Raw genomic sequence first — 57,671 nt, forward strand, 5'->3', positions numbered from 1 at the left:
GGCCATCATCTTTAATGGAATAACGCTTGCGTACTACGACCGAAAAACCGAGAGTGTGGTCCGGATAGACTAGAAAGTGTTACCTATGTTCCCGGTCTGATCTGTCACCTATGTATCCGGTCATACACTGCGCTTACCCGGCCTACAAAACCCAGAATATTCAGGGTGTTGTAGGCCCGAGAAAACAATGTACCGCTGAGGCTAATCAGGCCGCTTTGCCGCGCGACAACTTAAACGCCGCAAACAAGAACACCACCCATACCGGCAGCAACAGCGCCGACAAGCGCATGTCGTCGATGGTGCACATCAGCACCAGGATCATCCCGAGGAAAGCGATACAGAGGTAATTACCCGCCGGGTAGAGCAGCGCTTTGAACTGCGTCTCGCGCCCTTTGCGACGCATCGCCGCGCGGAATCGCAGGTGCGCCAGGCAGATCATGATCCAGTTCAGCAGCAGGGTTGCCACCACCAGCGCCATCAGCAGGCCAAAGGCCTCTTTCGGCAGCAGATAGTTGATCAGCACCACCAGCGAGGTGATGCCTCCGGAGAGCAGCAGCGAGTTGACCGGCACGCCGCGACGGCTGACGCGGGTCAGGAACTTCGGCGCGTTGCCCTGGACGGAGAGGCCAAACAGCATACGGCTGTTGGAGTACACGCCGCTGTTATAGACCGACAGCGAGGCCACCAGAATGACGAAGTTCAGCGCCGAGGCCACCAGATTGCTGTTCATGTCGTGGAAAATCATCACGAACGGACTGCTGTCGGATTTCACTTCCACCCACGGATAGAGCGCCAGCAGAACCACCAGCGAACCGATATAAAACAGCAGGATACGGTAAACGACCTGGTTGACCGCTTTCGGGATACTTTTGTGCGGATCGCGCGCTTCTGCCGCCGTGATGCCGATCAGCTCCAGCCCACCGAAGGAGAACATGATCACCGCCAGGGACATAATCAGCCCGTTCCAGCCGGTCGCCAGGAAGCCGCCGTGTTTCCACAGGTTGTCGATGTTCGCGCGCTCGCCGCCGTGGCCGGAGAAAAGCAGCCACAGGCCGAAGCCAATCATGCCGATAATCGCCAGCACTTTGATCAGCGCAAACCAGAATTCCGTTTCGCCGTACAGGCGCACGTTCACCAGGTTCACGGCGTTGATGATGATGAAGAAGGCCGCGGCCCAGATCCACGTCGGAACGTCGGGCAGCCAGTACTGCATGTAGATGCCTGCGGCGGTGAGTTCCGCCATGCCGACCAGCACGAACATCACCCAGTAGTTCCAGCCGGAAAGAAAGCCCGCAAACGGACCCCAGTATTTATAAGCGAAGTGCGCAAAGGAGCCGGATACCGGCTCTTCGACGACCATTTCGCCGAGCTGGCGCATGATCAGAAAGGCGATCACGCCCGCAATACCGTATCCCAGCAGAACAGCAGGACCAGCCATCTGAATCGCAGGCCCGATGCCGAGAAACAGCCCGGTGCCAATCGCGCCGCCGAGGGCAATTAATTGAATATGTCGATTTTGCAAACCACGTTGCAGCGTCGGTGTCTGTTCCGACGAGGCTTCAGAAACCGCATTGTCTGAAGCGGATGACGCGTCTTTCACGTCTGACCCCTGTGTATTTTTATAGAAGGGGCACCTTTTAACACTTCAGGTCAGCAGGAGCAAGTTGCAGGCCGGATCGCAAAGACCGGGATGAATTCGAAATCGCGGCTGGGTATGATGTTGAAAACCCCAACCTGACAGAGTGACCTATGACTGTGAAACCGTTCTACCCTATCGGAACCCCAGGCAAGCCATGGACCGCGGCTGAAAAGCAGCAGTGGCGCGAGAGCCAGACGCGTTTCAGAAGCTATGAGACTGACGTACTGGAAGCCATTGATGCGCTCAAACCTCGCTACGACGTGAGCCAGTACGGGGAACTGCACTACGGCGACCGGACATTCCCGCTGATGGCCGTGAAAACCCAAAACTGGGACGACAGCCTGCCCGTTGCGCTGATCACCGGTGGCGTTCACGGATATGAGACCAGCGGCGTGATGGGCGCGCTGAGTTTCCTCTCTGAGTATCAGAACGAGTACGCGGGGAAAATCAATTTACTGGTGGTGCCGTGCGTCAGCCCGTGGGCCTACGAGCACATTACCCGCTGGACTTATGATGCCGTCGATACCAACCGCCAGTTTTACCCGCAAGGCGAAGGTGAAGAGGCCCGCGCGCTGATGGCGTACACCGCCCCGCTGAAAGGCAAATTCCTCCTGCACGTCGATCTGCACGAAACCACCGACAGCGACGAGAGCGAGTTCCGCCCGGCGAAAGCCGCGCGAGACGGCGAAGCGTTTGAGCCGGGAACCATTCCCGACGGCTACTATCTGGTGAGCGATACGCAGAATTCACGGCTCGATTTCCAGGCGGCCATTATTGCTGCCGTGGAGAAAGTGACCCATATCGCCCCTGCGGATAAGAACGGCAACATGCTGGACTACCCGGTCGTCAGCCACGGTGTGGTGGAGTACGACAACAATGCTTACCACCTGTGCGCCACCCTGACCGGCGCGCCGTTTACCACCACCACGGAAGTCTATCCGGACAGCCCGGACACCACGCCTGAAGCCTGTACGCGAGCACAGGTGGTGACCGTTCATACGGCGATAGAATTTGCGTTAGCCCACGCATAAGAATGGATGGGGCATCCGTGCCCCTGATAACGAGGGTAAAACTCAGAACTCGTAGCCGACGGAGACTTTAAAGGTCCGCGGCTCGCCCTGGAACAGATAGGTTCCGGAATCGTCCACGCTGGCCCAGTAGTTTTCGTCCGTTACGTTGTCGATACCCGCCCGCACGGTCATCTGATTCTGGTTATGGTTGACCGCGAAGCGATAGCGCATCCCCAGATCCAGCGTGGTGTAGCTGTCGAGCTTTTTGCTGTTCGCCAGATCCGCGTACTGCGAGCCAGAGTGATTCACGCGCGCCGTCGCCGTCAGGCCGTCGATCGGTTTGATGTCATATTCCGCCCCCAGCACCGCATAAAAGTTCGGCACGCCGATGACTTTATTGCCCTGGTTGAGGCCATTGTTGGTTTTGGTCATCTCCGCCTGCAGCCAGGTGGCGCTGGCGTTCAGACGCATCCCCAGCATCGGCTCGCCAAACACGTTCAGCTCAACGCCGCGGTTACGCTGCTCGGCGTCCAGACCGTAGTGTCCGGTCACGCTGTCGAGGATCGCCGACGGCATCTTAATTTCGAACAGGGCCAGCGAGCCGCCCACGCGTCCAAAGTCCGTTTTCACCCCCACTTCGTTCTGCTTCGAGTGAACAATGCCGGTGCTCTGGCCGTAGTTGGTTGCCGTATTCGGCGCCGTTTTCCCCGGCTGCAGCGCTTCCGTGTGGTTGGCGTAGAGCGAAATTTCTTCCCACGGTTTGTAAACCACGCCGTAGGTCGGCATCCAGCGGCTGCCGTCAAAGCCATCGGCGGGGTTTTCCGCGCCGGTTTTTTTGTTGTATCCGCGAATCACCACTTTTTGATGACGGGCGCCGGCGGTGAACAGCAGTTTATCGTCCAGCACGCCGAGGGTGTCGCTCAGCAGCCAGCCCTGCGTGCGGGTGCGGCCGCTGGTGAGCGGATCGCTGTAGTTACCGCCGGAGCCATTGAAGTTGCTGCTGTCAGGCTTATCGACGCCGGTGTTGTGATAGATGTTAGTGACCGGGTTATCCGCTGCCGCCGACATCTTCCACGCAATTTTTTCGTTTTTGGTCATCGCCGAGTAGCCGACGTTGACTTTGTGCGAGACGAAACCGGTATCGAAGTTGCCGCGAATGCCTGCCATCCCGCTCATAGAGTCGCTGATGCGGTTGGTATCCAGACGGGTTGCCGTCGCTTTGCCGCTCTTATCGACCAGCTTCGCGCCGCTGTACAAACCTTCCTCGTGAGCGTGCTGCGCGCCAAGCCCGGTGTAAGCGGTCCAGTTATCGGTAATGTCGTACTCGCTGCGCCACATGCCGAATTCGTTTTCGATGTTGCTGTAGGCCCATTTCTGCGAGTAGTTACGATCGTTTTTCGGCGGCGTCGGGACGAAATCCACGGCGGAAATATTCACGCCCGTTTCGCTGCCGTGGAAGGTTTTCTTCTGATAGCCCATGTCCACGGAGGTGCGGAAGTTGTCGCCTTTGTAATCGAGGCCCGTGGAGAGCAGCGTGGTACGGCGGCGGTCGTTGGCAACCGGCGCCTCGCCTTCGCGGTGGACCAGGTTGACGCGTGCGCCAAACTGATCGCCCTCGCCAAAGCGACGGCCCGCATCCAGAGTGGTGCCGATCTGCGAGTCTGAGGTGTAATCCACGCCGATTTTGGCCTGCGGCGTGTCGCCCGCGTGTTTCGGCTCGAGGTTGATCATCCCGCCGACGCCGGAGCTGGCCGCGCCGTTCATCAGTGAGTTGGCCCCTTTGAAGATCTCAATGCGATCGACCATCTGCGTATCCACCACCTGACGCGGCAGCACGCCGGACAATCCGCCGAAGGTCATGTCATCCCCGTCGAATTTCAGGCCGCGAATGCGATAGCTTTCTGCACTGTTGCCGTAGCCCTGCACCGACTGCACGCCCGCATCGTTGGCGACCACGTCGGCGATGGTTTTAGCCTGCTGATCTTCCACCAGTTTCGAGGTGTAGCTGATGATGTTGAACGGCACGTCCATCGCGTTCTGCTGGCCGAGCATGCCCATGCGGCCGCCGTTAGCGACCTGGCCGTCGAGGAACGCGGGAACCAGCTGGTCGCCGCCCGGTTTGAAATTGCTGGCCGGGGCAGACTGGACGACAAGCGTCTCTTCTTTTGGGGTGTCCGCCGCAAAGGCGGAGTGCGTTACCGCGCCGATGGCGAGCGCCAGCAGCGTTTTGTTCATTCTGGTATGGGTCATGACTAACTCGTTCAATTTTCGCGCAAAATGGCCCGTTGCCGGGCCTGATTTTTATAAGAGGTTTATTTCAGTGCAATTCTGACCACGCTGTCCGGCCCGTTAGTCGAGTGGTCTTTGTTGAAAGGCTGTTTGACGGTCACGAACAGCGTCTGGCCATCGTCCGACAGCAGCAGGCTGTTTGGATTCGGCGGCAGATCCCAGCTCTGTTTGACGGCGTAGGTGGTGGCATCCAGGCTCAGCAGTTTCCCGCTTTCGCGCTGGGTGATGTAGAGCTCATTGCGTTTGGCGTTGAATTTCACCGCCAGCGAATCGCCCACATCGAGCTGCTTAAGCACGTCACCCGTGTGGATATCCAGCACCAGCGTGGTTTTCGCTTTGGAGTTATCAGTCACGAACAGGCGGCCCGTGGCTTTGTCTTCCGCCATGTTCAGCAGCAGCGCCGGTTTGTCGCCGAGCGGCTTCCAGCGTTTTTCGATGCGGTTGGTGCGCGGGTTGACGATCAGGATTTCGCCGCCGCCGTTGGCAACATAGATGCGCTGCGTTTGTTCAGACCACAGCAGCCCGGTCACCCACTGTCCGGCGTTTTTGATGGTTTTTTTCAGTTTCAGGGTTTCGGCATCCACCACCCAGACCACCGCCGGATCGGCGACGCCACCGATATAGAGCGTGCCGTCATGGAGCAGAACCTGACGCGCGCCGTACGGGAAGCCCTCTTTGTTACGCTCGGTAAACAGCAGACGGTTTTTCACTTTGCCGTCGGCGGTGCTGATGGCGCTGATGCCGCCGTCGAGCGAGTTGGTGGCATAGACGGTGCTGCCGTCCGGGGAGATCGCCAGCGCGAAGTTTTTCAGATCCGTATGGCTGCGGCCAATGGTTTTCAGCGTGGCTGGGTCGAGTTTGTAGATCACCCCGCCCTGCACATCCTTGAAGCCTTCCGAGCTCGCCACATATAGCGCGTCCCCTTTCGGGCTCAGCACCATTTCGTACAGGCCGTCGGCGAGTTCACGCTTTATCACGCCGGTTTCTGCCGGGGCGGTGACCGTGGTTTGGGCTTCAGGAGCAGGTTTGGCGGCGTGCTGCGCGGCACAGCCGGAAAGAGAGGCAGCCACCAGCAGCGCCAGCGCGGACAATTTTTTTGTCATCAGGAACATCCTTTACCGTTCAAAAAGAGAATCAGGCGGGAAACTGCGTCGCATGCTGCTGTGCGATTAGGGTTGTTTTGACAGGCTGTGAGGCCAGTGCAGATTCCACCGTTAACACTCAGTGTTCCGTGTGAGATCTGCGCTCACTGTTGATGCGGGAATCGTCCGTCGCTGCCCACAAACACTAAAGAGAATGAGAACTATACTCATTATCTTTATATGATCAAGCGTAAAAATGGGCAACAGGATGAGAATGGCGTGCGTAGAGCGGGGCTCAGCCCGGCGGGAGTTTATCCCTTAGTGCAATAAAACACAGGCGCATTGCCATAGATAAATAAATAGCTGGAAGCGTTCGCCGGTATTATTTCCATCTTGAGTCCCCGGTCGCGAACCTGAAAGAAATCGGGGATATTATGCCTGAAAGCCTGGCTTCTCTTCGGCCGCTCATTGGTGTCACTGGACACCATAATGACGCTATCCCCTTCCCGCCAGTAGTTAAACTCAATTTTATTGCTAATAGCAACCGGCGACTGTCCCAGCTGAATATAATCCCCGGAGGTTTCATAATTCCCTGTGCCGCCGCTAAAAGAATAATCGGCGACAACATCAAGAATATAATTATCATCCACAATGGTGAGATGCGACTCGCAACTAAAATGATTGCGCTGATAGTGAATGTACCAGGCATAAAGCAGCGGCGTGACGATCGCCAGCGCGATCAGCGTCCAGCTCAGAGCGGTTTTATTCATCTTCATGATTATGCTGCCTGTAAATAATAGAATCGCACTGCGCAGCAATATCCTGAGGCTGGCGGTCGCAAACAATCACCGTATTCCCCTGCTGCGCGAAATTGACCGTCATCCAGGCCGTGCCACCGGGTTTGCACTGAATAGCAAAGCGCTTCGAAAGCGCGTCAAACATTTCACGGCTTTTCTCATTTTCATGCCATGAGGAATAAAGCGCACAGCCGTTAACCTGCCCGACGGACTGATAATCCACCAGCCAGGGCTTTCCCACTTTCATGACGGAATAAAGTACACTGCATGAAATAATAAACAGTAAACCGGCCAGCCCAAATGCCAGCGGCGAGTGAAAAAATGAGCGCTTAGGACGAACCTCAGGCGTGATAACGCTGACAGGCTCCGGTTCAACAGATTCCTCGGATGAAACGAAAACCGGGGCTGTTTTCTTCGGAGAGACAAACTCACCCAGCTCCCCCACACGTACCTGCGCAATCGACTTAAAACCCTCCTTAGGGAGAGTCTTAATGATGTTTTCTTCCATGCCAGCAGATTTCAGCACCTTACGGATTTGAGAAATCGTCTGGTAAAGGGCATTGGTGCTGACAATAGTGCCCTGTTTCTCCCACACCGAGGCGAAGAAAGTGCGCTGCTTCACGACCTGATCGTTGTTTTCTAACAACAAAAGCAGGCATTCACTGACCGGCCCATGCAGGGTGGTGGCCCGGTATGGGTACCCTTCCAGGGGCCCCAGTCGGCGAAGATCAGGTTCAAAGAGCAAGGTATCGTTGATGAGGTACACTTTCTTCATAGTACTTTCGCAAGTTGTCATAAAAAACCTGATTCAGAATTTAATTATTATATATCAGCAGGTTGAAAAAACCACTTCCGCTTCTTATCGACACTTTCAGCGCCACGCTCTCCTCCCTTACTCAGTATAAATCATATAACTTCACTCCTCTTTTTGTCAGGTAATTCTTAAAGTTGTCGGTATCGAAAGCACGAGCAGGAGAAATCTTTATCATGAGTTCCCGCAATCAGCGATTAATGCTAAATGGCATTAGAAATTCACAACTTTATGTTGATGGGTTGATCGATAACGAATTTTTGGCACATAAAACCACGAACAACATGAAAGGCAGTCATTAACACTACCAATTAGCCATATGTGAATGGAAACTCTATTAACGAAGCTTAAACACAGGGTTTCTTATAGCGCATGGGGTTGTGTATTGGAAAGCCCTGATAGCAGCCATATAATCCACCTTATAAAATGTATGGTCTCTAAAAAGCGTTATTCCCAGTGGCGTATGTCAGGTTTACTCTAAAGTAGGTATATAAGAGATGGGCTATCGTCTATATGGCTTTATGATCGGTGAAGAAATTCATTTTGATATTTCTAATCGCAGGCTTTACCGGCTCACCGGCAGCCATACCGATAAAAGCGTGGCGTTTGCGTCAATATATTTTAATGAAACCATGTTGCGGCTTTTTCTCTATCTGCTGGAACATGGTCGTAAGAAAGTTATCGCCAAAGAAGAGTTGTTTGAAAAAATCTGGGAGGACAATAATTTAAGTCCTTCGACCCAGCGGTTATGGCAGGTACTGCATAACCTGAATAACAAACTCAATCTTCTTGGGCTGCCAGATGATTTTATTCGAAATATTAGAGGGCACGGTTACATCATTAACTATCAAGATGTCGTCCCTGTTTATTATAGAATGAGTGAACTCCCTGCTCATTCTGACAAAAAAAAGGAGAAGTCTGATCCCCTGAATGAGTGATGTCAATTCAGCGGTTTTGCCCTTAGCACCGAGTGCAAAGGGCTTTTTTTTATCTCCCTGGTTATCAATTTTTTCTTCCCCTTAATGATGAAACGCATAGCAGTAAAATATTGTTAATCGGCACAGGCCGGTACTGGATAAATAAATGAGTGTAATGAACAGCTTTGGAAATTTAAAAGTCAGCAGGAAGTTATTCTTCGGTTTCGCCACCGTGCTCCTGGTGACCCTTGCCATTTTGACTGCCGGGATGCTGGGAATTAACAGTATTCAGGACCGCGTCGAGAAAAACGAACACACTACCGGGCTGTTCAACGCCCTTTCTGCCGTGCGTCTGGCCCGTTTAAACTATGGCTACACCCAGGATCCGAAGTTTTTGGATCAGACCAATGTGGCAGCCCAGCGTATGCAGGAGATGATCGCCAACCTGGAAACCTACAACTGGACGCCAGAGGGTAAAACCTCCGTTGATAACACCGATAACGCGGTGAAGAACTACATGGCCTCCCTGACGCCGTTTGTGAAAGCCGTGGGCGAGAAAAAGGAAAGCGAAAGCAAACTGAGCACGCAAAATATCAGCAACAACTCAGAAATCGCCTCCCAGTTAAGCCACAGCAATACGCTCACGACCCAGCAGGCCCTGGTGGCTTCACAGGTGGCTTTCATCATGAGCGATATCGACAGTCAGGCCACTCTGTACAAGCAACACCCAACGGACGAGCTCAAACACGGCCTGTTGGCGCGTCTGAACACCGCGGAAACCGCATGTGAAGGGCTGCTGCAGGTGGTTCCGGAAGATCAAAAAGCCTGGCTGAATTCCAGCATCAAAGATATGCAGACGATTGCAGGCGAACTGGATAACTACGAGCTGCTCTGGACCGAACAGTCGACGTTGTCAGATACCATGACGGCTAAAGCGGTGACATTGATCGACACTATCCAGTCGATGTTCGCCCGTCAGCAGCAAAAAGTGGTCGAGACCGTGGATAGCGTGCAGCTGCAGATGACCATCGTGGCGGCAATCGGTATTGCCCTCGGTATCATGCTGGCGTTAGCCATCACCAAATCAATTACCCGTCCGCTGAATGAAACGCTGCGCGTCGCCGAGCAGATCGCCAAAGGCGATCTGACCAGCACGCTGACCAGCGATCGTCGCGACGAGCCAGGGCTGCTGATGCAGGCCGTCTCGACCATGAACGAAAACCTGAAAAACATCATCAATGATGTGCGCGAAGGCGTGGAGAGCGTCGCCCGCTCCTCCACGGAAATTGCCGCAGGCAACATGGATTTATCCGCACGTACCGAGCAGCAATCTGCCGCCGTGGTAGAAACGGCTGCCAGCATGGAAGAGCTGACCTCTACCGTCGCGCTGAATGCGGAAAACGCCAACCAGGCCCGTGTGCTGGCTGAAGAGGCGTCCCTTAATGCCAGCGAAGGCAGCCAGATTTCGCAGAAAGTGATCGATACCATGAGAAACGTGCGACTCAGCTCGCATCGCATCTCTGAGATCACCACCGTGATTAACAGCATTGCTTTCCAGACCAACATTCTGGCGCTGAACGCCGCCGTGGAAGCCGCTCGTGCGGGCGACCAGGGCAAAGGTTTTGCAGTCGTCGCCGCAGAAGTTCGCACCCTCGCCCAGCGCAGTGCGCAATCCGCGAAAGAGATTGAAAACCTGATCCGCGAATCAGCGGTCCACGTCGATACCGGGTTTAACCTGGTGGAAGGCGCGGGCGAAGCGATGTTCAAAATCGAGAAATCGGTGGCGCAGGTTCGCGACATCATGAGCGAAATCGCCAGCGCGACGGACGAACAGAGCCGCGGGATTTCCCAGATTGCTCAGGCGATGGCCGAGATGGATACCACCACGCAGCAGAATGCGGCACTGGTCGAAGAATCGTCTGCCGCAGCCAGCTCGCTGGAAGATCAGGCCGTACAGCTCGAAAAAGTGGTGTCGATTTTCCGTGTGAGCAAAACGCCGCAACCGCGCGTTGAGGTTCGCCCGGCAACGAAGGGCCACGTGGTTGCCCTGAACGCCGCCAAAAAAGAAGCCGCTCAGGATCAGAACGACTGGGTACAGTTTTAATCCCGGTCCACTGATTTAATTCCCACGCTCGTCAGGCGCTCTCTTACGGATCGCCTGACGACATTGCGATGAAAGTGAAAGATGGAAAACATCCTTAAAAAAGAACACGCGATCCTGACCGATATGGGTTCCCCGTGGACCCGCGCACTTTCATGGCTCAAAACCCCGAAGATCGACCCGACGGTGAGAACCCTGAAAGCGGCTATCGCTCAGCGTCATATCACCCCTTTTTACCAGCCTTTTGTCAACGCAGAGACGGGGCAAATTGCCGGTGTTGAGGTCCTCGCCCGCTGGCGTCATCCGATCTACGGCTATGTTTCACCTGACGTATTCATCCCTATGGCGGAAAAACACGATCTGATCGTGCCGCTGACCCATCTGCTGATTCAGCAGGTGATTGCCGATCTTGAGCATCAGATCCACCGCTTCCCGCCAGGGGTATACATCAGCATTAATATCAGCGCCCAGAACTGTCTCGATCCTCATTTTGAGAAAGACACCTGCGAGCTTTTACAAAAATTTCTGGTGAATGAAAGCCATGTAGTGCTGGAAATCACGGAAAGACACCCACTGCATTTCACCCCGCAGCTGAGCAACTGGTTTGCCGCCCTGAGACGCTCCAATATCTCCGTGGCGCTGGATGACTTTGGCACTGGTTATTCCAATCTGTCCTACATTTCTGCCCTGAATCCGGAATTTATTAAGATCGATAAGATGTTCGTCAGCCAGATTGGTGTCAGCGCCGATACGCGCCTCGTTGACAGTCTGATTGCCCTGGCCAAAAACATGCATCTGAAAATCATCGCCGAAGGGGTTGAAACGATGGCGCAGGCCGAATATTTGCGCGATAAAAAGATCGACTTCCTGCAGGGGTTCTACTTTTGCAAACCGATGCCGGTCGCCGAGTTGATCAACGTCGTGATGGCCGGGCGTATTCCCCCGTCTGGGGCGCTGAACAGATCGGTATAAATGCACGCGTGACAAGGCTGTCCTACACAAGTCCGTAATCAGAGGGCTGAAAAAGCGACGTAACCCGCACAGAATTGATGGTTATTTATATTCTCAATCGTACCCGTTACGCTATACTTGTTGATTATGGCTATATCACTGATTAATTGTTAATTTCTTTAGCGGGCATTATTCTGACTTCGTCTAAATGCATCGTCTAATGATGAATAAACAATTAAGCAGTAGTCGATAATTTGTTCAATTATATCTTCGGGAAGTATGTGAATCATGTCAAATGACAAAAATACATCAAATTTTGAACGCATTCATACCTTTGACTTTAATTTATTATTAATTTTTGAAGCTGTCTTTACCCATGGTAGCGTCAAAAAAGCAGCCGAAACGTTAAACTCCAGCGGTTCGGCGATCAGTCAATCCTTGAGTAAATTGCGACTGCACTTTGCCGATCCCTTATTTGTTCGCACCGGGCAAAGAATTGAGCCGACGACGGTTGCTATAAAACTCCACGAACAAATCGGGAAAAACTTTGGCAGTATCATTGAATCGATTATCAATTTCTCGACGCAAACCACACCGCATCGTATTGTCATTTACGCGTCACCCTATCTGGCGCTGCGCATGTTGCCCGACCTCTGTGCCGAAATTAATCAAAGCGAAATCCCTTGTGAAATCGTGCACTTATCGGCTGATTCACTGCTGAACAATGGGGAAGATATCCTTACCTATCGCAAAGCGGATATTGTCATCGACACGCATCCTTATTACAGCGCATCCGTTATCTCCAAACGCTGCCTGAAAGAGCATGTCGTGCCAGTGTGCCGCAAAGATCATCCCCGTATGGACCAAAACCTCACGCGTGAAGGGATGAAAGAGGTCACTTCCACCTTCCTGAACGTCAATACCGAAGGGCTAAAACGCGTGCAGCGCGATATTGATAATAACCTTGATGCGCGCAATTTTACCTTTAACAGCAGTTCGGTTTTAGTCAACGCAGCGATCTCTGCAAAAACCGACGCCTTAAGCTTTGTGCCAAAATGGTTTGCCGAAAACTTTGCCGATGCGATGGGGTTAAAAATATTGCAGCCAGAATTCAGTATTGAACCGGCAGATTTATATCTTAACTACAATAAAAGCGCGATGGGCAACGATAACTTCGCCAATATTATTACGAAAATTGAAGATCATTTCATGGCGAAAATGGCTGCAGAAGATAACAAACAATAACGGGTGACGGCATTTGTCCGCGCTGAAAAGGGTGACAGGCATTTCGCTGTCACATTTTCAGATCTCTTTTCTTAATGAGTTTATCTTAAATCCCACTACTCCCGCCCTGTCTTTGGATAACCGCGCCCCTTTAATAACCTCAGCAGTTTTCCCGCTGTAAAGAGCGTCAACCTTTTAACACGCCATTATATTTATTGAAAACGCTCACAATAAACGATTGAATAATATAATTGAACCTAATATAAAAATGATTTAAAAAAGAGACCAATAGATATATATGTAAAGACAAATCACGACGCATGAGTTTATGAGTATAAAAATCATAGCGTTACGTAATCACACCCAATTGTTTATAAATACTTATTTAATAAAACACTATCACCTTAGATTTGTCATTTGTATATTATCTCAGGTTTAATCTCTTTACATACTTGACAATAATAAAACTCATTTGTAATTCAAAGTGTTATGCCAGTCAACGTTGTGTTTATTGATTTATTTCTGGAATGGAACCCTTATTAACGCCACTTATTCATCGCGACGTTAATGGACAAGACAGCCACGAGATCAGGATATGTTCACCCAGGGTTATTACTTAATCGTCACAAATGGAAATGGCCCTGCTCGCCTGAAATAGCGTGAGGGTTAATTCAAGGAGAACAGCAGCATGCCAAAACACCCTCACACCCGCCTTCATCATAAAAACAAAAATACGCTAAAGATGCGTATGCTCTCCGTTGCCATACTAGCAGCAGTATCAGGAACCTCAGAGGCCACAACGGTTATTGGTAACAGCACAAGTTTTCGCGCTTACGACGGGGATACCGACTATGTGGTAGAAAAGGGTACAATATCAGATGCTTTGCAATTAAATGGTAACGACGGTTTGACTTTCACTAATAATGGAACAATTCGTGCTAAACAGGATCCGACTGATACAGGTTTGAATGCCATAGGTTTTCTAAACGGTACGATTATAAACCACGGCACGATCAGCAGTCCTAAGGGTGCGGCCATAGAACTGGACCACGGCGAATCTGGTCAGAATAGTCATGGCTACAACACAGTAGGTAACCACTCAGTTATCCTCGGCACAGGTTCTGTTTTAAGTGGTGGATGTTGTGCTATTTTCAGTGCAAGCGAGGGAAATACCATCACACTCACCAGTGATGATGATGAAACGACCATTGAAAATGGCGATATGATTGGTATGGCTGAGACCTGGAGGAAATTTGTAAAGCTCACATCGGCGGCCAACAGTCACTGGCAGCTTGGAGGAAATGTTGAGCTGGGCGGGAGCACGGCTGATACCCTTTATGTTGAAGGTGATTTAACCATCACCGGGCATATCAAACAATTTGATCCTAACGGTGGAACAACCATCGCCGAAGGCGGCGTGCTTACGTTGGGAACGAATGGCATTATTGACAGCAATATCATTGATAACGGCAGCCTGGTCTTTAACAGCAGCAAAGATGCCGTCAGCAACAACGTCATTTCAGGCACGGGTTCACTCACACAGGCAGGCACAGGTAACCAGTCGCTGTCGGCGGTCAACTCCTATACCGGCGCGACCTCTGTCCAGGCTGGCACGCTGACGACTGGAGTGGCCCACACACTGGACAGCAGTAGTAGCGTAGATGTCGCCAGCGGCGCCACGCTTAATCTCAATAACAACGCTCAAACGTTAAAAGAATTAACCGGGGCCGGGGATATCAGCCTGGGCAGTGCAAACCTGGGCGTGAATAACGCCAGCGCGGACAAATTTGACGGCGTGATTTCAGGCACCGGTTCACTAGTCAAAAGCGGTGCGGGTACCCTGACTCTGGGTGGCAACAGTACCTTTTCTGGCGGCACGAACGTACAGAGTGGTGTAGTCTCTCTGGAGAACAGCCAGGCGGCAGGCAACGGACAGATTAACCTCCAGCAAGGGGCGAATGTCGATCTGGCGTTCAGTGATGCTTCCTTCACCAACGAAGTCACGGGTGCGGGTAAAGTTAAAGTCAGCGGTCAAAATATTGTGCTGAACGAAGACGCCACCACCCTCACCGGCGGCTGGGATATCACCGGCAGCGCGAGCATGACTCAGCAGTCTCAGCTTGGAAATTCAGGCGTTCAGCTCGACGGCGCTCAGAGCAAACTGACCCTCAATAACCTCAGCAACACCTTCACCAATGTCCTCACCGGTAACGGGACTCTGGCGGTTAATCAGAGCAACATCACCGATGAGTTCCATATCTCCGGCAGCATGGGCACCGCATTTACCGGCACCCTTGAGATGCAGAAAGGTAATCTGACGCTCGATGACACCGCCGAGAAAGCGCTGGCGAACGCGACCCTGGCCCTGACCAAAACCGGCATCGCGACGATGAAAGACGATCGTACCCTTGGCGGCTTCACGACCGGCGGCGGGACCCTCGTCGTCGACAACACCCGCACCGACCCGGATGTGCTCACCGTCAAAAACCTCGATGGCAGCGCGGGCGGTACCATTCAGGCCAATATCCCGACCGATCTCACGCCACCGGTGATCTCCACCAACCCGTCCTGGTTCGCTCAGGATAACGTGCATGGCGTGCAGGTTGTGAAAGCCACCGGCGACGTCACCGGTGTCGGCACTCACCTGACCCTGCTGGATCAGAACGGTAACTCGCTGCACAACCCTGTTGACGTGGACTTCAGTGAGAACGGCCAGCAGATCGGCACCGCGACCTACGGCGATGCGGCCGTCGTGGCTGCCGATGGCATCTGGGCGGGCTATGATCTGACCCGCTTCGACGTCAATGCCGGACAAACGCTGGTGCTGCAAAATGAGCCTGGCAAGGACAACGCCCTGGGCGCACAGCTCACCGGGGCGGGTAACGTCGATGTTCAGGCCAGCGGTAACGTGATCCTCAGCAACACAGACAACGACTACACCGGCAACACCACGATCAGCAGCGGCAGCGTGCAGATGGGCAGCGACAATGCCTTAGGCCACACCGCAGACCTGAGTCTCGCGAAAAGTACCGGGCTGGACATGAACGGGAAAGCGCAGGCCGTCACGTCCCTGCACAATGCCGCAGGCAGCAGCCTGAACCTCAATGGCGGTAAACTCTCCATCGCCCAGGGCGGCGAAAGCCTGGGCACGCTCAGCGGCGGCGGTCAGCTGGATGTGGATGCCGGTGAACTGACCGTTCATGGCGCGAACCAGGGGTTAAGCGCTGAGACAGACATTGCAAAACCGGCCACGGTCACTCTCGACAATACGCAGGGCCTGGGCACGGGCGCGGTCGATCTGGCCGGTAACCTGAACCTGTCCGGCGCGAACGGCGTCATGAACAATGCGCTCGCCGGCAACGGCACCCTGTCACTCAAAAACAGCTCGCAGGTAACGCTGAACAATACGGCATCCACCTTTGCCGGTCGCATCGACGTTGCCAGCGGCACCCAGCTGACGGCACAGGGCGCCGGCACGCTGGGCACCGCGAACGTCGTGGATAACGGCAATCTGGTGCTCGATTCAGCGACGGACGCGACGCTCAACAATGCCATCAGCGGCAAAGGCGGCATGGAGAAAACCGGGGCGGGTATGCTCACCGTGGGTAAAAATCAGACCTACAGCGGCGATACCCACATCACTCAGGGTGCCCTGAACGTGAACGGCGACTTTGGCAGCACCGGCACCGTCTATGTGGCAAAAGCCGCCGCCTTAAAAGGCAACGGCAGCGTGGCGGGCTCTGTTGACAACAGCGGCGTGATTGACCTGACCAGCGCCACCCCGGGCAACAACCTGGTGGTGAACGGCGACTACAGCAGCCACGACGGCCAGCTGTGGGTCAACAGCGCGCTCGGCGGCGATAACTCCGCACACGACCAACTGACGGTGAAAGGCAGCACCAGCGGCAACACCAGTGTCACGGTCAACAACATGCACGGCCTGGGTGACCGGACCGAAAACGGGATCAAGCTGGTCGACGTCCAGGGCCAGTCCGGCGGGAACTTTGTGCTTCAGGGCCGCGCGGTGGCCGGGGCCTATGATTACGCCCTCAACAAGGCCAGCGACGGGGACTGGTATCTGCAGTCCACCGCCGCCCTGCGTCCGGAAGCCGGTGCATGGCTGGCGAACCAGAGCATGGCCAACAGCGTGTTCATGAACACCCTGCACGATCGCAGCGATGAAAACCGTCAGAGCGGCGAAGATGCGCCGGCCACCTGGGCGCACTTCGACGCCGGTCGCACCAACAGCAAAGGGGCTGACGGTGCCCTGTCGATGGGCTCCAACACCAGTATCCTGCGCATTGGCAGCGATATCTTCCGCCATGACTTCGGCAACCAGCGTATCAATGCCGGTGTGATGACGGGCTATGCCCACGTCGACACCGACAGCGATGCGAAAAATGCCGGCAACCGTGCGACGGGTAAACTGGATGGCTACAGCGTGGGCCTGTACGGCACCTGGTATGGCGGCGCGGCGGATCAGAAAAGCGGTCCGTATGTCGACACCTGGGTGCAGTACGGCACCTTCCATAACACCGTGAAGGGCGACGACCTGGCGGAAGAGAAATACCATTCGCACAACTGGATGGCGTCTGTCGAAGCGGGCTACGACCTGCCGCTCGGCGCGCTGACTATTCAGCCACAGTTCCAGACCCTGTACACCGATTACAGCCAGGGGGACTACACGGAATCTAACGGCACACGTATTAAGAGCAAGGACTCCGGCGGCGTCACCACCCGTCTCGGCGCGCGTCTGTATGGCGAACTCGGTACTGAGGCCGTCACTCAGCCGTACGTGGAGCTGAACTGGTGGCACGGCGGGAGCGATAACAGCGTGCAAATGGACAATGTGACCGTGAACCAGTCAGTGCCGGTGAGCCGTTACGAAGCGAAAGTCGGTGCCCAGACGAAGGTCAGCGAAAACTGGACGCTGTGGGTCAACACCGGTGTCGAAGCCGGGAAAGACAACTACTCCAGCGTTCAGGGCCAGGTGGGCGGCAAGTACTCCTGGTAAGACGTCAACAGCAGTAAAACACCAGCGCGAACAACGGGATGGAAACGTCCCGTTGTTCGCGTTTTTCATTTCAGGATCGGCGCGAAAAGCAATGGGTACGACGGCATGGTTTGGGATGTTAAAACAAGGGGGAGAAAGCAATGGTACGCCCTGTAGGATTCGAACCTACGACCTACGGCTTAGAAGTGCGAAGGCCTCGAACTTTCAAGTCTCTAAATAATCACCTAAAAATAAATAAACCCCTTTATAAACATAACAATAACAGAAGCGCCGTGTTGATGTAAATTGATCTATGTTGATGCTTATACCTCTAATTTACTTACACCAGCCGTTACATTAGAATTCAGTGTAAGGATTCTTTAAGGAGACAAAAATGGCGCTTGCCAGACAAAAATTCACCTTTGAACGGTTGCGTAAATTCGAGCTAACTGAAGGAAAGTCGCAACGGTTTCTTTGGGACACAGACGTAACAATGCTAGCTTGTCGCGCAACTAAAGGGACAAAAGCGTTTGTTTTTCAGAGTGTATTTCTGGGGAAAACTCTGCGAATGACGATTGGCAACATCAATGACTGGAGAATCGATGATGCACGAACAGAAGCACGGCGGCTTCAGACACTTATAGATACAGGGATAGATCCCCGAATTGCAAAGGCAGAGAAAATTGCTGCCGTAGAATTACAACAGGCTGAATCACGCAGAGGAAGAGTTATGTTCTCTGCTGCTTGGGAGGAATACCTTAAGGAACTGAGAACTGGTATTAGCGCAAAAACTAAACGCCCTTATTCACCACGTTACCTTGCAGACCATATCAGGCTTTCTGACCGTGGGGGAAATGCCAGGAAAGTGGGGGGAGGTTTAACTATTGCTGCTCCATTGGCATTCTTCCTAGATTTGCCACTATCTGAAATCTCTTCAGCGCTCATTACTGAGTGGCTGACAAGGGAAAGAAAAAACCGCCCAACAGTTACGGCTAATGCTTACCGTGTACTTCGTACATTCTTGAAGTGGGTAAATGACCATAAGCTGTATCAAGGCATCATTCCCTCCGACATCACACAAGACCGTAATGTCAGAAAAATGGTTCCCGTTTCAGCCAGCAAGGCTGATGACTGTCTTCAAAAGGAACAGCTAAAAGGTTGGTTTGCAGAAGTACAGCGACTCAGTAACCCGGTGATCTCAACCTATCTTCAAGTTCTTTTGTTAACAGGGGCAAGGCGTGAAGAAGTTGCATCCCTGAGCTGGTCCGATATTGATTTCAAATGGTCTAGTATGCGCATTAAAGATAAAGTCGAAGGTGAACGAACGATCCCACTGACTCCATATGTCTCGGCTATTTTGTCTGAGCTTGCTAAGTTTTCGAATGTTGACACTAGTACTGACTGTTGGGTTTTCTGTAGTGACAGTAAGAGTGGCAGAATTGTTGAGCCACGAAAGGCACATAATCGCGCATTAGGTCAGGCTAATCTGCCTCATATCAGTCTACATGGCTTGCGCCGTAGCTTCGGAACACTGGCTGAATGGGTTGAAGTACCAACCGGGATTGTAGCTCAGATAATGGGGCATAAGCCTAGTGCCCTTGCAGAGAAACATTACCGTCGCCGCCCCCTGGATCTCTTGAGGCTGTGGCACGTAAAGATTGAAGATTGGATATTGGAACAAGCAGAAGTATCGCTATAAATTTGATGCGCACATTTAATCAAAGAGGTTCCTTGATATTAAAGTTAAGATAATCTTCGCGTAATAATTAGTAACTTAACTCCAAGTAGAGAATTAAATATGCAAACAAGCCGTTCCGTATCAACCATTCCTCAAACAAGCAGGCCAATGACAGCCGTTCCAGTTGCTCTAAAAATAACTGCTGAAAATATGATCATGCAAGAGATTAAAGTTGCGGTATCTGAGAGATTGAAGCATGACACAGTGCTCTTTGTATCTAAGTGTTCCAGCCATGGTTCAAGATCTCGTACTTGTGCATCAAAGTCAGCCAAGTCGAGTACCTCATCAAACGATGGCGGCGACCCTGACCCTGAACCCACACATAAAAAAGCAGCCCCCTTCTCGAAAACTACTCTTGTTATCCCCTTATTCTTCCTATTTTTATTAGGTATGATTCTTTCCGCTCACCTGTTTTGCGAGGTGGCGAAATGAAGAACCTACTTCCTTCTGAAAACAGATTTATCAGCACAAAAGAGTTAGCGGAATTATTAGGTTTAAAACCACAAACTATCCGCAAGCAGATATCTGACGATAGGCTCCCTGAGGGTATATCTCGACCTAAAAAAGTAGGAAGACTTAATCGGTGGCCTTTGAAAGAGATTATTGATTATTTATCATCTAATTGAAGGTAATGGATAGTGTATTCCGAAGAAACCATTAAATCTATGCTAGATTAAATAGCTGGATGGTTTTTATTTATTATCCAAATTATCTTTAGCTAGAGGAAAATTAAAACAAATAACACTTCCAACCCTTCAATTCTAAATTGAGGGGTTTTTTATTATCTAAACTAAGGAGAAATCAATGCAATGTCCTGAATGTGGATCTACAAGAGTTCAGCGTAGTGATATTGGGAAGAAAATTGGCAGTGGCGTTGGAGCTGTTGCAGGAGGGATTACAGGTGTTATTGGTAGTGGTGAAGGTGTAACGGCTGGCGCTGCTATCGGTTCTGCAATCATGCCTGGTGTCGGTACGATAGCCGGTGGAGTTTTGGGGTTACTGATTGGTATGGGGAGTGGTGCTGTTATTGGCGGGTTAGCAGGTGAAGCGATTGATGATCATTTATTCAATACATATCACTGCGATAGCTGCGGTAGCCAGTTCGATGGTGCTCATTGATAGGTAAACAGTAGAGATCCTTAAAGAGGATCTCTGCTTACACAATGTGGCATTCAAATTTCCTTACATTTCATATAGATGTCAAATCGCTTTTAAACAACATGCGACAACTGTCATTGACATGTCACTAAAAGAAAAACAAGAATCATATCACTTGTTTAAGTATTTAATAGAAAAGCGTTTTTATTAAAGATAGATTCATATCAAATGTCATCAATGAGTCTCATTGTATATGACCGCATTTTTTGTTTAAAAATCAGAATGTCAACTTCATGTCACATGACACCCGCTGTCAGTATCCCTATTGATAATAAGTAATCTTAAATTAAATGTTGGAATGTTTATGTCTAAAGGTGAAACGTTGAGTTCAAGATTGACTGCGATCATTATTGAATTGCATCAGTCAGGAACAGTTGAACGGAAGTTATTAGCCGATAAATTTCACGTTACTGAACGGACAATATATCGAGATTTGAACCGTTTAAGCCCTATTGTTGAATCTGCGGGTAATGGCGTATACCGCTTATCAATATCTGCAAGAACAGAGTTAGATAATGCAATTCCACGAATGTTCGAAAACCATCATAACTCAGATGGAAAAATTTAGAATAGTAAATATAGAGATCATATGTACATAGAACAGAAGCAAATAAACCAACTGCTACTTTATATGTTCACGATAATTTCAACTGAAAAAAGGTATAAGTAATGGGCATTATGGATAAAGTAAATGCAGCAATGGCAATTGTAGTGATTGTTCTGAGTATCAACATTGCACAAGCTAAAGTAAAGCCATTAATGGCTTGTCGATTAACTGGTACAAGCAACGTAGTAGGTACTGTTATTAATGGTGACTTTATTGATTATTTATATGGTAAGGACGATGCTCAAGTTGATGAGTCAGGGCTGCATTTGAGTAGTCATGACACTACTGTATATGGATATCAAAATGAAGGTATTCATTCGATCACCAAATATCTTCGCTTTACCAATGGGGGTTATAATTATGTAGTATATTCAGTATTAGATGGTGTTGATAACACTAATCAAGGTATCGCTGTATTTAAAGATAATAAAAGAATTATGAATAAGAAGTGTGATGGTGAAATGAAATTCGAAACTGATATGGATTTTAATAATTTAGTTGATTATAACGTAGTGCCTGAAACCGAAGATACTGCTGGTGATATCCTTATTAGCATTCAGTAATGCTTAAATAAATATTGGTAGTTCCTGATTACTATCTTAAATAGATATTATTCATTAGCGTGTAAAGGATTTTGAAATGACAAACTTATTCAACACAAAGATAAACATTAGAACTTGTACATATTCCATGTCTATATTTAGTATTTTATTCATATCTGGCTGCAATGACAATTCCGTCAGTACAGTGAAAGAAAGTATCAATTATTCCATCAACGATACTCTTACAATAGGCAAAGCATTAGAAAGTAGAACTGATTGTATTAATGGGAAATGGAATTCATCGAAGGATAATAGGGATAGGATCATTGTAACTTATGAATGTGAATTACCACAACATTATCTTGATGTATATATGTCCATTAGAGAGCAAAATGATCTTAAATCATTAAATGCCAATATACTTGTGAATAACAATGAAATAAAAGAAGCTCACAAAATGTTAAGCCAATGGGAGCAAGAGAAAAGGATACTTGATGAGTTATTTAAACCATTCCTCAACAACCACTCAGGTGAATTAGAACAACTATCTAAATTTAGCACTCTTCAACACTTGGGTAATTTGTATTTGACATTCGAAAGTGGATGGAGCGAGAGAAAATTATCTCAAGATGATTTTTGTAGCGATTACAAAAATTCTTTACCTGATGTGAAAGAACAGTGTACAGAGTGGTATTCTGTATATGATATAAAATATTCCCTATTGAGTTCCTTCATTGAGCTAAGTAATAGCTCATCCATTGATAAAAAAGCATCATCATTCGCGGAGACCGACCTTTCTAACATACTTAATAATACGCGAAGTCATGGTAATGGGCTTTTAGATATTAATAATTATATCCAAAATAAAAGTAACGATATTACCAAAAACATTAATGATGTAACCAACTATATTAATGGAAAAGATAAAAATATAGACAGAGATAAAGATGCTCTAACTAAAGTGAAAGATAATGCCCAAATAGATAAAGTTAGTGAAAACTTTTCATGGTATGTTTTAGACAACGGCTCTATTCAAGAGCTCGACGGAGGCTTCATGGTAACGCATAATGGAGAAGATATTCAAGTTCCAATGAATGAACTCTTTGATAGATTTTTATCATTTGCATATCATGATTTCAGTGATAACGGAATACCTAACGCCTACGTTGACATAATCAATAATGCTTTAAACCTCAACCGTTAATTCAATCCCTTTCCTCATGCTTGAGGAAAGGGACTCGACCGTATCTGTACAAACTTGATGTGGCGGTTTTTATCAGGTATGAGCATACTTAATAAATATATACTTTTAAGTAAATCATCTTTAAATAATTGCATGACTATTATAATACAATTTAATTTACTGAAAGACCCAGATTTTGAATCTCTCAGTTTTAGGTAGTATTCCCATCAAAATGAATAGTGTGAATATCTGTTTAGCACGTTGAAATAGTCATCATCCCCATCAATTTTCATTTTCAATGCGATCTTTTCCATTTCCTCATGATTTTTAAGTAAGGAAGGCAATTTTGTATACCCTTCAATGTCAAACTCTAGGTCCAGAGGTAATTTTTGTGAGTTCGCTTCTAGGAATATATTATTTAGCTGAATTATAGCTTTTCTTTTTTCTTTATCAGGTAACGGAGTTAGTGCCAACAATAATTTGTCAATGACAGTATCATTATCATTTAAAATATTTTTACTGGAAATAATTAATCTTGCGTTTCGTGTGGAGTTATAAACTGGTTCAACTTTTATATTTGATTTTTTTATTATTTTTAAAAGTCGATCTTTATGCCTTTTAGATTGTTGAGCACGAAAACTCTCACCTCTTTCTTTTCCATGAGTAGCATAATATAAGTTATCTTCTGATTTAAACATATAGTTTGAATTAACGAGCTGATTAACTTTAATTACCGTTCCGAGTTTTTTTATTTCTTTAGAAATATGATTTATATCCAACTGAGTGCTATCATGAACAATCAGTAACTTATTTAAACTTTCAATTATAATTATGGAGCACGTTTCGAATTCTTCCGTATAAATCCCTACCACACAACCATTCTTGTTGATGACTGCCGCTGAGTCTTGAAGTATTTCGATAATCATTCATTACCTCCAATTTATGATTTTATAAAATTAATACTTATACAATTTATCATCCCATTCATTAGCTGAACGAAATATTACCAGCATCTACTATTGGCATTAAGTTACCAACCATATTTGACATAGCTATGTGCTGCAATCATTCAGGTTCGAATCCGAGCGAGTACGGTTTTTAATTACGCTGTAGGACGTTCGTTCCACGCGTCATGAGCTAATAAATTACCATCTTTATATAAATGGGTAATCTTTTCGTAATTCAAAGCCACCTCTTCCATGTGACCAGTGCCGGGGCATCCTCGAGTATCATGCATGACAGGACTGACTGATATTACTTTCACATTCTCTAGCGTGATGCAGTAATATTCTACCTCTTGTCCTGCATCGTTGATATGATAAAACCGAAATTCAGCAGATTTAAGAGTCTGGCCCGTTGCTGCCGCTTTGAATAGATATGGTGAGGAACTATCAAGCTCTTTGGTAAACTGGAAAGGCGAATGCTGCCGTGTGCCAGTAACTTTCCCTGTCATTGGGTCTGTTGGAATGGTCAAGTTATGGTGTAAGCTGCGTAGCTCAATGCTACCTTCGCGATCCTGAACATCGGAAGCACCACGGATCACCGCGCCGCCGTCATCGGTCAAAAATAAGTGTACAGGTACAGCCATTTCTTTAGCTCCTTGCGATTAGTTGTATAACCATTTCCCGGCTTTAGCCGATTTAATAAACATGTCAATAGTGAAATCAGGAACATCGACGGGATCTGGTTTCTTGAATGGATTCCATGAATGCTTTACTTCGGGGTAGTAGGTTTCAAGATGGAAATTAGACATGTCAACGCCAAATTCTTTTGAAAAATCTTCAACTAATTCTTCAACATCATCCTGGTCAAGCTGCACATCAAAATGTATGCTTGCTTCTGCAGTGTACGTGTCGTATTTCTTTTTCTTGAACATGTAAGCACCAGCACGAACAGAAAACATGTGTAGTACTCGTTGTTCAATATCGTCTTCACCGATTACCATAACTTATCGTTACCTCTCGCTATGGCGTTGTATTCGCGGATCGAATTGTAGGTTATCTGTGAAACATCAACCAAAAGAACGACCTCGCCAACTAACGGAATAGTACGGCCTACCCATGTACCGACCTTTCTCACCATCCTACGTTTTACAGTCCACGGAGTATAACCGCCGATCCATGTAGGCATTTTCAACCCGAACGGGAACATTCTATTTCCGAATACATTTCTCACACCTTTTGAAAGTCTGGAAGTTCCTTTCAGTGCCGTTTCTGGTTTAGTTCGAGTTTCTTGGTCATTCATACCTGCATACAGTGCATAGATTGCGGCAATGTCTTTAACACCGAACTGATCAGCCGTGTTGAAAATAAACGCCATGAAAAAGAGTTCAGAGGCGGTAAGATTCGATTTTCCTGCATAGAAGTATGTCCCGTTCAGTTCCTCTACTGTATCCACTACCCAATCCCTTGTTTTTCTGAGTGAAATGTAATCTTAACGCTTAAATTCAAATCTATCTAACTGATTTAATGTTACAAAAAGTCATCGCCATATCGCATTAGAGAATTCACGACCGCCTTCAACATCTGACACTGCATCCGCAAGTAAATCACGTATTTTTTTATCAGAAGTCAAATTTGCATAACTCTCTATAGGCCATTTATTGCGAACATATGCTTTCGCCACAGCCAGTCGAAAACGATACCCTAAATCCCAATCCCGTAACCAACCAAGCTCCGGTAATTGTGAGAAAAGCATTTCTCGTGCTCTTGGTGATAGCTTAGATTTCAAAATTTTTTGATGTAACTCAATGTAATAATGCTCAATGACATAAAGTCCCTCATCTCCATTTGAGTTAAGAGAAAGAGCTACAAAGAAACAATTGAGCATATCTTCTTGCGCCCCATAAATATCATTTGAAACATCAATAATCGAGCTATACCATGGTTCGATACCAGCAGCGATGACGTTATTTGACAACCAACCAAGCGAATCGGCAAATTCATAAAGCAGTTTGGTGTGAGACACATGACCTAATACATTGGTTTGAAGTAGCAAATTATGACGAGATAAAAGTCCTTTCTTCCAAATATTAGGTAGTTCTTGGTGGCTATTTAAATCTTTCACAATTTGTACAGCAGATACATTAGGGAAATTATCAAAAACTGCATCAACAAGATTTTCGTTATTACGACGCATCAGGTTACGAATAAAGCTAACAAGCCCTACTGAATCCATTGGTACGAAAGGAAGTAGATCGATTAATGTGGCATCCTCTAATATAGATTGACTTGTATACAAAAACTCTGGATGTAATTTAACTATCAACTTTCGTATATCATGATAAGAATATGAATTAGGCCAGAATTCTGGTGTTTGGATAGTTTCAATTATGGCTTGGAAAACCATTCTACTCATAGAACTTTCTGAGTCTGAAGCTACAGTCACAAGCTTAAGAAGCGCTTCTGCATGCTGCGGCCACAAGTTTTTCAGATTAGTAATGCCAAGTGTCGTTAAATTAGGAAAAACTTCATTTCTTTCTTCTTCACTTAAGATTAAAAATTTGACCAATTTCACTTGTACATAATTAGCTAGCACACCATCCACTAGATCTTGCTTCAAATAGCATGCATCGTTTGGCGCTGAAAATGCATCAAAAACAATGTTAATTATGCTTTGCACTGAATACTCTTGAACATCATCATCAAGAGTATAAACTTCAGCCAGGGGTTTAAATGAACCTCGTTGCTTACGAACGTCTCGCCCATACTTCCAAAGAAATTTACGTAGGGGACCTTCGGGCCCAATATAGACATCTTTTACAGCAGAACTAAGCCAATAAGATGAATCATTTTCTATGCTGGAAGAGTTATATTCGTCTTGTTTGATAACAGCGGTAACATCAAAACGAGCTGAACTTGTAGGACGTGGAGCCCGAGAGGCTGCTGTCTGGAAACGAAAATTGCGTCTGAGCCGAGGCCATTGTTGTGACCAAACCGCAAATAGTGGTCTATCAAGTTCATCTGGTGAACTAACTTCAACGCTTGTCGTTATTTTTCCATAAAGTGCGTCTATTAACTTTCTTACTATTGCATCGTCTATCGTCGTGCTTATTTCACTTTTATCTAATAAATTAGCTTCAAAGGGTTTTCTATAGAGCTCCCGATCTAAAAAACCGCTTGGTCGAATAATGAGATTTTGTAATACGGACAAATCAGCTACAGACTCAAGAAGAGTTGGTTGAAGAAGTAGCGCATGGGTCCAAACACACCCAGGTCTTGGCATTTCTGGCGCAGGCCAAGTATACATAAGAACATAACGACCTATTGAGGGCACAGGTAATCCAGTCCAATAACCCTTCGAACCACCGAAGACAACGCCCGGAGCAAGATCACTCAACTCAGTAAGAAATGCAGTTTCTTCTCCTAGAGGAAGAGATGAAGCAAGTAATCTATGCCCATCATCATAGCCGAATAAACAATGATCTATTTTCATTCGTCCGCCGACATAAGCCATACAAGCGGTTCAGTCAAATCATTCCCCTCGCCTTCTGGTCCAACGATTTGAATTCTTCGACTTGCTACCAATGTTGCCACCTCATCAACAGCAGAATCATCATCAAGACGAACTCCTTGTGCAGAAACTCCATAAATTTGATGATTAAAAAAGTCTCCATTAGTCTTTAAGAATTGTTCGACAAGTGGCATATTTATTGCCAACCAATCGCAAGGTGTAATACCTGAATTACGGACCAAATCCCAAGCAGATATTAAAATCACTATACGGCGAAAACGTGATTCAAAAGGTGGACGTATAATGTCACTTAGTAGTTGCACAACTTTAACTTGTGCAGGTAGAAGTTTAGGTTCCCATTCTTGTGCTACTGTGTCGCTATTCCCAACATTAGGGTTAGTATCTGCAAGTTCACTATTGCTTGGTAATCTTGAATTAAATTCTGTAATTGAAAGCGTATCTTCCTTGATATCCGAACTGATGAAAAATAATATCCCATCATCCTCAGCAAACCCTTCAAGAAAATCTCTTCGAAATAATCTATCTTCAACCTGACGATCGAACGTTTCTCCTGCTAAATCAGGGAAAAAGGCGATCCCTTTTTCGTCAGTTTCACGATTACGCAGATGAATAGCGACATTCATATCTCCAATCTGAGAAGTTCTCGGTACAGGTTGGAAATTACGCCATGCCTCAGCAATCCGATTAAGATAGGAACAATCACCTTTGAAATCCTCTAATACAAGGCGACATGAAGTTTCATCGGCTGCAACTAAATGCCAAAGTGCTGCTAAAAATGTAGTTTTACCTGATGCTGGTAAACCCATAATAATGAAGTTTGAGTTCACTATACGGTCCTCCTTAGCAAAAGCCTATCAAACTCATCTGACAGCTCTGGAATACTCGGACTATTTAATTGCACAAGAGGTTTTCTCCTCAACCATGTTTTCAATAGAGGGGCTAAGCCTTGGCCCGATTCTGCATCTACAAGTGGTGCACGAGCTGCCGTATGGAATATTGCAACATTGAACCTCTCAGTTAGCATTGCCTCAATCTTTTGTTCAAATTCAGTTAACGAATTCCGAGCTTCAACTTTATCATCACCATCAAGTAAATCGAATTTTGTGACCACTAACTGTATCTGCGCCTGAGGTGCAACATTCCCAGTGCGAGTTATTACGCGAATAATATCTCTTACCGAAGCAAAAACCTCTGCTCGCCTACGAGGTGCAGCAACACGTTCACCATCAATTATGAAAACAATAGTTGATGCCTTACGTATTTCGATCAGGTCAGCCGCACGGTCAGGTTGATCTCGAATCTCTCTATAAACTTCACCTGCACGCTCAGAAATAAGAAGGTCATGACGAGAAAAATCCGAGTCTTTTGACAATGCCAGATGAAAGAAACGTAGACCCTCTTGGGCTGATGTTCTATCAGTATCTGGATATACCCTTCCCGATACTGCTCGTGATTGAAAACTTTTTCTTTCAAAGCCCAATAAACTTAGACTATGACAAAAGTAAGCATTCGCAAAAGCACCATGCAGGAAGCGACCATAGATTTCGGTTACTAATGTTGTTTTCCCACCATTTCGTTCGCCAACGATGGCAATTATAGATGCATCCCGCCAACACAAGAGCTGATCGACCTCCGCCACAGATAGCATCGCAGCGGCAGGCAGTGATACCCAGGTCAGATTAGCATCAGAAGGCTGGACAGTCACCGATTCCGGTTGCTCGAAAACATCAACGTCAGTATCTATTCCAGCATGTTGATCTGTCACAGAAGTTGTCCTAGCAAATGTTCACGATATAGTTGCTCAGCTAAGGGATTTAGCTCTAACTGAATTGAAGATTCAAACCCTGTTCTTGCTTGAAATTGCTGATGCCATGCACCTACACCAATTGTCCGGGCTAATTCAATCGCAGTTGAGATTGGAGCCAACCTGGCAGGCAATCGAGACGATACATTTAGTGATTCGAGTTCTTCTACGGTAAAACCATCGATCGCGGCAGCTAGTTCTTTTGGTTGTGCTCCTCGTCCCTTCTTAGCAGATAGAATCACCCGTTCTAACATAGCTGGTATTGCAACAGGGCCCAATCGCGATGAACTCGTCAAATCCCCCAAATCCACGGCACCAACTATTGCTGCTTGCTGAGGGGAGAAAGTAGTAAAATTGCGATTAAATGTTCTGCTGTAGCCACCAGTCAACCACCAGAGCATCTGGCTCTCTTCCCGCATAAGCGCTTTTTGGCGTTCAAATTTTTTCAGTATAGATATACTCTGAGTTGCTGTAGTTCTAGCCGAAGTTTGGGCTTCTGTTCGGATCTTACCAAGTAGCGTAATCAGCGTTGCCCAGTCATTTGTTGAACCTAATGCTGTAATTTCTTCATCAAGTTTTGCGGTTATCGTCGGAGCAATCTTGAGAGGAATTTCTTCAAACGCCCGCTCCTCAACAGCAAGGCGCATAAGACACTCTTCAGCATGGACTAAAAGCCAAGTTGACTGTAGGGGAAGACGAAGACCTTTAGCGCTTCCGACACACACTGCCAAAATTGCAACCGCATTTTCATCATCAATTAATTCCCCAAGTACTGATGCCGAAAGAACACGGGCCTCTCTTTCTTTGTTTACAAGACTGAAACTAGCATCATCTTTAACAAATTCATCCCTAAACCAATCTAAATTGATATTAGTGCTACCGTAATAAAAACAGACTAAGTCAAGTATATGGTTGTCGGTTATATTCTCTACGATGCGCTTAACCGAACCTTGTCGAGAAGTTATTACTTCGGGGCTTGGTGATAGACCGGCTTCTGCATATCGATCTGCAAATGTTAATGTAGTCATTACTAATCCCTTAATCGCTGTTCTATTGTAGTCACTGCGTCTTCAAGTACATTAAGCAGTTCTCGTTCATATGCTCTGATTAATACCCGACGAAAACGCTCATAGTCGGGTAAGCTCATGTCTTCTTCTTCCAAAAGCTCCAGCCTCCCTGCAATCTCGAATTTTTGGCTGAACGAAAGCCGGTAAAAGCGAAGGCCAAGATCTCGGAGGAGATTAATAGTATTCCCCTCCTTGACAGGCATTATTTCAGGCGAAAGCCCTGCATAATTATTTGAAATTTCTGGTAATTCAGATGAACAAACCCAGTCATTCAGCCTTATGGAGTGCTCAAATGTAGATGAGCTTCTATCCATCTTCGCCTGAAATCCTCCTGGAGCCGTCTGCCAGATTCTAATGTGAGCCTTGATTCTAAGAGTTCGCTCAGTTGGCCCACCATTTACACATAATTCAATTAGGTTATATCCAGGCTCCCAGCCATTCTCCTGGCGATCAGGGTTTGCAGCGCTAGCAGAAAGCCGAACATAGTCACGAACCATATCGACTCTGTTAGTATGGACGTGACCAAAAATTTGTAGTGGGGCTACATCATTAAGGTGGTCCTCCAGCTCACGAGAATTTCGTAACCACGAAAGATGATGGTGAGTAAGTACAGCATTCACGACACCATCTTCACGTGTGATCTGAAGGCTTGCTGGATCAACGAACAGATCACCTTGACGATCATGGCCACTAGAGACAAAGGCACTGTTCAGCCCCCACAGTCTTAGAATTGAACCATCATTTAGCTTAAGATCTCGAACGACACGCGTTCGATCTGGAGGAAGCAAATCGCAAAAGAACTGCTGCGCGAATTGGTTGTAGTTTCCCAAACTCTCATAAAGTAAGCGCCCAGCGTCAGGATCACTCAGTTGCTTAGAAATTTCAGTGTTAGAGTTTCCTGCTGACTTGATTGTGTTATGGATCATCTGAACCAAATTGCGGTCCGCCAGATTACGGACAACATCATGATTGCCTGGTACGACAAAAACTGATGCCATCGAACATCCACAAGCCTCACAAAGCGTAGTAAGCCAATCTGTAGCAAATTTGAACTCTTCTGGATCGCCTGAGAACGCAATATCTCCAGAAACAACTATTGCATCAGGAACACCTAACCTCGAACACTGCAGTCTTGCGTCACGAACCAACTCATTTCTGAGATGAAAATTTGGGTCTTGGGTAGTGTGAATATCAGATTTTCGAAAGTGAATATCAGACAAATGAAGTATGAGCAAAATGCCACTCCTCGGGTTTTACTGATGCTTAAACTATATCGTTAGTTTGAAAACTTCATCCCACTGAAAGATCTCGTATTTTACAACTTTGTAAAGCATACGGCTAGAACCACATCGACAGAGTGAGACGCAAGTAACGCACTGTGGTTTAACCTTATTGCAACTAAGTCAATACGTGACAGGGCATCGAGCAATCAGGCAGCGTTGCCTGCATTCGTTGTAGCAGGCAACGTTGTTTCTTATGCAAATGATACTGACGTGAATGCCATACTGCCTCCCTATATTAGGGTATGCCCCATAACTTGCTTGCTTGACAAAAAGTGCTGTGGGAGTGCATTTCCAAAATGTGATTTTTTTGTTAAAAAATAGGTGCTTATAGGACCATTTTCATCGCAAAAAGAATTGTTTAAACAGTTACAACAATGTGGTGCTGTACAAAAATTGTTGCGGGACACACTAATTTTCGCAGTATGGAACCAAAAGCTGTTCTAGGTACTTACTAATGCAGGGGCAATGACGGTTTTGCTAATCAATCGCTCCTTTCATGGAGGGAGTAATACCCTTAAATCCTTCCTGTATCGCATTCTGAGCGGTTTTTAATGTAAATAGCTGAATGGTATTTACAGTAACCCCTAAAGCCTCCACAGAGGCTTATAATTCGTCTGATATTGCCATTTATTGTATCCAATACAATTGGTTAGCTATAAACAGGTAATTTAGCTTCAATACTGTAGATTCCCGTGTTGCAGGCTATACAGTGTTTTTCTCCAACGTAATCACTATTGCATTGGTTACAGTGCCAGTTAAGAACACTGACTACTGGAGCTAACCCTCTTACGAGTTGTCGTAGTTTCTGGGTTCTGGCTGATTCTTTTTCTTCCGGATCGTAGTAAGGGCATTGTTGAAGCTTTTCCGTTGGATAGGCTTGCTGATTATGTTCAAACCACGGATTAAGAAACCCTCCACCATCGTTGAGAATGACAGGACAATCGCATTGATGACAGCGATAGCTACTGGATTTAGCTTTAGCTGCGTCAGTAGCCGTAACGATATGGCCTTTAGCATCAATGGCTAAGGTGGTGCTTAAAATACGCATTAATAGTGCTCCGGCTCTCCATCCACAGGCAACAGAAAACCCTGACCACATTGTTTAACGGTCATTGAGTCAGGTATCGCTATGGAAGGGAGAGCTATTCAGAAAGGGGATAAGTTGAGATGTGGTACTGAAACCTATTTATTCACCACGGGATTCTTTTATTCTCGCCAGCAACCAGGCTTTTACTTCGCTTTCTAACCAACGGGAGCTACGGCCTTGCTTTATAGGTTTAGGGAATTATCCGTTTTCCATCAGTTTGTAAAACCATTTATTAGACATACCAGTAAATGCAACTATAGTTTCATATCAATCAACTTATCGTTAATCAGTTCAATGTCATTAAGGGTATTGATGTTGCTCATGATAGTTGTCTCTCTTTAAGGGATAAGGGAGACAGGAACCAATATTTACGCAGTTAATCTGGTAGATGTCGGTTCTCTGTCATAAGCTGTTCCCACAGTAATGAATTACCTGGATGGTTTATCGCTGACTACAACCGAAGTTGCGTTTGCCATCACCTTTACGTTTGGTTTCCTCTTTAGCTAGATAGCTGGCATGATAAATAAATTTTCGGTACTTCTCTGTTTCTTTCCCCTCTTTACTTAGAAGGAAGTATGTTGGGTTTTTATCAGGAAAAACCAGTAATGAACGGTTTTCAGGATAATCAACATGCAATGATCTACACCATGCTTTCCTGATCATTGAAGATAGATTCCCATCAAGAGCTTTATAGTCTCCCAAAAAGGCGTACGCATCTTTGTTGAAGGTAAGCATGAGGTGGTAATGCTTTTTATCTTCCAGACCAGGTTCTTTATCAAACTCTCTGACCCATACGTTTCTAACTTTACAAGGGTATGTTCTGATCCCTTTTTTAGCTTTACGTTTTAAATCAGCTTGAACTTGAGCAACCAGTGATGCCATGAAATCCGAGGGAAGGTTTAACGTATCAACATCGGCATAATCATCAGGGAGCCTACCTATTGCAAATACAACCATGAGTCTTGGATAAGCTTCCATGGATCTACATAAGGTAATTTTTATTTTATCCATGTAGCGTTCGTTGATAGTGTAGTTATCGTTGTAATCGTATTCTGGTTCAGTATTCACTTAGTTGTTCCTTTGGGTTGTTAATGACATACCAATGGAACGTTAGTTAAAGTTTATTGGATCAAGTATTGGCTTAGTAGCCAAGTACTAGTGATTAGCTTATTTCTATAAGTGGATTATTCAGAACTGATGTATGCATTGTTCAATGCAATAAGTCTATCTAGTTATCTATGTATGATGATGATGTTCAAATGTAGTGTTTAGGTGTGTTTATGATTATGTATTTAATGGTACTTCTTTATTATATTATTATACCAACACGTAAAAGCACACTGACTATAGTGATGTGAAAAAAATTTCATCAATAGAAGCATTCCGATTTAGCTACATTAATTTCTATCGAATGACGGAAATTAATATTATTGTACAGGATAGCATCATGTATTGATTATTTTGTGCTGTAGTGAAATTCATCGAGGCAATCATGCAATCGAGCATCTTTCTGTGCTTTAATTACTCTGAAGTTACGCTTCAACATGAAGTGATATTAATTTTGTGTTAATTCGCCATAATTTACGTGGCATTTTCTCACGTATCGATAATGTTTATCTTAATTAGAAACAGATTATGTCACGACCTCTAAAAAATATAAAAAAAACAGGTAAATGATTCAAACCATCGGTTTTACCTCACACTGTAAGCGAAATATCTCATTTATCTACACATTTACCTCATGACATCAGCATTTTTACCTCATATTTGACTTATTAAATCGACTATAATGCATCGATTTTCTATGCGTTACATAGCGAGGTTTACTTAAAAATGGGCACAAATTCAGTAGCTTTAAGCTCGGAGGATCCTCGTGTTTACCGATTCTTCCTTCGGTATATAAATAAAAATATAAGCAATAACGTCCCCGATAACATTGATGTTTTTTCTAACGGAACGAGAATGATGGGGCAATTTGTTGTTGATGTTCTTATGCAATGCCTATCACGAGATGTTAATGTTATACGCTCTAAAATTCATGAGATGGAAAATGAGTGTCTTACAAGCATAATCCCAGAGTCACATTTTTTTTGGTTAAAGGACGCTCCCAGAGCCACATATTGGTTATGGTGGCAAATAGCTCACTCTTGCTATGGTGATAATTTTCCTGAAAGTGTTCATCTGACATATAGCGCATTGGCTAATCGTTATAAATACATTTCAGATTCTCATTTACCTAAAAATCATCAGGAGCGCTATGATCTACTAATCAGGAGTTTTGATGATGCTTGCTTTAACGCCGATAATACCATCCAATACCTGACCTTTTTAAATGTAGTACAAAACCTGTGGAGAAAAAATAGGAATGAGCGTTTGAATGCAAAGTGGTTAAAACCTGATGATACTGAAGTATGTTGGTGGGCTTATGATAATTTAATAATAAAAATTAAGAGTAAATGCAGAAGTGAAGTTTTAGAAATACCAAAGCCATTAACGTCAGAAGAAGCATATAATTCTTTCTATGTCACTCTTGATTTATGTGAGCTGAATAAGATTGATATTAAAAATATTCTTGATAGTGTGAGTAAAACATGGGGTCAAAAAAAATATAGAAAGAGCATATCTCAGAAGCGTCTTGCTCAAAAATTGGATGATGAACATATGAAGATGCTTGAATATTTAGCAAGATATTATCAGCTAGACAATATTGGTGTTATTAAAATATTGATTTCAGATAGAATGAAAGGAATAACAACCGCTGAGAGAAATAGATAAATTGAATATTAAATTATAAAAAATCTCAAACCTATATCATCCTAATGAATAATCAAACTACTTAGCCTTGTCGCAAATGCCACAAGGCTTTTTCATTAAGGAATCCCTATGACCCGTTTAGCATCCCGCTTTGGCAGAGTGAATCTTATTCGCCGTGAACGCCCTTTAACTCATGAAGAGTTATTTACACATGTACCGAGTATCTTCAGTGAAGAAAAACATGAATCCCGCTCAGACAGATACACTTATATCCCCACCATTACCTTACTGGATAACCTTCAACGAGAAGGATTCCAGCCTTTCTTTGCCTGTCAGACCAAAGTGCGTGATTTAAGTAAACGTGAGCATACCAAACATATGCTTCGTTTAAGACGTGAAGGCCAGATAACGGGTAAACAGGTTCCTGAGATTATCCTGCTCAACTCCCATGATGGTTCAAGTTCGTATCAAATGTTGCCGGGGTTATTTCGTGCGGTTTGCCAGAATGGTTTGATCTGCGGAGAGTCATTTGGTGAGGTACGTGTACCGCATAAGGGTAACGTCATTGAAAAGGTGATTGAAGGGGCTTATGAGGTATTGGGGATTTTCGATAAAGTCGAAGAAAAACGCGATGCCATGCAATCGTTATTGCTCCCTCCACCAGCACAACAGGCATTAGCTTCGGCAGCACTCACTTATCGTTTTGGTGAGGAGCATAAGCCTGTCACTGAATCACAGTTATTATCTCCCCGTCGCTGGCAGGATGAAGATAATGATTTATGGACGACATACCAAAGGATTCAGGAGAATTTAATTAAAGGCGGCTTATCCGGTCGTTCAGTGCAGGGTAAACGCAATCGTACCCGAGCCGTTAAAGGTATTGATGGCGATGTAAAACTCAACCGTGCTTTATGGGTTATGGCTGAAAGTATGCTGCAACTTGCTTCCTGATGTTATTACTTTTCCTGTTATCTCTCAGTTCAGACATTTTTTCTCATAAAACATCATAAGTCCTGTCCCTGCGGTGGCGGGGCTTATGGGTATATCTATTGCGTAAGGAATTTAATCATGACCAATACCATGAGTATGGCGGCTGCATGCCATACCGATGCTTCACCCGTAACCGCTATTCCATCATCCGGCGATTTAACCATTATCGCGACCCAAATTCCCGATGAACAGCGGGTCAGTTTCTGGCCCCGTCATTTTGGCAATGTCCGCCAGTGGGTGTTTATCGAACCACAGGTATTTTCATGGCTGGATTTATGGAGCACGGACTATCAGGGCGGTGTATGGGAGTTTCATTCTCTTTCTAATGGTGGGGCGTTTCTTACGCCACCCGAAAGCGACAACTATGTTTTGTTTAATGAAGGGAATGGTAATGAAGCGACACTGACTACCGAAGCAACCGGGATTGCCGTTTGCTTAATGGCCTGGAGTCACCATGCATGTAGAACGCACTGTGAAGCCATGAGCGAGCATTATTATCGTCTGCGTGATTACGCACTGGCACATCCCGAATGCCGCGCCATTATGCGTCTTATCGACTGAGAGGCTGATGATTATGTCTGACACGCTTTTATTACCGCCTCCCGGATTAACGCTTACAGCGCAACGCATTATTAAACGTGCATTAAATCATCTGGAGAAATACCTGCAAGAACCCGGAGTGACACTCACCAGCGCCACAGCAATGCGTGACTGGTTGCGGCTGAAATTAGCCGGGCAGGAGCGTGAAATCTTTATGGTTCTTCATCTTGATAATCAGCACCGGCTGATAGATTACGAAACTGTTTTTCTCGGCTCTATCAACCATATCGAAATACAACCTCGTGAGATTGTTAAATCTGCACTTCGCCAAAACGCTGCTGCTGTGATACTGGTCCACAATCACCCTTCAGGCCATGCTGAACCCAGCAAAGCCGATAAACTCATCACGAAACAACTGGAGCAGGCTCTTTTACTGGTAGGAATTCGTACCCTGGATCATCTGGTGGTGGGCCATACCGATATTGTCTCTTTTGCAGAACGTGGCTGGTTGTGAGGAGCTGAATGAAGATCATCAGTAAACGTCAGGCAATGCACATTTATCGCCAACATCCTGATGCAAGGCTATTTGCTTTCTGTAAAGGCCATTATCAATGGCATGGCAGCGTCTGCCATTACTACGGTCGTGAAGTTCAGGATATTGCCGGTGTGCTCGCTGTCTTTGTTGAACGCCGTCAGGATCGTTCTGGTCCTTATGCATCGTTACGCTGTGTGACACTCAATTAAATCAATTCTGTTTTCTCTCTGGAGTTTATCAATGCAAGAAAACAATATATCCCCAGCTCAGGTATGGGGCTTAAGACACGATATTACCCCATCATTGGGGGCACGGCTGGTACAGGAAGGTTGTCGGCTTCATTATCTGGCTGACAGATCGAATATTCAGGGAGCGTTCACGACAGAGCAGGCAGTTTCGCTTGAACGTCAATTTCCACTGTTTATCGAATACCTTGAATCGTTGTTACGTATAGGTGAACTGAAACCAGCGCGACAGCATCAGGTGAGCGTCAGTTTCGGTGGCTTTACCTGTGACGCTGATACTCGAGCCAGTTGTGGCTATGTTTATGTAACGATCTATCCCACGAAGTAAGCCAAACACGTTATTGATTCATCTCTGATTTTTATCGCATTTATTCACTTCAAACAGGAAATTCCGATGCAACTGCAATCCATACCGCACACAGCGGCGATCTCCCCACGTCTGTCACCTGTTCAGGTCTGGCAGACACTGCTCACTTATTTGTTAAAACAGCATTACGGCTTAACACTGCAAGATACACCTTTCCATGATGATGATGTTATCCAGCATCATATCAACGCAGGCATTCTGCTGTGTGATGCCGTCAACTTTATCGTCGAGAAATATGAACTGGTGCGCACTGACCGTTCTGACTGCGCTTACATGGAACGTTCACCCTATCTGCGGGCTGTTGATATTTTGCGAGCGCGACAGGCCACCGGGTTACTACGCCACAGCAAGCGGGTCTATCAATAAGCAGATTTGCGAAGCGTCTTCTGGATTTACCTTCCGATCTTTAAGCCACCTTATTCATTGTGCATATTGCGCCTGCCACTGATGGTGGGCGCTTATGCTTTTATGGAGAACAGACCATGCAACACGAACCTGAAATTCTCAGCTCCACACAACACGATGTTATCTGCTCCACCAGCATTGAGCGCATCGTTACCGGTCGTAATGCCGCACTCCAGCAGATTGAAGGTGTAATAAACCAGATCGTTGAGATCTCACGCCTGACGCAAAGTATCAGTGGTAAAACCGCCTTAGACTGGGCCATGAAGCAGGATTTTCGCTGTGGCTGCTGGCTTATGGAGAAGGCAGAAACTGCGATGAAATCCATTACCTGCAATCTTGATCGTAGCATCTGGCGTGACTTGATGAAAAAATCGGGAATGCTTTCGCTAATGGACGCCCAGGCACGTGACCAGTGGGACAGAAACCTTGAGGGGGACAATATTCCTGAAATCAGCGAAGCAAATATTCTCAGCACCTTTGAGCAACTACATCAGAGCAAAGGTGAAGTATTCGAGCGCGGCGTGATTAATGTGTTCAGGCACCTGAGCTGGGATTATAAAAGCAATTCACCTTGCTCGTTCGGGCGAAAAATCATTATCAACAATATGGTTAAGCACGATAAATGGGGCTATGGGCTAGCGTGGGGATGGAGACGAGATCAGTTAGTGGACCTTGACAGGATGCTGCATCTGCTGGATGGCAAGCCTGTGCCCGATAGTCGGACAGACATTGCTTATCGACTTTCGGGCCACATTCAACAGGAGCCACACAGCCAGACCTTTGACGATACCTACGTTTCTATTCGCTACTTTCAGAAGGGCTCGGCGCATGTGACGTTTAAGCGACTCGACCTGATGGAACAGATGAACGACATTATCGCTAAACACTATCCGGGAATGCTGGCTAAGCCACGCTAATGTTGATCGGCGTTGAGCAATTTTACTTACACCAGCCGTTACATGAATTTTTGTTCTGTGTGATTACTGCTGAAGGGATTTGCGTAACTCATTGATTTTAAATGGTACGCCCTACAGGATTCGAACCTGTGACCTACGGCTTAGAAGAACGTAGAGTGTTATTTAACTGACTGTAATAGCATATGTTTATTCGCGCTCGCGCCGGATTTGTGTCATTACGTGTCGTTGCAATACATCACCATCCTTCACGGCGCAGCAATGCATGCCACAATCATGACACAGAGAGCGCAAAGCCATGCATCAGTGCAACGCTTTGCATTCTCCCCCATCACATCACCGGGCAGTCGTCGAACTCACCTGCCCGTGCAATCTCAAACAAAGAACTTTGCGTAGCTCCTTCCAGTTTCGCCACGTTCCGATTTACCACGCCCATCGCATCCGACATCATGCCCCTGCCATAATCAAATATTTTACGGTGCGCACCAATTTTTCTCCCTGCCCTATACTTTCAGTCTTACTGGCTGGAGGTTTCTATGTGTGGACGCTTTTCACAATCAATGACCCGCGATGACTATCTGGCTCTGTTGGCTGATGAAGCCGATCGCGACATTCCATATGACCCTGAACCAATCGGGCGTTTCAACGTAGCACCAGGCACAAAGGTTTTACTGCTGAGCGAACGCGACGAGCAGCTGCATCTAGATCCGGTTTTCTGGGGTTATGCGCCGGGATGGTGGGATAAACCGCCACTGATTAACGCGCGCGTAGAGACTGCAGCCAGCAGCAGGATGTTCAAACCTCTATGGCAGCATGGCCGGGCAATTTGCTTCGCTGACGGCTGGTTCGAATGGAAGAATGAAGGCGACAAGAAACAGCCCTACTTCATCCACCGCGCCGACGGTCAGCCGATATTCATGGCAGCGATTGGCAGCACGCCATTCGAACGCGGGGATGACGCAGAAGGTTTCCTGATTGTTACGGCTGCAGCCGATAAAGGGCTGGTCGATATTCACGACCGGCGGCCACTGGTGCTGTCACCTGAAGCCGCCAGAGAATGGATGAGGCAGGATATTGGCGGGAAAGAAGCTGAGGAGATAGTCGCTGATGGTGTCGCGCCCGCTGACAAGTTTATATGGCACGCTGTGACGCGCGCCGTGGGCAATGTGAAGAACCAAGGTCCGGAGATGATTGCAGAGGTATAATCAAACCGCTACGTCATCTTCCTTAATCCGGTTGATAGTGTGGGTCAGCACGCCGTGGACGACGACATCATCCAGAGCCTCTCCTTCTATAGCCTCACCGTCTTCTGTTATCAAAGCGCCGCCCATCAGCTTCACGAAGTGATTGCGCCCGTCATACGTCGCCAGGACAACACCATCCGGTTCTGGTTTCAGCGATGTGTTGATCACCGCCCATCCGGAATCTGTTTCGATTAATCTGCAGTTCATGTCGACTTCACAGATTTTGTTGAGTGTCAGCCGATCCTCTTCGTAATCGGTGGCAGGTGAAGGAAATCCCATTAGTAGACCCTCCCCATGTTGCGGAGTATCCAGTATCGGTTCTCGCTGAAGTCCGGCGTCTTATCGCAGAAGTCGGTCTGGTTTCGCTCAATCCACTGGTTCGCTTCCGCTTGGCTGAAGTGCCAGTTGGCATTTCTCAGCTCACGGACGAAGTCGTCTGTATGCAGGTAGCGATAGCCCTTCTGGCTAAGTTGCACGGCAGAGACGAACGCTGCGTTGATGTCTGGTTTGCGAGGCATGCTCCCATCCGATTAATAACTGTATGCATATACAGTATCGTTAATGTTGAGGGTCGATCAAGTGGTTGTCTGGTGCTACACTTCAGACCTTTCCGAATTCACTGATTTCTATAATGTTAAAGTTATTTGCCAAGTACACATCGATAGGCATTATCAACACGCTCATTCACTGGGTTGTGTTTGCTATCTGTATTTATGCTTTCCACAGCAGCCAGGCGCTGGCTAACTTCGCCGGGTTCGTTTTTGCAGTCAGTTTCAGTTTCTTCGCCAATGCAAGATTCACCTTCAAAGCACAAACCACGACCATGCGCTACATGCTGTATGTTGGCTTCATGGGTTCATTGAGTGCGGCAGTTGGCTGGGCAGCCGATAAGTCTGGGATGGCTCCAATCGTAACTCTTATACTCTTCTCCGCGATTAGCCTGGTATGCGGATTCATTTACTCAAAATACATCGTCTTCAGGGATGCAAAATGAAAATCTCTCTGGTCGTTCCTGTCTTCAATGAGGAAGACGCGATACCCATTTTTTATAAAACAGTTCGCGAATTTGATGAACTGAAAGAGCATGAAGTTGAAATAGTCTTTATCAATGACGGCAGCAAAGATGCCACTGAGTCCATTATTAATGCCTTGGCCGTTTCTGACAGCCTTGTGATTCCGCTGTCGTTCACCCGCAATTTTGGCAAGGAGCCAGCACTTTTTGCCGGGCTTGACCATGCAACCGGCGATGCAGTGATTCCTATCGACGTTGACCTGCAGGATCCGATTGAGGTTATCCCTCACCTTATCGAAAAGTGGCAGTCGGGTGCGGAGATGGTTCTTGCCAAGCGTACAGACAGGTCAACTGATGGAAGGCTTAAGCGAAAGTCGGCCGAGTGGTTCTATAAGTTGCACAACAAAATCAGCAACCCGAAGATTGAGGAAAACGTTGGCGACTTCCGTCTTATGTCACGTGATGTTGTAGAAAACATCAAGATTATGCCTGAGCGCAACCTGTTTATGAAAGGTGTTCTGAGCTGGGTTGGAGGTCGTACTGACGTCGTGGAATACGCACGAGCAGAGCGCGTTGCCGGTGACTCAAAGTTTAACGGCTGGAAACTGTGGAACCTGGCTCTTGAGGGTATCACAAGCTTCTCAACGTTCCCATTGCGTATGTGGACTTACATTGGACTATTCGTAGCTGGCGTGGCATTCATGTACGGAGCGTGGATGATTATAGATACTCTGGCCTTTGGCAATGCGGTGCGGGGTTATCCGTCACTTCTGGTATCTATTCTTTTCCTTGGCGGCATCCAGTTAATCGGGATTGGTGTTTTGGGTGAGTATATTGGCAGGATTTATGTTGAGGTAAAAAACAGGCCTCGATATGTTTTAAAAAATGGAGCTAAAAAATGAATGCCTATCTCACTGGCAGAAGATATGACGTCATCAAGAGCATTGCTCTTTTCTTAACATTCGTTTGCATCTACTTCCTTACAGAAAGGTATTTCAGAAGCACTGTCAATGCTGACTTCGCTAATAGCTCTCTTGTGTGGAGAAGCATTCACGACAACGGTTTTGCAAACACACTGAAGGACTGGAGGCCAACTCCTGATAGTTGGTATTTTAGCGTTTATCCTGTTCACTTCCTTCTGTTTTGGATAACTCAAAGCGATGGTCCAGGTGTACTGACTTTTGCTACGGCGGTTTTTAGTTTTTTAGTTGCATATGGATTTTTTAAAATCGCTGAGATAAATTCTGGAGTCGTTCCTGCAATTTTGCTGACCTTTAGCATTGCGTTCATGCCTGAGATTATGTACACGCACGGCTTTATTGCTCACCCATTCGCACATTACTCAACAAATGCATATGGAGTTTTGGCGTTACTAATTTTTTCAATAAACATAAATAAACGCAGTGTGTGGCTATCAATTATTTCTGCTGCCATCATGTTTATCGCTATATCATCTGATATGTGGGTGGCACCAAGCTATCTGATACCGATAATTCTAACTGAGATGCTCATTCTGTTAAAAAACAGAAAAGGGTTCTCTCATGTGACGATCTACGCCATTGCGTTCGTAGTCGGATACCTTCACATTCTTCCAGTTGCACTGGGGATTGAAAAACAGAGTATGCTCCCGGTTTCATTAGATGGGATGCTTGATAATATAGAAATGCTGGTGAAAGTCCTTGGTCAAACACTAAACATTTTCCTTGTACAAGAACAGTGGGCCTGGTATGCATCTATTTTGATTTGGGTGATAGTTATTTGTGTTGTTTCAGTGAATGCCATTAAATCAAGAAATCAAAAAAGCTACATTGTGATTGCACTACTGCTGTCCATCGCAGGTATACTATCCTCTTATATTTTAATAAACAATTTATTCAAAATAGGTTCAGCAAGGTACTTTGTTAACATCGCACCTTGTGCGTTAGCCTTATGCATAATTTTCGCAACTGGCCTTGTAAGGAAGATATCCTGCATTATTGCTTTGATGTTTATTGTCACGTCGATTAATTCTTATTCCTCTGGAAAAATTAATGATCATACGAAATTTGACAGCTTGCAAAGATACATATCCTTCTTAGACAGTCATGACCTATCCTACGGATATGGCGAGTTCTGGCATAACTCAATGGAGATAAACTGGGTATCAGGTGGAAGAATCATAATCATCCCTGCTGCTGGGAACGCAGATCATGGCATTAATGCTGTATACGCAAGGCCGCAGACATTACGCCACTGGTATGCAAAATCATTCCAGGAAAAGTCACCGAAACGCCAATTCATAGCATTCTCTACCGGGTACGTGTGCCCTGATAAGGAAGAATGTATGAGGAAGGCAAAAGAGTCATACGGAACCCCTGATGAAGTGCTCAATTATGAATTCATAACTCTTTTCGTCTACAACCACCGACTAAAATTCTATCGATGAATATAGCGGCTCAAATGAGCCGCTTTTATCATGCTGTCAGCGTTATAGTTACTGCACATGCAGTTGTGGTTGGGTTTATCTGCGAACCAGTCGCGAGACTGTATAACTCAATTGTCAGTGTCTTACCGGACCTCACTGTGATGACAGGAATTGTCATGGCTGTGGTTTTCCTTGTTGACACAACGGCAGTTGCTAATGCCGATACAGTCACATGGCTGTTGAATGTAACCACTATGTTGCTTGCATTGATTGCGGTTGATGCTATCAATTCATTTGCATCGTCATATGTTGCCGCGCCGCCGTTAACAGCGACGGCGCACATCCTGGACCAATCAACAGTTAGATCCGTAACTCCTGCCAGGTTTCCACTCTTAAACCATGGCCTGTTTGTTTTGCAGCCTTTAATTGCAATATTTGAAACCGTACCTTCAAAAATGATAAAAGAAACGCCATTCCCTGGTGCGGGACCATAATCCATTCCGCCGCTTATCAGGCAATTAGTTGCATTACCTCTTACCAGATAAGGATACGAAGCATCAGGTACGTTAGTTATGTTCCCAACATATGAGTTATCTTGTCCAGCAACCACAATCGCATAGCACAAGCTTGTGTCTTGACCGGAACCAGCTTTAACTCCTACCGAAATGAGGTTGTTGCTGGTCATATTGCCTCTAGGTCTGTACGAGCCTGAGTCCTCTAGAATGACACCATATGCAGGATTGGAAGTATGTTTGTAAGACGCCACAATATTTGAAGTAATCAACTGGGCTGCGATGTTTCCGTTCTCAGCATTGGCGGTAATTCTAGATCCATCAATAATGACATTTGTGTAAATGCCGCGGTCGTTCTTACGAATGTTTATGCCGCCTGGAGGGGTAACTGTTGCTGGCTGGCTAGAGTAATCAAGGATTACTCCTTTAACTATGGTATTAACAGACCCAGAACCGCCAGTAGTCCCACCTACACCTCCTGATGCACTTTGATAAACCCCATGCCTACCATACCCATCACTACCAACCTTAAAAAATAAATCACTTACTATTGTGCTTGTGGATGCTTGAATTAGAACTCCATACCCACCCGCTACAAGATCAGGATGATACTTCATGTTCTGGAAATTCATACCAGAAAGTTTGACTCGATTTGTATTAGATAGCCCAACTCCTCCAGTATATCCAGATGCTGTAACATTATTAATAGAAAAATCTGTAGAATTATAAAAATCGAAAGCATAAGCTGGCAGAGTAGACGATGTGATATATGTACTTTCCGCCGATACACCATCTATGGTAAAACCTTTCTTCCCTTCTGATCTGGCGGCCTGAGAGCGGCCAGTACTGATAAGTTTACCACCTTTTATTGTAGTATTATTACCAATCCAGAGAACTGGCAGATTGCCATTCTCCGATGATGTTATAATTCCATCATTAAGTATTTTTCTACCATCAGGCAGGTTCTTAGCTGACGATAATGATTTATCTCCATGTATCCATATTGTTCTACCATCTGCTGCTGACGCTGCAAAACATTCTGAAATTGCATCATCCATACCAACAGTATCAAATTCCTCTGGTATGTGATACAAGAACCCAGTTAATAGACTCTCTCCATTCGATATCAATTCAGCACCTGAGGATGAAATCAATTCTGATGAATCAACTTTATCGTCAAGAGCGTGCTGAACACTGATGTTTTCGCCGGAAGAGCTTCGACTACCTATTATTGCTGCGCCGTTAATAGATGTTAGCTCTAAATGACTAACCTTAGAATTTAGAACCGACTGGACTGTAGATCCCCCCCCTTCCGCATCTAAAGCCCCAATCATTCCTGCGCCAGATGACTGTCCTAACTGAGAAAGTACATCGTCAGTTAATTGGACCCAATTAGACAGAGTTGATGCCGGTGGTGCAGCAAGACAAAATGAATATCCAAGATCTGTGCGTTTAGCAATATCGCCAACCTGAGCATCCAGCGCTAACATTTCAGCCTGACTACTTACAACGAAGGGCTCGTTAAGCGCTATTGATGGAATTTGTGATACTGGTATTTTCCCATTTTCGTCAAGAATTGCAAAGTCTGACAGTGGTTTTGCAAGCAAGCTTCCATCACCCGCAAAAGAAACTACCATACTCTGCCTTGAACCGACCGGAGGTAGCTCACCAATCAACTCACCATCTGGAACTCTTATGCACTGCCCAACTGCTGCGCTTGCTGCATTTCCCGCCTCTGCTGCTGATGCCGCAGCCTCTGTTGCTGACTCACTTGCAGAAATTTCCAGCGATCTAACAACTGATTCAGCAGAAATGGCTACCTGTGCAGATGATGCAGCTGCGGAGGCTGAAGCTGCGGCCTGCGCAGCGTAATCAGGAGCTTGTTCAAGTTTTTCTGCGCTTAACTTGGCCGAGGCCGCTGCCACTTCTGCAATAGATGCATATCTTTTTGCGTTTGAGGTATCTGAAATAGACATTTCAAGCCCTTAATATTTTATGCAATAGAGAGTCGACACATTTCGTGGGCGGTTTTCGGCGCCAAATTGAGTGCCACCAATTGTCGCTGATGCTCGATATGTCCTTATTACAGTTCCTGCTATTGGGTTTTGGTTATAATCATTAGTCCCTGATGGGAAATATTGCATAGCTGCTGTATTGTCTGAGAATACAGCAGTCATTTCACCGTCATTTCCATTTAAACCAACTGTTGGCAGAAAGTGATAGTGATCTAATGCTTGTTGTGACTGCCGTGATCCTATAGCTCTGGATGGATCTATACCTCGCCCATTATCTAAACCTCTTAGGAATTCGCCTCGATAATCAGGAAGATTAAATGTTGTAGTTCCGTTTCCAGGGCCATAAATTGTTCCTATACGTGAAAAAAGTCTCGCGTATGTCACTCTGCTTACTTCTGCCCCATCGGATGCAAGCCATCCGGTAGGGGCGGCATTCATAGCAAACCCTATTACTGCTCCCACCATGTCGTTATTTGGGTTGTAGGTTTCATCACTGATGTTTACTCCGTCGCAAAAAAGTCGGGAAACAAGGCCAGGAATAACCACCACACCAGAGCCTGATGCTGTTCGACAGGTGATTGTGAAATTACCCGTGCAGTTGTTGTGCACAACCCAGGATTTAATCCACGCTGGGAAAATAAGATTCACGTTTGCGGATAAGGTTCCAGAAATAATGATTCGGTCTTTTGCTGCCTGCAGAGATGACATAACTATGCTGCCGGATGTCATCGTAATCTGAGTTACGCCATAGTTATTAATTGGTACCCATCCCGTACTCGCCCCAGTAACTGATTCAGGAGATGTCACATTTGCTTCGTTCAGGTTTAGCCACTGCCCTGTATACACAGAGCTTGGGACAATAGCTCCTTTCGGGTATCCACTAACCGCATCCGAAAATTCTTGGCTGAAGGGGTATGTCATCCCGGCATTCTGCCACTGCTGCTGAAGTGTGACGGAATAAAGAGTTCCGTTCATATCCTTGCCAGATGGTGGAATACCACCCGCGCTAAGTGGCTGCATGGTGATCGGCGGAAAGCCTTTATCAAAGGTCGCTACGCCGTTGTTATCTGTTGTCGTGCTGGAGTCTGCGGGAATGGTGTTTTTAAGGCCGTTAACGCCAAATGCTTTAACAATTCGTGATGGGGTATCAGAAGAGTTCATGTCATACCTGCTGAACGATATTAACTGTTACCCCAATCGGGGCGGGAAGCGCACCTGAGCTTTGAACAATGGCTAACTCAGCCGTTGACAGAGGGAACTCAAACACGTAACTCATGACCATCTCACCATCATTTCTGACGTAGCACTTCCCGCTGCTGCCAAACATGAACATCAGCAATTTATTGAGGTTTGGGATTGTGCAGTCTGAAATATTGGCCGCAGCCTTCATCATGATCAGCTTGCGGTAAACGTCATTTGTGAGAGTTACGGTTGATGTTAAAAGCTCGCCTGAATAGAAAGGTGCTTGATTAAATGGCTGAGGGTCATCAACGAGAACCGGGTCGGACGATGCCTCGTTGAAGCCGAAGTAAATCTGGTTCTCTGTTACCGTCAGCTGCCTGCCGACAACCACGATCTTCCCCCACACATCCAGTCCATAGGTATCGGCTGTCTGGATGTTCCAGATGATGTCGTAGAAATCATCCAGAAAACCTTCAATGCCTACGGCTTCATTGAACGAGTAGATTAGGGATTTAAGCTTCTGGCTGTCGGCATATTGCGTCAGAATGGTATCCGCGACGTTTATCATGCCAGTGTCACCGAGATGTTAGTTGCATCGAGCGTAGGCACCTCATCGATGCCAAAGGACGCAGAAGTCTGGTAAGTGGTCCCGTCTCTGCTGATCGTGATGCTGAAGATGTCCACATTATCGCTGTCGATAGCCTGAACACCGGCATAGTAGCGGCCAGCGTAGATAGTCGAGACAATCCTTGCCCGAGTGCCGCCATCCTCGCCATTGAATGCGATCAGAACGGCGGTGCGAACTCTGTTTACAATATCGCCTGGCAGCGCGTTGTTATTGGCGAGCTCAACCTTGAAATAGACGCTGACCGCAGAAGGGGTCTGCCATTTAATTTCGTACTCTGGATAGGGCTGGACATAGTTCACGTCATCGACGACGGTATAGCTCGTGTTTCCAACCATTGACGGTCCCGGGGGGAGCTTCTGCCAGATCGCCTTTGCAATGTCTGCCGATGCCCCACCGTACACACTCACATAAAGTGAATGAGGCTCAAGCTCAAAGTCTGTGAATCCCTTCTCCACGGTCAGGCCGGTGTTGTTCTGAGTCACGTACGCATCAGTCACTCCTGGTACAGCCAGGACGTTCGCATATACTGCGCCGAGCTGATTATTGGAGTTACCAGCTACTGACTGCTTGCGTCGGTATTCAAAGTTGGCCCGGCTTTCTACCTCGTTACCGAGTACACCGGCGGTAGCATTGTTTATTCCAGACCAGCCAGAGATAGCTCGGTAGATAGTGTTAAGCGCCCCAATTGGGCAGGCGATCGGCCCTGTTGCCTGATTCTGGAAAACGATATCAACAGCACCAGATGCCGGGATAACTGCATCAGCCAGTGAGTAATAGAGATAACCACTGGCGTCCTGCGCAATGCTGTTAGCCGGGATTACAGTTCCCACCAGGCCGGTAGCCGTCGCCGTTACCGTTGTCCCGATCGCCGCAATCCGGTCAATGAAGTAAATCTGTCCGATCGCATCCTGCATACGGCCTTCAGCGAAGTCAGGGTTAATCTGATTAACCAGCCATGCCAGATTGTCGTTCTTGTCGCCGATGATAGCCGTGTCGCTCATGGCGATCTGGCCCTGAGGAGTGGTAAGGTTCTTACTCATCCCGCCGCCCATAGCGGTATCAAGGTCAGTTAAACGCCCATTGAGAATGTCTATCTCATCAGGAACGGCGATGCCGGTATCGGAAAACGTGACAGAGGGGACGGCTGTGCTAACTGTTACTTCAGCCATTTGTTACCTCAGAATTGGATTGTGGTCTGGATGTTGTTCGTGTCGGTGATGGTCATTACGCCTGATGCTAAGCGGTCAACTTTCCCCACAGTGGTTGTGCAGAACGCTGACTGGACGTACGGGAGCTTTTTGGCTTCGGTAGCCATCTTCGTATTGATTAGTTGAGTGCCGGGCCAGTGACCGAGAATGCGCTCGTAATACGGTATCCCCAAGGTGGTGTCATACCACGCCTCACCGAGAAAGGTTGAGCACGCGCAGGCTACGTCCTGAGCCACTGCGTAGGGGTTTGAGGTGATAGTGATGCTGCCGGTGTCGTCCAGTGAGATGTCCCACTTTTCAGTAACCAGCTGGAATGATTTAGTGAGCATGTAAACTCCGGGCAATAAAAAACCCGCCGGAGCGGGTTATGGGACTGGGGTGCCTGATGTTCCTCCACCGGTCTGGACACCAGAGGTTCTGTGCCCAACAAGCGATATGTCACCAGCCTGGAAATCTACATCTGACGTAACTTTGTTCTTGAAGTGCGCGGTACCGGCATAACTACCTTCGCCCTGCCCAACCTGACCGTTGAGCAATATCTGCGGCGCATTTATCTCGGCTCGGCTTTCTGCGTTGATTGACACCACATTGCCGTTTACGTTGACCAGAAGGGGCGAGACGATATCGATGCCGTCGTTGGAAAACTTCACATACTGGCTTGGCTCTGCATTCAGCACTCCGCCTAAATAAATACCGTCCGACTTACTATGCACTCGCTTAGATGCTGGAAGTGATTCCTTCTTTTCATCGCGAACTTTTGTGATATCCCTGTCGCAGCAGAGCATCAAACCAATGTCACCCTCTATCGGGTCCATGATTACGGCGCTGGCCCCTCTCTGGAGACGCCATACCGGGACGTTGAAAACTGTCGAGTTATCAACTCGCGATCCATCAGCAGAAAATCCGCTGACCAATGGCATGACATCGAGTAGCGGACCGGCTTTCACCTTCTTGACAATGACCAGTTGGACAAACGAATGGCGAGACATAAGAGTGTTGAAAATGAATTCATTTATGTTTGCCTCGCAGTTAACATCCTGCGGCTTGAATGAAAATTCACCTTTCTGGGTCATTTATTGCTCCGATTCTTGGTTTGCCACAATAAATGAAAACCACGGGCCGCCCTCCACCCATGATGAAATGATGTGCCTGACGGTGTTTATTGTGTACATCCCAGATGCGCCTGGAAGGTCTGTTTCAAGCTTCATCTTCCGGGGGGCGATGAGGTTTGATGAGAACATTGTCGTGAGGTAAAGGCCGTCTCTGGTCCATGTCGGATAGCCAATCAGTCCATGCTCTTTAGAGACAAAAGGAACGATGTCATCCCATGAACCTTTGATCGACCAGATGCGAATTACTCCCGTGCTGCAGTCAATATTCAGGTTTGCAGCCTTCGCTAACTGGATGATCTGACTAACAGGGTCGCCAACCACATGAGGATTGCTGATGGGGAATTTAATATCCTCAAGCACGGAAACCATAATCCCAAGGGGATCGGCAATTGACCTTATCGCATCAATGACATCGACGCTCCCCTCAACCGAGAGTGGCTGTGAAGGAAGAGACCTTTCAGCGCCTAGCGCATGAGCCTCGATTACCAGAGGGGCATCTGGCGCTTCATTAAAGTCAGTTGTGGCAAATGTTATCGTCCCGGCAAATATGAGCTCATCCTGGGCCCAGACCTTCATGTAATTATTCTTCGTTGGCCCCCTAAGATTCCCTGCATAACTCAGCTTTGCCATGTTGCTTAGGTTCAGTCCGTACACCCTGCATGACAGCGTGGTTAGCGCAGAACCTCCATATCCGTTGTACTCAACGACAGCCTTAGCATTTTCAATGGTGAGAACGTTGTCCTGAGAAGGCCCCTGAGAGCCGTCAAACACCTGGTCTGTCAGAGTGAACTGGATTTTAATGTTGCGCTTTTTATAGGACATTGCTCATCTCTTCTTCTGTCGCGTAGAAAAGCTTGAACCGTGAGCCTAGCTCGTCATAAACAGGGTCAAGATCGCCTTTCGTATCAGCAAAAAACAACTCCCCCTTAAACTTGAGGTACGGATACCTGACAATTTTGTTGCAGTTAAGGCACAAGACTCCCTGAGCTATCCATATGCCGCTTAAAGCAACATCGATAAACATCCCTGTGGTTCTCTGGTTAATCCTGAGCGTCACGCGTTGTCCACCCAGAGAAATCTGTAAAGTCTGCCCCTTAACTGGTTGAAGCGATATTGTCTGCATCAGGACAACCCCTTGACCAGTTCATCGACCGTCTTTGATAGATTTTCTATTGCTGAGCTGGCGGCCCCATTAACTGCGCTTGTCAATCCTGACGTCGCATCCCCTACTGATTTGGTAACAGATGTAGCCACCTTAACTGCTGCGCTACTAAGTGATGTTTTCAGCCCGGTAAGAGCTCCCGTCACATCATCAAGGGTGCTATCAGTTGCATTTGCGTTAATCTGCTTGGCGTCGACCGCTCCGCCTTTGGATTTATCGTTCTGTGATGGCTGATTGTTAGCCGTGGTGTTAGATAATCCAACCTCGGCCTCCTGCATGATGTCCTGAAATATTGCTTCTACCGTTAATAGCGTTACTTCCTGCGAGGATGTGCGGTAGTTGTAACGCACGAGATCGTAATCTTCATAGGTGGTGTCTGGCGTTTCAATGTCATACAGCACTGTATCGTCAACCATCGCATCCAGCGCCGCCAGCATGTCTGAGCGGCTGGTTAGCGTGAAATTAGTCAGGTTTGGGATGCTTCCGCTAAATCCAGTCCATCCTTCAAGAGTGAATATCACCCTGATAATGGGAGGTCGCTTCACCTTGTTGAACGAGGTGTACGACCCTCTCTCGATTGGAGCTGATACCACTGTTGCATCAGCCCCATACTCCACCCCAAGGAAGGATGATGGAGATAGCGCCCTTAGGCCTGATTTGAGGTAAACCCCATAACCAGGCGAAAGAGTACTGTTGATTATCGAGAAGATGTTGCCGCTATTTATCGCGCTGAGAAGCGTTGTTTCATTGAGATTAAACATCAGCTGTTTTGCCCCGTGAGAAATGATTGCGTCAGGCTGCTTTGGGCCATACCTTTGGATGCCGCATCTTTCGCAAGGCTCTCAAGGCTTCTCGCATCGGTCTTGATGGTGGTGTTCTGGAATGTGATGCTAGTACCACCCTGCCCGCCGCCAGAAGATGACCCGCTGTATCTCTGTGACGCCTGCATTCTTGAGATTATTTGAGGCGCGTAATTCCTTGCCTCTTCCGGGGCATTGCCCATCCCTTTTTTCTCAAGATTACCCATCCCCCAGTTGTAAGCAGTGAGAGCTTTCTGCAGGTCACCACCGTACCTCTGAAGAAGGGAACCCATGTACTTAGCGCCAGCCTCAAGCGATTTCATTGGATCAAATTCATCACCATGAATGCCGAAGTCTTTCGCCGTGCCAGGCATAAACTGCATTAGTCCTTTCGCGCCAGCACCAGAAACCGCATTAGGATTCCATCCCGACTCCTGAGTCACCTGAGCATCCAGCAAACCCTCTGGCAGGCCATACTGCTTTTCGAGTCTCGATGTTTCACCAGAGAAAAGATTTTTCAGGCCTTCAGCCTTTTCCCCAAGCCATTTTCCAACACTCCTGGTATCGAAACCGGTCTTGTCTTTTATCCAGTCAGCAGTCGCGTTTGCACTGTCGCTCACACCGGGTAGTGCATCATCCTTACCGCCGCCCATTTTAAATAGAGACTGAACCTTTTCACCAAAGGTTGAGAAATCCAGATTAAAGAGGCTTTTGAACGCATCAATGATGAGTTGGACAGTTTGTCGACCCTCATCTAGATTCTCGTTCAGGTTTTTGATGTCTGCGGAGAGCGACCAGTTCTTTGTATCGATGCTCAGCAAATCACCGATAGCTTTTGAGACATCAGTAACATCCTTCCAGAGGATGGAGAATGTTTTCCCAAGCTCATCGAACGAGGCATTTATTTCCGGCCCATGTCGATCTACCCACTCACTTAAATCGTTCAGAGCGTCTAGAATCTTCCATACGGCTGGGAGTAGTTTTTCATACAGGGTGAGAGATGTGGATTCCCACGACTGCCGCAGCCTTACGAACTGCTCAAGCAGCCTCCTACCCTTCTCAGTCAGGTTATCCGTTTGCCTTGAAGTCCCTTCGAAAGACTTCTGAAGGTCTAGCATCCGTCCGTTTGACAGCCCCTGAACCGTTGCATTATCGAAACCAAGTTTCTGCCCGTACATGCGCTGCTGGTTCGTATTGAGCTTATTCCAGTTCTCCGCCAGATACTGCATGATCTGACTGGCGTTCTGATTGGTGTCGAATTTTGTTCCGGTTTGAGCACTAAACGCGAACAGGGTATTGAGCGTGTCATCAGCACCGAATCCTGAGTTAAATTGAGACATCGAACTCTGGAATTTCTGCAAATTCGAGCTCATTGATGCCGCAGAGGATCCAACCGCGTCGGCCGACTTAACCCAACCATCAAGAGCCTTTGCCGACGTGTCTATTGCTGACGCCTGCACACCCAAATCGACAAGTGATTTTGTGGTGTCATTAATGAAATTCTTAACACCATTTGCACTCAACGCGATACCGGCCAATGCCAGCATGCTTTTGCCTATACTGGTAAAGAACGAGGAGGCTTTTTTGCCGTAAACCTCCATGTCCTTGGCGGTTGATTCTGCCTTCTCTCTCGTCTGGTCTAAACCTTCTGAGACCTCGTTCTTTCCTTTCTTGAATCCAGAAGCATCAAGGCCCAGCGTGACAACCAGGGCGTCTATTACTGTTGCCATCACCAGCCCTCGCTCGCCCTTTCGACGACCATTTGGTTGTAATTGTCGATGGTAATTATCTCAAGCCACCACCATAAATCCTGAACGCCAAGCGTAGTGCTGAGCTCTGTCAGCGAGCACTTGCCCGATGACAGAACCATAGCAATTGTCTTAGGGACATTGACGTAATCAGCGAGACCGTGGATCTGCTGACCCATTACAGGAGGGATGTCTAACTGGCGGTGGCGGTCAAAAAATCAACGTGCAACTTGAAGACTTCGCTGCGCAATTTCAATCGCGTAACGACCTCCTCAGTATCATCATCAATAAGCTTGCGCTTTACACTTTGATTCGATGGATCCGGAACTGCCTGAATACACGCCATCAACTCGTCCAGTAAAGGCCGTGCATCTTCTGGCGGGATTTGAGCCACCATAGCGAGGCCGACTTTTGCCATGCCTGCCATGCCCATATCTGAAAAGTTATCCGGAAGATTAACGCCGTTCTTAGCCATCGCCAGTCCTGCGCGGATAGCCCACCATTCAGCTTGTGAAGCAGCCATTTCGCGAATGAAGAACACCTTGCCCTGGTCACGGCCTTTTTCCTCGACGGTGTAGTAAATTTCTTTACGTGCCATTTATTTAGCCCATTTATGATATAATTAACTGTGTACTGTAGCCGGAGAATTACAAATATGATTATTACTGCCAGCCGAGTAAGGGAACTCTTTGATTACAATCCTGAAACCGGCATTTTTACGCGGAAAGTACGAACAGCAATGCGCACCAAAGTGGGCGACATTGTTGGTAACCGTGACTCATATGGTTATTTGCAGGTTTCTGTCGATGGTAAATTGTGCCTTCTGCATCGACTGGCATGGCTATATGTTTACGGAAACTTCCCTGTTGGGAGTATTGACCACATAGACCGATGTAAGACTAACAATGCAATATCTAACTTAAGGGATGTTTCTCACAGGGAAAACATGAGGAATTTACCCTTAGCCAGAACCAACACATCCGGATACTCCGGTGTTCACAAGAGAAAAGACAGCGGCAAATTCACGGCTCACATTAGCTGCAATGGGCGGAAAAGGTTTCTTGGTAGTTACGATAATGCCGATTCAGCCTCTTCCGCTTATGAGCTTGCTAAATACTTCAGGGATAATTACGGAGCTATAGATTAAGCGGCGTAATTTTCTCCAATTACCGACTCCCAATTAATCTGAAAGGTCATCGCCTGAAGTACGCGCTGCGCATCAGGAATGGCCTTAACGCGCTGCAGGATGCCGTTGGTGAGCGTGAATTTACGGCTGATTGCCGGGAGGATGATTGTCGCGTTGCATCGGAAGATCGCTTTCGACGTCAGCGAGGTTAGCTGCCAGGTCTCGAACATATCCCGCGATGGGCTGTCGGGCATGATGGTGATCGTCTGGAGGTACTCACCAAACACGAACCCGCCGGAAAGCTTGCCGTCGGCACCACGAACCCCTACGGCCATCTCTGTATCGCCCAGCGCAAACATCGCGTCAGCCGCGTAGCCCTCAAGAGTCTGCGCACTGGGGAACAGGTTGGTAACGGTGAGGGCAAAGATTGCATCAGCGCTTGTAATAGTGTTCGACATTTATTGCACCTCAATGCTGGCGAGAGTGATTTTCTGCACACAACCGCCGTCGCAGTACCAGAGGGTCATACTTGGGCTTGTGCGCTCCTGACGCTGGGTAGGCGTAGCGTCGGCGATATACAGGTAGTAGCCTTTGGCGATCAGCGATGGGGAGATATCCGCGCCGACTGCGTTCTGAATCTCAGAAATCTGAGAGCTTGAAAGGTTAACGCCTGTACGGATGCCGCCAAACGTAATGCCCTGATTCAGGGTGTCAGCGAATGAAGCCTCGATGATTGCCTTGCCGCGCGCGTTGTAAGGAATGCTGCGGTTGGACTGGAACAGCTCGATCGCATCCTGCATCAGATTGGCGTTCAACCAAATCTGGAAGCAGAAGGAGTCGAACCATTTGAAGTCACCGGTTACAGTGCCGTCAGCCCAGTACCGCGTGTCATAGTTGTTAGCCGTGTACGCGCCGTAGAAGTTGTACCCGTTGGCAATCAGCGCATCGTAATTCGCTGATGTGGTCACCTCAGGCAGCAGGCCACCGAGAGAGCGGAATTTAAATGGTACGCGACCTTCCTGTCGGTCAAAGTCGAGTGATGCTGCGTAGCCAAGAACGCTGGCAGCGTGACTCTGGTCGCCGTATACCGGAATGACGTTGGAGTAGTCGAACACCTCAATAATCTGGTATGCGATCGTATCTGTTGAACCTGATACAAGCGCCGACTCTTCAAGCGTAAATGGCACGTAGCCAAACCGGTAATTCTGACCATTCACCCAAGAGGAGAATGCCAGCGCCTGATCTTCATCAGGAGTGAATGAGGTGGTGAAGATGGCCCAGTTCTGCGACGCATCCAGCACGGACTGCATTGACTCGGTAACTACTGCAGCATCGGCACCCTGCGAAAGGGTGGCGCCGGTTGCGGCAGTCAGTTTCAGGCCTGCTGATAATGTCCCGGTTGCATACGTGATAGTGCTTGCATCGCCTGCGGTTGCTGAGGTGATGATGAAGCGTTTTTGGGTGGTATCGAACTCAACGGTTACGCTGGAGCCGATTCCTGTTTCAATCAGGTCTGCGGCCTGTGCAAAGCTGGTTGCGGTGCTCAGGTCGATGCTGGCCGAGGTATGCGAAGTACCATCTACACTCAAAGTGAGAACGCCGCTCAGCAGCTTAAGCTGATCAAGCGTCACTGCCGCCATAGATCCAGAGCGAAGCCATGCTGCGGCTGATACAGGGTTGAATCGGGCAAATAAAAGAGCGCCCGGCGTCTTGGTGGAATTGTCATAGCCCTGGAAATACACCTCAGCCATGCTGAATTCTGGTGACGCGCTGCCGAAGTAGGCCGCTACATCTTCTTTGGCAGTGAACGAAATAACTGTGCCTACCGGAGCATAACCGCTGTCGGTAAGGATGAGGCCATTCAGATCAAGCGCTGAACCGCCCGCAGGCAAAACGCCAGGGTTAATCTGGATATCTTTGCGTAATGGGATTGCCATTTATGCACTCTCCGGTGGGTATTTTAAATCTGCGGCAATTACGCCGACGGTGATGCTGTCCATAAAGTCCTGTCG

58 protein-coding genes and 1 pseudogene (1 of these 59 running past the window's edge) are annotated in these 57,671 nt (G+C 47.1%); 26 read left to right on the forward strand and 33 right to left on the reverse strand.

All coding sequences use genetic code 11. The features are described from left to right. Positions 1–205 precede the first annotated feature (205 nt). Positions 206–1,600, reverse strand: coding sequence for a phenylalanine transporter (pheP, locus tag QQF33_RS16135; RefSeq protein WP_285158151.1), 1,395 nt, complete (start codon positions 1,598–1,600; stop codon positions 206–208). 149 nt (positions 1,601–1,749) lie between these two features. Between pheP and QQF33_RS16140 the strand changes: the two genes are divergently transcribed. After that, on the forward strand, positions 1,750–2,670 hold the full coding sequence (locus tag QQF33_RS16140; protein WP_285146712.1) for a M14 family metallopeptidase: 921 nt from the start codon (positions 1,750–1,752) through the stop codon (positions 2,668–2,670). Between the two features lie 42 nt (positions 2,671–2,712). Here the strand turns inward: QQF33_RS16140 and QQF33_RS16145 are convergent, their stop codons facing one another. The 4 genes from QQF33_RS16145 to QQF33_RS16160 all read right to left on the reverse strand — a co-directional run bounded on the left by QQF33_RS16145 (position 2,713) and on the right by QQF33_RS16160 (position 7,592). Beyond that, positions 2,713–4,899: a TonB-dependent receptor gene (locus QQF33_RS16145; protein WP_285158152.1), complete on the reverse strand. Its 2,187-nt coding sequence runs from the start codon at positions 4,897–4,899 to the stop codon at positions 2,713–2,715. A 62-nt stretch (positions 4,900–4,961) separates the two neighbouring features. Further along, the gene (locus QQF33_RS16150; RefSeq protein WP_285158153.1) at positions 4,962–6,041 is read right to left on the reverse strand and encodes a YncE family protein; all 1,080 of its coding nucleotides are present in this window, start codon (positions 6,039–6,041) and stop codon (positions 4,962–4,964) included. A 290-nt stretch (positions 6,042–6,331) separates the two neighbouring features. Beyond that, positions 6,332–6,796, reverse strand: a complete 465-nt coding sequence (locus QQF33_RS16155) for a hypothetical protein (RefSeq protein ID WP_285158154.1) — start codon at positions 6,794–6,796, stop codon at positions 6,332–6,334. Next, positions 6,783–7,592 carry a transcriptional regulator gene (locus QQF33_RS16160; protein ID WP_285158155.1) on the reverse strand — a complete coding sequence of 270 codons (810 nt, stop codon included), beginning with the start codon at positions 7,590–7,592 and terminating at the stop codon, positions 6,783–6,785. The genes QQF33_RS16155 and QQF33_RS16160 overlap by 14 nt, the downstream gene beginning before the upstream one ends. Before the next feature lie 533 nt (positions 7,593–8,125). On the opposite strand from QQF33_RS16160, the gene QQF33_RS16165 reads away from it, so the two are divergent. The 12 genes from QQF33_RS16165 to QQF33_RS16220 all read left to right on the forward strand — a co-directional run bounded on the left by QQF33_RS16165 (position 8,126) and on the right by QQF33_RS16220 (position 23,063). Further along, positions 8,126–8,566 carry a winged helix-turn-helix domain-containing protein gene (locus QQF33_RS16165; protein WP_282493878.1) on the forward strand — a complete coding sequence of 147 codons (441 nt, stop codon included), beginning with the start codon at positions 8,126–8,128 and terminating at the stop codon, positions 8,564–8,566. A gap of 145 nt (positions 8,567–8,711) precedes the next feature. Continuing rightward, a complete protein-coding gene (locus QQF33_RS16170; protein ID WP_285149974.1) occupies positions 8,712–10,649 on the forward strand; it encodes a methyl-accepting chemotaxis protein in 1,938 nt (645 codons plus the stop codon). Between the two features lie 81 nt (positions 10,650–10,730). After that, on the forward strand, positions 10,731–11,618 hold the full coding sequence (locus QQF33_RS16175; RefSeq protein ID WP_285149973.1) for an EAL domain-containing protein: 888 nt from the start codon (positions 10,731–10,733) through the stop codon (positions 11,616–11,618). Between the two features lie 267 nt (positions 11,619–11,885). Beyond that, entirely contained in the window at positions 11,886–12,842 is a 957-nt protein-coding gene (locus tag QQF33_RS16180) for a LysR family transcriptional regulator (RefSeq protein ID WP_285158156.1), read from the forward strand. A 1,210-nt stretch (positions 12,843–14,052) separates the two neighbouring features. After that, a complete protein-coding gene (locus tag QQF33_RS16185; RefSeq protein ID WP_285158157.1) occupies positions 14,053–17,835 on the forward strand; it encodes an autotransporter outer membrane beta-barrel domain-containing protein in 3,783 nt (1,260 codons plus the stop codon). A 373-nt stretch (positions 17,836–18,208) separates the two neighbouring features. Further along, positions 18,209–19,513, forward strand: coding sequence for a tyrosine-type recombinase/integrase (locus QQF33_RS16190; protein WP_285158158.1), 1,305 nt, complete (start codon positions 18,209–18,211; stop codon positions 19,511–19,513). A gap of 99 nt (positions 19,514–19,612) precedes the next feature. After that, entirely contained in the window at positions 19,613–19,984 is a 372-nt protein-coding gene (locus QQF33_RS16195) for a hypothetical protein (RefSeq protein ID WP_285158159.1), read from the forward strand. Next, positions 19,981–20,178 (forward strand): helix-turn-helix transcriptional regulator, encoded by a 198-nt coding sequence (locus QQF33_RS16200; RefSeq protein WP_285158160.1) that lies wholly within the window; start codon positions 19,981–19,983, stop codon positions 20,176–20,178. The genes QQF33_RS16195 and QQF33_RS16200 overlap by 4 nt, the downstream gene beginning before the upstream one ends. 178 nt (positions 20,179–20,356) lie before the next feature. Further along, on the forward strand, positions 20,357–20,671 hold the full coding sequence (locus QQF33_RS16205) for a hypothetical protein (RefSeq protein WP_285158161.1): 315 nt from the start codon (positions 20,357–20,359) through the stop codon (positions 20,669–20,671). Positions 20,672–21,014: 343 nt separating this feature from the next. After that, positions 21,015–21,278, forward strand: coding sequence for an HTH domain-containing protein (locus QQF33_RS16210; protein WP_285158162.1), 264 nt, complete (start codon positions 21,015–21,017; stop codon positions 21,276–21,278). A gap of 101 nt (positions 21,279–21,379) precedes the next feature. Beyond that, the gene (locus QQF33_RS16215) at positions 21,380–21,880 is read left to right on the forward strand and encodes a hypothetical protein (protein WP_285158163.1); all 501 of its coding nucleotides are present in this window, start codon (positions 21,380–21,382) and stop codon (positions 21,878–21,880) included. Between the two features lie 76 nt (positions 21,881–21,956). Continuing rightward, positions 21,957–23,063: a hypothetical protein gene (locus tag QQF33_RS16220; protein WP_285158164.1), complete on the forward strand. Its 1,107-nt coding sequence runs from the start codon at positions 21,957–21,959 to the stop codon at positions 23,061–23,063. Positions 23,064–23,269: 206 nt separating this feature from the next. Here the strand turns inward: QQF33_RS16220 and QQF33_RS16225 are convergent, their stop codons facing one another. The 12 genes and pseudogenes from QQF33_RS16225 to QQF33_RS16280 form a co-directional block, all read right to left on the reverse strand. Continuing rightward, the gene (locus QQF33_RS16225) at positions 23,270–23,968 is read right to left on the reverse strand and encodes a hypothetical protein (protein WP_285158165.1); all 699 of its coding nucleotides are present in this window, start codon (positions 23,966–23,968) and stop codon (positions 23,270–23,272) included. A gap of 176 nt (positions 23,969–24,144) precedes the next feature. Continuing rightward, positions 24,145–24,630 carry an Hcp family type VI secretion system effector gene (locus QQF33_RS16230; RefSeq protein ID WP_285158166.1) on the reverse strand — a complete coding sequence of 162 codons (486 nt, stop codon included), beginning with the start codon at positions 24,628–24,630 and terminating at the stop codon, positions 24,145–24,147. A gap of 18 nt (positions 24,631–24,648) precedes the next feature. Then, entirely contained in the window at positions 24,649–24,987 is a 339-nt protein-coding gene (locus tag QQF33_RS16235) for a DUF1493 family protein (protein WP_285158167.1), read from the reverse strand. Beyond that, entirely contained in the window at positions 24,981–25,439 is a 459-nt protein-coding gene (locus tag QQF33_RS16240; RefSeq protein ID WP_285158168.1) for an STM2901 family protein, read from the reverse strand. Before QQF33_RS16240 ends, QQF33_RS16235 begins: the two co-directional genes overlap by 7 nt. Before the next feature lie 84 nt (positions 25,440–25,523). Continuing rightward, positions 25,524–27,497, reverse strand: coding sequence for a GAP1-N1 domain-containing protein (locus QQF33_RS16245; RefSeq protein ID WP_285158169.1), 1,974 nt, complete (start codon positions 27,495–27,497; stop codon positions 25,524–25,526). Beyond that, entirely contained in the window at positions 27,473–28,342 is an 870-nt protein-coding gene (locus QQF33_RS16250; protein ID WP_285158170.1) for a TRAFAC clade GTPase domain-containing protein, read from the reverse strand. Before QQF33_RS16250 ends, QQF33_RS16245 begins: the two co-directional genes overlap by 25 nt. After that, a complete protein-coding gene (locus QQF33_RS16255; RefSeq protein ID WP_285158171.1) occupies positions 28,342–29,280 on the reverse strand; it encodes a TRAFAC clade GTPase domain-containing protein in 939 nt (312 codons plus the stop codon). Before QQF33_RS16255 ends, QQF33_RS16250 begins: the two co-directional genes overlap by 1 nt. Then, on the reverse strand, positions 29,277–30,347 hold the full coding sequence (locus QQF33_RS16260) for a GTPase-associated system all-helical protein GASH (RefSeq protein ID WP_285158172.1): 1,071 nt from the start codon (positions 30,345–30,347) through the stop codon (positions 29,277–29,279). The genes QQF33_RS16255 and QQF33_RS16260 overlap by 4 nt, the downstream gene beginning before the upstream one ends. A 2-nt stretch (positions 30,348–30,349) precedes the next feature. Continuing rightward, positions 30,350–31,621, reverse strand: coding sequence for a metallophosphoesterase (locus tag QQF33_RS16265; protein WP_285158173.1), 1,272 nt, complete (start codon positions 31,619–31,621; stop codon positions 30,350–30,352). A gap of 697 nt (positions 31,622–32,318) precedes the next feature. After that, positions 32,319–32,717, reverse strand: coding sequence for a putative zinc ribbon protein (locus tag QQF33_RS16270; RefSeq protein ID WP_285158174.1), 399 nt, complete (start codon positions 32,715–32,717; stop codon positions 32,319–32,321). 138 nt (positions 32,718–32,855) lie between these two features. Continuing rightward, positions 32,856–33,079, reverse strand: a pseudogene (locus tag QQF33_RS16275) (helix-turn-helix transcriptional regulator). A gap of 118 nt (positions 33,080–33,197) precedes the next feature. After that, positions 33,198–33,824 carry an inovirus Gp2 family protein gene (locus QQF33_RS16280; RefSeq protein ID WP_285158175.1) on the reverse strand — a complete coding sequence of 209 codons (627 nt, stop codon included), beginning with the start codon at positions 33,822–33,824 and terminating at the stop codon, positions 33,198–33,200. Between the two features lie 894 nt (positions 33,825–34,718). Between QQF33_RS16280 and QQF33_RS16285 the strand changes: the two genes are divergently transcribed. The 9 genes from QQF33_RS16285 to QQF33_RS16325 all read left to right on the forward strand — a co-directional run bounded on the left by QQF33_RS16285 (position 34,719) and on the right by QQF33_RS16325 (position 40,711). After that, positions 34,719–35,531 (forward strand): hypothetical protein, encoded by an 813-nt coding sequence (locus QQF33_RS16285; protein WP_285158176.1) that lies wholly within the window; start codon positions 34,719–34,721, stop codon positions 35,529–35,531. Positions 35,532–35,639: 108 nt separating this feature from the next. Next, positions 35,640–36,461: a DUF932 domain-containing protein gene (locus QQF33_RS16290; RefSeq protein ID WP_285158177.1), complete on the forward strand. Its 822-nt coding sequence runs from the start codon at positions 35,640–35,642 to the stop codon at positions 36,459–36,461. Positions 36,462–36,596: 135 nt separating this feature from the next. Next, on the forward strand, positions 36,597–37,061 hold the full coding sequence (locus QQF33_RS16295; protein WP_390888482.1) for an antirestriction protein: 465 nt from the start codon (positions 36,597–36,599) through the stop codon (positions 37,059–37,061). Positions 37,062–37,074: 13 nt separating this feature from the next. Next, positions 37,075–37,554: a RadC family protein gene (gene radC / locus QQF33_RS16300; protein ID WP_285158356.1), complete on the forward strand. Its 480-nt coding sequence runs from the start codon at positions 37,075–37,077 to the stop codon at positions 37,552–37,554. Between the two features lie 8 nt (positions 37,555–37,562). After that, positions 37,563–37,784, forward strand: coding sequence for a DUF987 domain-containing protein (locus tag QQF33_RS16305; RefSeq protein ID WP_285158179.1), 222 nt, complete (start codon positions 37,563–37,565; stop codon positions 37,782–37,784). Positions 37,785–37,815: 31 nt separating this feature from the next. Continuing rightward, positions 37,816–38,148 carry a type IV toxin-antitoxin system YeeU family antitoxin gene (locus tag QQF33_RS16310; RefSeq protein ID WP_285158180.1) on the forward strand — a complete coding sequence of 111 codons (333 nt, stop codon included), beginning with the start codon at positions 37,816–37,818 and terminating at the stop codon, positions 38,146–38,148. 66 nt (positions 38,149–38,214) lie between these two features. Further along, positions 38,215–38,553: a TA system toxin CbtA family protein gene (locus QQF33_RS16315; protein WP_285158181.1), complete on the forward strand. Its 339-nt coding sequence runs from the start codon at positions 38,215–38,217 to the stop codon at positions 38,551–38,553. A gap of 116 nt (positions 38,554–38,669) precedes the next feature. Beyond that, entirely contained in the window at positions 38,670–39,509 is an 840-nt protein-coding gene (locus QQF33_RS16320; protein WP_285158182.1) for a DUF4942 domain-containing protein, read from the forward strand. Positions 39,510–40,042: 533 nt separating this feature from the next. Continuing rightward, positions 40,043–40,711: an SOS response-associated peptidase gene (locus tag QQF33_RS16325; RefSeq protein WP_285158183.1), complete on the forward strand. Its 669-nt coding sequence runs from the start codon at positions 40,043–40,045 to the stop codon at positions 40,709–40,711. Here the strand turns inward: QQF33_RS16325 and QQF33_RS16330 are convergent, their stop codons facing one another. Both QQF33_RS16330 and QQF33_RS16335 read right to left on the reverse strand, forming a co-directional pair. Continuing rightward, positions 40,712–41,029: a hypothetical protein gene (locus QQF33_RS16330; RefSeq protein WP_271080269.1), complete on the reverse strand. Its 318-nt coding sequence runs from the start codon at positions 41,027–41,029 to the stop codon at positions 40,712–40,714. Continuing rightward, positions 41,029–41,268, reverse strand: coding sequence for a hypothetical protein (locus tag QQF33_RS16335; protein WP_285158184.1), 240 nt, complete (start codon positions 41,266–41,268; stop codon positions 41,029–41,031). Before QQF33_RS16335 ends, QQF33_RS16330 begins: the two co-directional genes overlap by 1 nt. Before the next feature lie 113 nt (positions 41,269–41,381). Here QQF33_RS16335 and QQF33_RS16340 point away from each other — a divergent pair, with 113 nt between their 5' ends. From QQF33_RS16340 to QQF33_RS16350, 3 genes are read left to right on the forward strand one after another with little or no spacing between them, the layout of a single operon-like run. Beyond that, a complete protein-coding gene (locus QQF33_RS16340) occupies positions 41,382–41,744 on the forward strand; it encodes a GtrA family protein (RefSeq protein WP_285158185.1) in 363 nt (120 codons plus the stop codon). Further along, complete coding sequence (locus QQF33_RS16345) at positions 41,741–42,664, forward strand: glycosyltransferase family 2 protein (RefSeq protein ID WP_285158186.1); 924 nt, start codon at positions 41,741–41,743, stop codon at positions 42,662–42,664. The genes QQF33_RS16340 and QQF33_RS16345 overlap by 4 nt, the downstream gene beginning before the upstream one ends. Further along, positions 42,661–44,187 (forward strand): hypothetical protein, encoded by a 1,527-nt coding sequence (locus QQF33_RS16350; protein WP_285158187.1) that lies wholly within the window; start codon positions 42,661–42,663, stop codon positions 44,185–44,187. Before QQF33_RS16345 ends, QQF33_RS16350 begins: the two co-directional genes overlap by 4 nt. A gap of 28 nt (positions 44,188–44,215) precedes the next feature. Here the strand turns inward: QQF33_RS16350 and QQF33_RS16355 are convergent, their stop codons facing one another. From QQF33_RS16355 to QQF33_RS16410, 11 genes are all read right to left on the reverse strand, one after another. Further along, positions 44,216–46,654 carry a hypothetical protein gene (locus QQF33_RS16355; RefSeq protein WP_285158188.1) on the reverse strand — a complete coding sequence of 813 codons (2,439 nt, stop codon included), beginning with the start codon at positions 46,652–46,654 and terminating at the stop codon, positions 44,216–44,218. Positions 46,655–46,663: 9 nt separating this feature from the next. Beyond that, positions 46,664–47,854 carry a phage tail protein gene (locus QQF33_RS16360; protein WP_285158189.1) on the reverse strand — a complete coding sequence of 397 codons (1,191 nt, stop codon included), beginning with the start codon at positions 47,852–47,854 and terminating at the stop codon, positions 46,664–46,666. A gap of 1 nt (position 47,855) precedes the next feature. After that, on the reverse strand, positions 47,856–48,443 hold the full coding sequence (locus QQF33_RS16365) for a DUF2612 domain-containing protein (protein ID WP_285158191.1): 588 nt from the start codon (positions 48,441–48,443) through the stop codon (positions 47,856–47,858). Then, positions 48,440–49,672 (reverse strand): baseplate J/gp47 family protein, encoded by a 1,233-nt coding sequence (locus tag QQF33_RS16370; protein WP_285158192.1) that lies wholly within the window; start codon positions 49,670–49,672, stop codon positions 48,440–48,442. The genes QQF33_RS16365 and QQF33_RS16370 overlap by 4 nt, the downstream gene beginning before the upstream one ends. Before the next feature lie 8 nt (positions 49,673–49,680). Beyond that, positions 49,681–50,040 carry a hypothetical protein gene (locus QQF33_RS16375; RefSeq protein WP_285158193.1) on the reverse strand — a complete coding sequence of 120 codons (360 nt, stop codon included), beginning with the start codon at positions 50,038–50,040 and terminating at the stop codon, positions 49,681–49,683. A 36-nt stretch (positions 50,041–50,076) separates the two neighbouring features. Continuing rightward, complete coding sequence (locus QQF33_RS16380) at positions 50,077–50,784, reverse strand: oxidoreductase (protein WP_285158194.1); 708 nt, start codon at positions 50,782–50,784, stop codon at positions 50,077–50,079. Continuing rightward, positions 50,785–51,645, reverse strand: a complete 861-nt coding sequence (locus QQF33_RS16385) for a hypothetical protein (protein WP_285158195.1) — start codon at positions 51,643–51,645, stop codon at positions 50,785–50,787. Further along, positions 51,635–51,946 carry a phage baseplate plug family protein gene (locus tag QQF33_RS16390; protein ID WP_285158196.1) on the reverse strand — a complete coding sequence of 104 codons (312 nt, stop codon included), beginning with the start codon at positions 51,944–51,946 and terminating at the stop codon, positions 51,635–51,637. Before QQF33_RS16390 ends, QQF33_RS16385 begins: the two co-directional genes overlap by 11 nt. After that, entirely contained in the window at positions 51,946–52,746 is an 801-nt protein-coding gene (locus tag QQF33_RS16395; protein WP_285158197.1) for a hypothetical protein, read from the reverse strand. Before QQF33_RS16395 ends, QQF33_RS16390 begins: the two co-directional genes overlap by 1 nt. Further along, entirely contained in the window at positions 52,746–54,515 is a 1,770-nt protein-coding gene (locus QQF33_RS16400; protein WP_285158198.1) for a lytic transglycosylase domain-containing protein, read from the reverse strand. The genes QQF33_RS16395 and QQF33_RS16400 overlap by 1 nt, the downstream gene beginning before the upstream one ends. 211 nt (positions 54,516–54,726) lie before the next feature. Then, positions 54,727–55,131, reverse strand: a complete 405-nt coding sequence (locus QQF33_RS16410; protein WP_285158200.1) for a hypothetical protein — start codon at positions 55,129–55,131, stop codon at positions 54,727–54,729. 57 nt (positions 55,132–55,188) lie between these two features. Between QQF33_RS16410 and QQF33_RS16415 the strand changes: the two genes are divergently transcribed. Further along, entirely contained in the window at positions 55,189–55,680 is a 492-nt protein-coding gene (locus QQF33_RS16415; RefSeq protein WP_285158201.1) for an HNH endonuclease, read from the forward strand. Here QQF33_RS16415 and QQF33_RS16420 read toward each other — a convergent pair. The 3 genes in view from QQF33_RS16420 to QQF33_RS16430 are tightly spaced (each overlapping or abutting the next) and all read right to left on the reverse strand, a layout consistent with a single transcriptional unit that may run on beyond the window. Further along, positions 55,677–56,117 carry a phage tail fiber protein gene (locus QQF33_RS16420; protein ID WP_285158202.1) on the reverse strand — a complete coding sequence of 147 codons (441 nt, stop codon included), beginning with the start codon at positions 56,115–56,117 and terminating at the stop codon, positions 55,677–55,679. The two genes, QQF33_RS16415 and QQF33_RS16420, sit on opposite strands and share 4 nt — an antisense overlap. Further along, a complete protein-coding gene (locus tag QQF33_RS16425; RefSeq protein WP_285158203.1) occupies positions 56,118–57,596 on the reverse strand; it encodes a DUF3383 domain-containing protein in 1,479 nt (492 codons plus the stop codon). Further along, positions 57,597–57,671, reverse strand: the 3' portion of a protein-coding gene (locus QQF33_RS16430) for a phage neck terminator protein (protein ID WP_390888483.1). The gene runs 477 nt beyond the window's last position; the window shows 75 of its 552 coding nt (coding positions 478–552); its start codon lies off the right edge, out of view — the gene reads right to left on this strand; it ends in the stop codon at positions 57,597–57,599. It lies immediately after the preceding gene.

The sequence above is a fragment of the Lelliottia wanjuensis genome, from assembly GCF_030238365.1.
In the GTDB taxonomy this organism is placed as follows: domain Bacteria; phylum Pseudomonadota; class Gammaproteobacteria; order Enterobacterales; family Enterobacteriaceae; genus Enterobacter; species Enterobacter wanjuensis.

What these genes read in the sequence shown, in the direction of transcription:
- QQF33_RS16370 (WP_285158192.1), bottom strand. Translation starts at nt 49,672, where the DNA reads ATGGCTGAAGTAACAGTTAGCACAGCCGTCCCCTCTGTCACGTTTTCC.
- QQF33_RS16410 (WP_285158200.1), bottom strand. Translation starts at nt 55,131, where the DNA reads ATGGCACGTAAAGAAATTTACTACACCGTCGAGGAAAAAGGCCGTGAC.
- QQF33_RS16420 (WP_285158202.1), bottom strand. Translation starts at nt 56,117, where the DNA reads ATGTCGAACACTATTACAAGCGCTGATGCAATCTTTGCCCTCACCGTT.
- QQF33_RS16325 (WP_285158183.1), top strand. Translation starts at nt 40,043, where the DNA reads ATGTGTGGACGCTTTTCACAATCAATGACCCGCGATGACTATCTGGCT.
- QQF33_RS16385 (WP_285158195.1), bottom strand. Translation starts at nt 51,645, where the DNA reads ATGTCCTATAAAAAGCGCAACATTAAAATCCAGTTCACTCTGACAGAC.
- radC (WP_285158356.1), top strand. Translation starts at nt 37,075, where the DNA reads ATGTCTGACACGCTTTTATTACCGCCTCCCGGATTAACGCTTACAGCG.
- QQF33_RS16180 (WP_285158156.1), top strand. Translation starts at nt 11,886, where the DNA reads ATGTCAAATGACAAAAATACATCAAATTTTGAACGCATTCATACCTTT.
- QQF33_RS16245 (WP_285158169.1), bottom strand. Translation starts at nt 27,497, where the DNA reads ATGGCTTATGTCGGCGGACGAATGAAAATAGATCATTGTTTATTCGGC.
- QQF33_RS16310 (WP_285158180.1), top strand. Translation starts at nt 37,816, where the DNA reads ATGCAAGAAAACAATATATCCCCAGCTCAGGTATGGGGCTTAAGACAC.
- QQF33_RS16175 (WP_285149973.1), top strand. Translation starts at nt 10,731, where the DNA reads ATGGAAAACATCCTTAAAAAAGAACACGCGATCCTGACCGATATGGGT.
- QQF33_RS16335 (WP_285158184.1), bottom strand. Translation starts at nt 41,268, where the DNA reads ATGCCTCGCAAACCAGACATCAACGCAGCGTTCGTCTCTGCCGTGCAA.
- QQF33_RS16210 (WP_285158162.1), top strand. Translation starts at nt 21,015, where the DNA reads ATGTCTAAAGGTGAAACGTTGAGTTCAAGATTGACTGCGATCATTATT.
- QQF33_RS16185 (WP_285158157.1), top strand. Translation starts at nt 14,053, where the DNA reads ATGGCTGAGACCTGGAGGAAATTTGTAAAGCTCACATCGGCGGCCAAC.
- QQF33_RS16395 (WP_285158197.1), bottom strand. Translation starts at nt 52,746, where the DNA reads ATGTTTAATCTCAATGAAACAACGCTTCTCAGCGCGATAAATAGCGGC.
- QQF33_RS16270 (WP_285158174.1), bottom strand. Translation starts at nt 32,717, where the DNA reads ATGCGTATTTTAAGCACCACCTTAGCCATTGATGCTAAAGGCCATATC.
- QQF33_RS16235 (WP_285158167.1), bottom strand. Translation starts at nt 24,987, where the DNA reads ATGGTAATCGGTGAAGACGATATTGAACAACGAGTACTACACATGTTT.
- QQF33_RS16345 (WP_285158186.1), top strand. Translation starts at nt 41,741, where the DNA reads ATGAAAATCTCTCTGGTCGTTCCTGTCTTCAATGAGGAAGACGCGATA.
- QQF33_RS16380 (WP_285158194.1), bottom strand. Translation starts at nt 50,784, where the DNA reads ATGACCCAGAAAGGTGAATTTTCATTCAAGCCGCAGGATGTTAACTGC.
- QQF33_RS16350 (WP_285158187.1), top strand. Translation starts at nt 42,661, where the DNA reads ATGAATGCCTATCTCACTGGCAGAAGATATGACGTCATCAAGAGCATT.
- QQF33_RS16415 (WP_285158201.1), top strand. Translation starts at nt 55,189, where the DNA reads ATGATTATTACTGCCAGCCGAGTAAGGGAACTCTTTGATTACAATCCT.
- QQF33_RS16140 (WP_285146712.1), top strand. Translation starts at nt 1,750, where the DNA reads ATGACTGTGAAACCGTTCTACCCTATCGGAACCCCAGGCAAGCCATGG.
- QQF33_RS16220 (WP_285158164.1), top strand. Translation starts at nt 21,957, where the DNA reads ATGACAAACTTATTCAACACAAAGATAAACATTAGAACTTGTACATAT.
- QQF33_RS16365 (WP_285158191.1), bottom strand. Translation starts at nt 48,443, where the DNA reads ATGATAAACGTCGCGGATACCATTCTGACGCAATATGCCGACAGCCAG.
- QQF33_RS16190 (WP_285158158.1), top strand. Translation starts at nt 18,209, where the DNA reads ATGGCGCTTGCCAGACAAAAATTCACCTTTGAACGGTTGCGTAAATTC.
- QQF33_RS16400 (WP_285158198.1), bottom strand. Translation starts at nt 54,515, where the DNA reads ATGGCAACAGTAATAGACGCCCTGGTTGTCACGCTGGGCCTTGATGCT.
- QQF33_RS16260 (WP_285158172.1), bottom strand. Translation starts at nt 30,347, where the DNA reads ATGACTACATTAACATTTGCAGATCGATATGCAGAAGCCGGTCTATCA.
- QQF33_RS16285 (WP_285158176.1), top strand. Translation starts at nt 34,719, where the DNA reads ATGATGGGGCAATTTGTTGTTGATGTTCTTATGCAATGCCTATCACGA.
- QQF33_RS16195 (WP_285158159.1), top strand. Translation starts at nt 19,613, where the DNA reads ATGCAAACAAGCCGTTCCGTATCAACCATTCCTCAAACAAGCAGGCCA.
- QQF33_RS16295 (WP_390888482.1), top strand. Translation starts at nt 36,597, where the DNA reads ATGGCGGCTGCATGCCATACCGATGCTTCACCCGTAACCGCTATTCCA.
- QQF33_RS16375 (WP_285158193.1), bottom strand. Translation starts at nt 50,040, where the DNA reads ATGCTCACTAAATCATTCCAGCTGGTTACTGAAAAGTGGGACATCTCA.
- QQF33_RS16315 (WP_285158181.1), top strand. Translation starts at nt 38,215, where the DNA reads ATGCAACTGCAATCCATACCGCACACAGCGGCGATCTCCCCACGTCTG.
- QQF33_RS16205 (WP_285158161.1), top strand. Translation starts at nt 20,357, where the DNA reads ATGCAATGTCCTGAATGTGGATCTACAAGAGTTCAGCGTAGTGATATT.
- QQF33_RS16145 (WP_285158152.1), bottom strand. Translation starts at nt 4,899, where the DNA reads ATGACCCATACCAGAATGAACAAAACGCTGCTGGCGCTCGCCATCGGC.
- QQF33_RS16225 (WP_285158165.1), bottom strand. Translation starts at nt 23,968, where the DNA reads ATGATTATCGAAATACTTCAAGACTCAGCGGCAGTCATCAACAAGAAT.
- QQF33_RS16160 (WP_285158155.1), bottom strand. Translation starts at nt 7,592, where the DNA reads ATGAAGAAAGTGTACCTCATCAACGATACCTTGCTCTTTGAACCTGAT.
- QQF33_RS16305 (WP_285158179.1), top strand. Translation starts at nt 37,563, where the DNA reads ATGAAGATCATCAGTAAACGTCAGGCAATGCACATTTATCGCCAACAT.
- QQF33_RS16215 (WP_285158163.1), top strand. Translation starts at nt 21,380, where the DNA reads ATGGGCATTATGGATAAAGTAAATGCAGCAATGGCAATTGTAGTGATT.
- QQF33_RS16330 (WP_271080269.1), bottom strand. Translation starts at nt 41,029, where the DNA reads ATGGGATTTCCTTCACCTGCCACCGATTACGAAGAGGATCGGCTGACA.
- QQF33_RS16170 (WP_285149974.1), top strand. Translation starts at nt 8,712, where the DNA reads ATGAGTGTAATGAACAGCTTTGGAAATTTAAAAGTCAGCAGGAAGTTA.
- QQF33_RS16340 (WP_285158185.1), top strand. Translation starts at nt 41,382, where the DNA reads ATGTTAAAGTTATTTGCCAAGTACACATCGATAGGCATTATCAACACG.
- QQF33_RS16425 (WP_285158203.1), bottom strand. Translation starts at nt 57,596, where the DNA reads ATGGCAATCCCATTACGCAAAGATATCCAGATTAACCCTGGCGTTTTG.
- QQF33_RS16230 (WP_285158166.1), bottom strand. Translation starts at nt 24,630, where the DNA reads ATGGCTGTACCTGTACACTTATTTTTGACCGATGACGGCGGCGCGGTG.
- QQF33_RS16200 (WP_285158160.1), top strand. Translation starts at nt 19,981, where the DNA reads ATGAAGAACCTACTTCCTTCTGAAAACAGATTTATCAGCACAAAAGAG.
- QQF33_RS16355 (WP_285158188.1), bottom strand. Translation starts at nt 46,654, where the DNA reads ATGTCTATTTCAGATACCTCAAACGCAAAAAGATATGCATCTATTGCA.
- QQF33_RS16150 (WP_285158153.1), bottom strand. Translation starts at nt 6,041, where the DNA reads ATGACAAAAAAATTGTCCGCGCTGGCGCTGCTGGTGGCTGCCTCTCTT.
- QQF33_RS16320 (WP_285158182.1), top strand. Translation starts at nt 38,670, where the DNA reads ATGCAACACGAACCTGAAATTCTCAGCTCCACACAACACGATGTTATC.
- QQF33_RS16290 (WP_285158177.1), top strand. Translation starts at nt 35,640, where the DNA reads ATGACCCGTTTAGCATCCCGCTTTGGCAGAGTGAATCTTATTCGCCGT.
- QQF33_RS16360 (WP_285158189.1), bottom strand. Translation starts at nt 47,854, where the DNA reads ATGAACTCTTCTGATACCCCATCACGAATTGTTAAAGCATTTGGCGTT.
- QQF33_RS16390 (WP_285158196.1), bottom strand. Translation starts at nt 51,946, where the DNA reads ATGCAGACAATATCGCTTCAACCAGTTAAGGGGCAGACTTTACAGATT.
- QQF33_RS16165 (WP_282493878.1), top strand. Translation starts at nt 8,126, where the DNA reads ATGGGCTATCGTCTATATGGCTTTATGATCGGTGAAGAAATTCATTTT.
- QQF33_RS16155 (WP_285158154.1), bottom strand. Translation starts at nt 6,796, where the DNA reads ATGAAGATGAATAAAACCGCTCTGAGCTGGACGCTGATCGCGCTGGCG.